The sequence below is a fragment of the Leptospira sp. B5-022 genome, from assembly GCF_000347035.1.
GTDB classification, from domain to species: domain Bacteria; phylum Spirochaetota; class Leptospiria; order Leptospirales; family Leptospiraceae; genus Leptospira_B; species Leptospira_B cinconiae.
In genome coordinates, this window is sequence record NZ_ANIJ01000015.1 from 115,343 (window position 1) to 173,013 (window position 57,671).

Here is a 57,671-nt window from a genome sequence, read left to right on the forward strand (position 1 = left end):
CGGTATTGATCGGAATTATTTCCGGTATGGCCGGCTCCTTGTTATCGATCCGAAAAGCGACTTCTCTTCAACCTGCTCAAGCGATGAGGCCGCCTTCTCCCGAAAATTTCTCCAAAAGTTTTCTGGAAGATTATTGGAAGGACCTTCCGGTCGTATATAGGATCGCAATAAGAAATCTGATTAGAAGGCCCGGGAGAACAATATTATTCGTTTTGGGAGTTTCTTCTTCAGTAATGATTATGGTCTTGGGTCTATTTTCTAGGGATACGATGAATTCGATCATAAAGATACAATTCGAAGATCTACAAAGAGACACCGTTACATTAAATTTTCAGAATGCGGTAGCTTCTGATTCGATTTTGGAATTAGCAAAGATGGAAGGGATCTTGCTAGTAGAAGGATATAGATCGGTCCCGATCCGTATACGTTACGGAAATTCGAGCAAAGAGATCGCCTTGACGGGAATGCCTGAAAATTCCTCTCTCAGAAGATTGATAGACGAAAAAGGGAAAAACATTCCTGTTCCGGAGGATGGGATCCTGCTAAATTCAGGTTTGGCGGAAAAATTCGGGATCCGGAAAGGAGACAAAATACGACTGGAAGTATTGGAAGGACAAAGGATCAAAACGGAAGTCGAAGTAACGGGCATTATAAACGAAATATTGGGACAAGGAGCCTATAAGGAAATCCGATCCTTAAACAGATTGTTAAGGGAAGGAGATCAGGTAAATATTGCCGCACTTTGGACTGACTCTTCTAAAGAAGAAAGCTTATTGAACGAATTAAAATCCTATCCGAAGATCTCCGGAGTATCCACGCGTAAGCGAACTCTGAAAATATTTTACGAATTAATGTCAAGAAGTATACTAACAACATCTCTGATTATAATGATTTTTGCATGTATCATTTCCGTAGGGGTAGTCTATAACACCGCTTTAATCTCACTTTCGGAGAGAGCTTTCGAGTTGGGTAGCCTTAGAATATTAGGTTTTACGAAAGCGGAAGTTTTTATAATATTAGCAGGAGAATTGACCATAGTCATTCTAACATCCCTTCCTTTAGGATGTTTGCTCGGATATTTTTCCGGATACGGGATCTTGAGCACAGTGGAAACGGAAGGATTTAAGATCCCGTTATTCATCGCTCCGAAAACGTACGTAATTTCCATCTTCACCGTACTAATTACCTCTTTATTTAGTTTCTGGATACTTTACGTTAAAATAAAATCTATGGACCTGATCTCCGTATTAAAGGTAAGAGAATAAAAGATGCAACTAAAGGAAACCTTATTAAACTTATATTCCAATAAGATCGCCCGGATCTCCGCTGTCGGCGTTTTGCTACTCCTGATAGGCTGGTGGATTTTCAGGCCCAAACCTTTGCAAGTAGATATAGGGAAGGTGGAAAAAGGAACTTACCGACAAATCGTAGAAGAAGAAGGGATCACTAGGGTAAAAGAAAAATTCACCCTCTTCTCCCCTGTAAACGGTGTACTACAAAGAATAGAAAAACACGTGGGAGAAAAAGTCGATAAAGGCGAAACAGTCGCAGTCGTACGCTGGGATTATGATAGAACGATAAAATCCCCGATCTCAGGGAGTATTTTATCCATCCAAAGAGAAAGTGAAGGACCAATCTCTATAGGAGCGCCTATCCTTGAAATAGGAAATACTTCTTCTCTTGAGATCGTATGCGATATTCTCACCCAAGATAGTACTCATATCCATCCCGGAAATCCCGTTCTAATAGAAGGATGGGGAGGAGAACCTTTTCAAGGGAAAGTCAGGCTAATAGAACCTGCTGCATTCACCAAAATTTCCTCCTTAGGCGTGGAAGAACAAAGAGTTAGGACCATTATAGATATTACTCCCCCTCCTAAAATGGGAGATTCCTTTCGGGTACAAGCCAAAATTATCTCCTTTAGCAAAGATAACGTGCTGATCCTTCCGACTGCCGCTTTGTTTCGAGAAGGAGAAAACTGGGTGGTCTTTAAAGTGGTAAAAGGTAAGGCGCAGAAGACTAACGTGAAAATCGAAGCAAGAAGCGGAAAATTTTCCCTTCTGACGGAAGGTCTGCAAGAAGGAGACGAAGTGGTTTTGTATCCCACGGAAGAGATACGGAACGGAAAAAGGGTAAAATGACCCAATAGAAACTATTCGGATTTTTTTCCTAAAAAACTGAATTTTTGGAAAAAAAATTCATTGGTTCTCTAAAGTTTGTCCGATACTTAGTACAGATATGCCTAGGGAGTAACCGCTTAGATGCGACATAAACTCTTTGGAAAATGAAGGATCGGGTTTATCTACCGATTTTTCCAAAGGTTCGCCGGATTACACCGAAAGGAGGGTAAAGAACATGGACGTTCAACTTACGAATCTAGTCTCATCAGCAGAGAAACTTCTCCGCGACAAGAGATCTTCCGTTCCAGGAAGAACGGGAGTACCCTCGGAAGCCCAGAACGCAGCCGACAAAACCGAGTTTTCTAGCAGCTTGACCTCTAGATACTTGAAAGTTCAGGAAACCTTGGGAAATCTCCAAGAACAACTTTCCAAAGAACAAATGAAACTCGGAGTATTGAGCGAAGAGAATAACACACCTAAAGAGGATCTAATCAATATCCTTTTCGGTGAAACTCCTTTGTTCAGAGAATTGGTAGAAAATCCGAATCAGGATTTAAATCAATTGAGAGAAGAGGTCCGAGTCAAAAAGGACCAACTAATAGATTCTATCCGTAAATACGAAGTGGAATCCGAGAACGTACTCTCTGTCGGAATGCTTAAGAACCCTGAAAATTTCCGGAAATCGATCGAAAACCTTTCCGGCAAAGATATTCAGATGAAACAGCTCTCCGAGAAAACTATAGAAAGACTGATCCAAGATTAAGACTGAGGATCCCACAATCTAATATTTTAAATATACCCCTTAAACTGGGGATGGGACCCTCTTTATCTTTTCTCCTACACTTCCTCTTCATTCTAAATCGTAAAATTTGTAGAACAGGCTCTTATCCGATTTTGATAATCGAATCGCTCGCCTAATATTCTTAATACGAATTCTTTTCATCTTCAGATCGTTAAAAAGCTTGCGGCCTCTGCTTTCGAAACAATGCTTTGGCTGGAATGGCGCTTAAATTCCGGATCTTATTACTTTTACTTCTACCAACATTGTATCTTTCTTTGGTCGCTCAGACCTCGGACCCGTACCATTACGTGCTGATCACATCGGGAGTATTAAACGTTAGAGAAACTCCGGAAAACGGAAAGATCATCTTTACCTTAAACAGGGGAAATAAGGTCAAAATACTTCCGGATGAATCAAAAGGCCCGATCGATTGGACAAAGATCAAAACGGAAGACGGTCGAACCGGTTTCGTTTCTAGAAAATATTTAGGACTCACACCTCCGGATACCTTGGATGAGTATAAATTGATCGGATTCGTTTGGTCTGGATACGACCCAAAGGATCTACCTATCTTTGTTCCTCTGGCATTTTTCGGTCCAAGGGGTTGGCAAGAAGCAAAAGACGAATACGAATTCGATTATAAGTTCAGAAGCGGCGTGAATACTTCACTTCCTTCTTTCTCATTATTAGAAGGAGAAAAAGGTCCGTCTTTTTCCGCCACCTCTCCTACCACGTACGGATGCCAAGAATCCCCTGCATTAAAAGTAAAACCTACTGGAGATGTGAAGGCCAAAAAAGATTGGTTGGTATACTCTCCGGATCTTGGACTACAATCCATTCCACTCCAAGAATTATCCAAAACGGATCCCGATTATATTCTTTTTAAAAATTTGGCGGAAACCACCTGGAAAGCCAGAGGGTATCCTGAAACGGAATGGCTTCATTCCACGATGGAGGAAGTGTATTCCTTCAAAAATAATAAAAAGGAAACATTTCTTTCCGGAAGGATCGCCTATCATAAGAAAGGTGCGGAAAGAAGATATCTTTACTTACTCGGACGCAAATTCGGAACGGACAGGGTTCTGATCTCTTTTGAAAAATCCGAAAAACTGACGGAAGAATTGGGATTTTACGGCGGATCTTACCATTTGATCGGAGTGATCTACAGGGAGGAAGACCCCGTCCCTATATTATTATTCACTGATATCGGATACGATTCTTCCATTAAATCTTTATACGAATTGAAGAACGGGACCTTACAGTTATTATTAAGAGGAGCTGGAGACGCCTGTTAATTTTGTCCTAGTCCCGCTGCTTGAAAAATCCAAGCAGCGAAATCTGTTTAGATTAAACCTGGGAAAGCGCTGCCACAGGATAATCGGTATACCCTTTTTCACCCGGGGTATAAAAGAGAGAAGCATCCGGTTCGGTAAGAGGGATACCTTTCTCCAATCGTTCCACTAAATCCGGATTCGAAATAAAGTTACGACCGAATGCGATCAGATCCGCATTTTTTTGTTTTAGATCATAATCCGCACGCTCCGGATCGTAACCGCCTGAAAGAATATAAGTCCCGTTCGGGTTTTGAGATTTATAAGATTCCCTGATCACGGCAACTGTGGAATCCTTCGGCGCAGGAGCTCCCATCGAAGAATGGTTCACAATGTGAATGTAAACTAATCCCAATTTTCCCAAAGAAGTAGCGAGATCTTTATACTGTTCTTCTATTTCATTATGAATTTCTAAATCGTTGAATACGCCGTAAGGAGAAAGTCTGATCCCCACTTTTTCCGCACCAATCGCTTCCACAACCGCTGTGGCGACCTCTAAAGCGAATCTGTTCCTTTTTTTCCAATCTCCGCCATATTCATCGTTTCTATAATTTGCGCTTGGATGTAAAAATTGTTCTATCAGGTATCCGTTAGCGCCATGAAGTTCCACTCCATCAAATCCGGCTTTGATCGCGTTTTCTGCCGCATTCACATATTCTCGGATCGCCACTTGAATATCTTTTGGATTCATTTCTCGCGGGGGAGAATAAGGTTGGTTACCTTCCGCATCCGTCCACACCGTTCCTTTCAATCCGATCGCAGAAGGTCCTACTAATTCCGCACCTTCGGGTAAGTTCAAATTATTCCCTACTCTTCCTGAGTGCATGAGCTGGACAAATATTCTACCATGCGTTGTATGCACTGCATCCGTTACCTTCTTCCAACCCTGGACCTGTTCTTCCGAAAAAATTCCCGGGATCCTTGCATATCCTAAACCATTGGGAGAAGGAGAAACACCCTCTGTAATTAGTAAACCCGCTGCGGCCCTTTGGGAATAGTACGCTGCCATTAGATCGTTTGGAATATTGCCGATGGCTCTAGATCGGGTCATTGGAGCCATAACAGCTCTATTTTTTAGCTTATTCTTTCCTAATGTATATTCGGTAAATAATAGATTCATTTCTTTCCTCGGATCTTAGACGAAGAAATGCTTCATGATTGAACCTTTTTTACGTAAAGTGATTCAGAAAACCTATGTAGAAATAGCAGGATATTCCGTAGACCCAAGTTCGGGTTATTGGCCGTCAGTACGGATTAAGGACCCAGCAAATCTACAGTATCTTTGTAAAACTGTTTCATTCTTTGGTAAGCGGTATCGGTGAGTTTTCTTTCCTGGTCGTTATTCAGGTATTTTTTAACGGGCAGTAATCTGAACTGAGCCTTGGATCCTGTCCTATCTATATAAACCCAAACAGGCTCATACGCTATATCAAATATATTTAATTTATCATTCTCTTTAGATAAGGAGAATTTGAGGATAATTCCTCCGTCCACATAACGTCTATCCTGCCCGGAAATAAAGTTACCTAAAGAATAAATGTAAAATCTTTCCTTAAAGACACCAAATCTGTCTTTAATCGTCTTTTTTCCGAACTTTTGAAGAGTATGAGGATGCCCGCCCAATACGATATCCGCACCGGAAGAAAATGCATGGTCGACCATTTCTACTTGGAATGGATCCGGTTGGTGCAGATATTCCGTTCCGTAATGATACATTACGATAATTGCATCCGGCTTGGATTTTCTCGCTAATGCGATATCGGAAGCAATTTGGTCTTTATCTATCAGATTAATCACCGTGCCCGCGGGTATTTCCAGACCATTGGTCCCATACGTATAATCTAAAAACGCAAGATTCAGATTTCCGACAGGGACGAACAATATTCTATTTTTCTCATATTCTTCTTTGTCTTTGTAGGTCCCCAAATGTTTTAGACCCAATTGGTCCAGTACGGAAAGAGTTCTTACGACTCCTAACTTTCCTTTATCGCAAGAATGATTATTGGCAGTGGATAGAACATCAAAGCCGATATCTTTGATCGCTTTGGCAAGAGAATCCGGTGCACCGAACTGAGGATAACCTGTATACTGTTTTGGATCTCCAGGAAGGGTTGTCTCCAAATTGCCGACGGCAAGATCCGCTTCCGAGATCATGGAAGAAACCTCTTGGAATACTTCATCGAATTTCCAACAATCACATTCTTTATCGTATGCGGTATCGATCTGAGTTTGATGAGACATTATATCTCCCACCGCAACAATTCGGACGGATTCGGCGGAAGGGCCTGTCTTTACATTTTGAGATGAACAAGGAATTGTAAAAAATACTAGACCGAAACAAAGGGTAAAATTTCGGATCATATTAGGACTTTTGAACATCTTCCGAACTCCTGTTCAGATTATCTCTTGGGAGTAACGTTATCCGAGTCTTTTACAACCGGAGAATTCGTAGTCTCCGGAGGTAAAGCTTCGATCAACGAAAATCCTTTTACGATCGGTTTACGATTCCGAAGTAATATCGTGGTATACAGAAGATTCTGTTTAGTCAGCCAGACTTTCAAATTATCTAAAGATTGGATATTATAATGAAAAGGAAACTCTCTTGGGAACATTTCCCCATCCGGAAATCCGTATACCTTTGCCCCTTTTGTAACGGTACGGATCACTATACTTTTAGGATCTCCATAAAGATTCAGGAAATTTTTTCTCATTCCTTCCGGATATCTAAAATATTCTTCCGCATTAGAAGTATATAAAATACGGATCGGGATCTCCAGTTCTTTTGCTTTTTCCGAGATGGAATTGATGGTCTTATCCCCCAACAAATTCCCATCGATCGCAATTATCTTTCCGTCCAGAACGAGATTTCTCAAGAACTCATAGTCTTTCGTATCGTTATGAAAAGAGGTAAACTCCGGATACACTTTAGAGATCTTATGTAAATCCCCTAATCGTTGCGGAACAGCGCCTTTTCTAAGAGCGATTTGATATGACTTTAGAATTACTTGATATTCCGGATCATTCGAAAATCTTTTTTCAATGATAGGAAGGACATCGTTCTTATTCTTAGGATCCCATAACTTTTCATATTCCGGATAAGTAGGAGAAATTTCTATAAAATGAAGGTGAAGCCGATTGATGGAAACAGTGACAGGGTCGAAATCAAAAAGATAGGCGAACTCGCTTCTTGCCCAGGCGATCAATGTTAAATTCTGATCGGTCCCGACTCCCATATATCCGCCGCCTAAACCCACAACCCTGGATTTAAACAGATCCAATCTTCTCTCATTAGAAGAAGGATAATGTTCCGCATGAAGATGGCGGTCAGCGGGAGGAGTATCGATTGCTGAAAGTTGTAAACCGTCTCTAGTTAAAGAAGCCTTTTTTCCGAAAACGGAATGATCTGCCTGACCTTGACCGGAAGAACAATCTGTAAGATAAAAAGCGAAACAAATGAATAAAACCGTTAAGAATGGATTTTTTTTATTTTTGTGTAAAACGACCGTTTTAGGTCCTTTTTCTCTCATGAAATTCCTGCATCCCCGGGCGCTCAATACCCTTGCAGACAGAACTTATAAAACGGCTTTTATACGGGAAGAACTTTACGAGGCTATGGTATTGATAGATCGGCGAGTTAGTAGCCTCGCCGAAAAGCAAAAAGATTAGAGATACAATCCAAATCCAAAAGTCGCTTTTGGACCATGCATTTGTAAAGAATCCTGGATCTCTGTATATTTGAACCAATAATTAGTGTATTCAGCTTCAAAGAAACTATAAAGAGCACCCATATTGACTTTTACCCCTAAACGTCCGAATACTTTTCCTGCATAACAATTATGAGCACAACCACCGAGTCCTAATCCTAACATAAAATATGGATCTACAGTTTTTCTAGGATTCATATGGAAATTGATCCCGAAGTCCAGGGTCGTGGAATTTACACTCATCTTTTCCGTAGTCGGAGCTGATAGGATAGACGATATAATAATTGGATCAGAAGGGATCGATCCGTTGGAAATTCCTTGGATCAAATATAAATTGGCAGTATCGTTTCTAGGAAAAGTCAATTGAACTATATCGGAAGATAACCCGAATACGAACCCGATTATGTTCGGAGCATATTCCGCATAAAATCTAGTGCTATATACATCGCCCTTTGGGGCTGGTGTCGGCCTAGACATCAAATATAAAAGCGCCGGATCTATTGTACCTCCGCCAAAAAGGATACTGGGAAGTGCAGCGGCATTAGGGTTTCCAAACCATCCAAGGTTTTGTACGTTTGCATTTCCATATCCGATACCATATTGAACGGACCAATTGCTATTATTCTGATTCCCAGCCTCCCTATTGTCGGCACTTGCACTTGTTGAGGAAACAAGTATAACTAATATACATAATACGCTGATTTTTTTTCCGATTAAATTTTTCATTCTTTCTCCTAGATAAACCATCTTCATTGGCATCTACCACAATATTATCATAATGTGAATATAAAGTTTATCCAATATTGGAGAAAGAAAGACAATGTTAGGCGGACCCTATACGTTTTTACGCCTAATCTTTACTCTTAGAGAAGGATTTTTAAGAAAACCTTACCCCATTTTGGGTAAGATTTTCTTAAAATTAGGAAGTCGTGTATAACTTCTTCAAATCTGCAGCTATGTTCTTTTGCATTGCTTCGTTTGTTCCACCTCCGATAGAAAGTAAGATGGCATCTCTATGTAATCTTTCTACCGGATATTCTCTACAATAACCGTAACCGCCCAATACTTGGATTGCGTTCCTGGAAACTCTTTCCGCCATTTGGGTAGAAACCAATTTTGCAGATGCGGCCCCAAGCGAGTTACGATTTTCAGGATGGATCTTAGAAGCTACATCATACACCAATGCTCTTGCAGCTTGGTAATCCGCATAAGATTCAGCGATCAATCTTTGGATTTGTCCGAATTCTATTAACTTCTTATCGAAGGCTTCTCTATGGAGAATGGAATATTCGCACATAACGTCTATACAACGTTTTGCGATTCCTAAAGATTGAGCTGCAAGAGTCACTCTTTCAATCTCCAGGTTTCTCATCATGTGAGTTAAGGCACCATCCTCGGAGCCGATCAAATTTTCCGCGGGAACCTCTAAGTTCTCGAAGATCAGTTGGGTGGTGGGAGAAGACCTCATCCCCATCTTCTCCTCTTTTTTGCCGAAACTGAATCCAGGATAAGAACTCTCTACAATAAAGGAAGTGGTTCTGCGAGAATCCTTGCTGGTTTTTGCATATACTAAAAAGACCTGACCTACAATCCCGTTTGTGATAAATTGTTTTCGACCGTTTAATATAAATTTATCACCTTTACGAGTCGCAACAGTTCCCATTCCAAGAACGTCTGTCCCTGCTCCGGGTTCTGTCATTCCCATTCCCCCGATCCATTCTCCGGAGAGAACCTTAGGCATATACTTCGCTCTTTGAGCAGGATTCCCACTATGATAGAAATTGTTTACGAAAAGTACTTCATGAGCTAAATATGATAGAGTAAATCCTGGATCATAAGCGGAAAATTCCTCGTGGATGATCACACTTGCCACAGGATCAAGCCCCATCCCTCCATCCTCCTGCGGAACAGTGACTCCGAATATTCCTAATTCGGCTCCCAACCTGCGAAAGAGATCCTTATTAAAGGACTCTTCATCATCATGATCCTTTGCTTGTTCGTCCAGATTCTCTTTTGCGAAAGCGCTTACATTTTCCCTCAAAGAAAGATGATCGTCGGTTGGATTATAAAGATCTATTTTTTTTTCTTGGATTCCCTTCATTCTAATGCCCTATTCGGTTTCAACTTAAGTATTTTGGACCCGTTGTAAATTGCAACCGAGTTACTGATCTCTTCCTAATAGGGTCGGAGTAGATTCTCCTTCTTTTTTTGATTTTTTGGAAATAACCCCATCATTTTTCCGTTGTCTATTTCGTGAAAACATTCACTAAGACCTAAATTTGATCTACAAATACAAGCTTTACAAATCAAGGATACGATATTATTACGTATTAGGCAGTGGTTTCCTTGGTAAATTTCTTATTTTTTTTAGGCATCCTCCTAAATACGTATTTTATATCGGTCATCCTCCATAAAAAAGGAATTTCACAACCCTTATCCAGAAACTTAGTCTCCTTTACCCTCTCTATTTTAATAGCCGGGTCAATCGCTCTTCTATTAGTTTCCTTCGAGTCTTACAAAATCCTCCCCGTAGTTTTCATTCAACTTTTAGTCGCCGGATCATTCTTAGCTTACATACTCGTTCGCAAGGTTGATCCAATATTGAGTCCACTCTCCGGTAGGAACAACTCCGGAAATTTATTTACTTACATCATTCTTACTTTGCTGCTCGTAAGTGCTGGAGCAATGTATTCCCTTTTTCCGATAGAGTATATTAAAGGAGATAGAGATCATGGAGTGTATGTTGTTTTCGGGAGTAAAATCCAAAAAACGGGGGGTCTGAATTTTGATGATTTTCGTTATCAGGACTTGACACGGGTTTTAGGGAATAATATTATTTTCGGTTATCCGGCAATCCATTCGGATCATTCTCCTCAGGATCCTTCCGTTCCGATCGGTTCTCTTTCTCCCCGTTTTTATCCCCTCTTCCCAACTTTTTTAGCTCTTTCCGCTGATCTGTTCGGACTAGATGGGATGTTCCGAGTGAATTCAATATTCGGTGTATTATCTTTAGTATTCATATTTTTGATCGTAAAAAAATGGATAGGACCTTGGGGAGCATTGATCGCAGTTTTTTTCTGCGCCTTCAACCCGGCTCAACTCTGGAATGTTAGGACGACCCTTTCAGAGCCCTTAGGGCAATTGCTTATATTATTCTCATGTTACTTGGCTCTTTATTTTTTTCGAAAGAGCAAGGGATGGATGTTCTTTGCAGGCGGAGTCTTAGGATTAAGCAGTTTCAATAGGATAGACAGTTTAATTTATTTTCCTGCACTTGCGATCCTCGTTGGTTATTTATTATTTTTAAGAAAAAAATCTCTTTGGAGAGGATTTAACTTCTTATTCGGATATTCGGCGATTTCGATCTTAGGAGTTTTATACGGTTATATCAATTCCAAACCGTACATGCTTGATCTATGGAGAAGTAAACAGTTACTAAAATTAACCGTTTTTTGTGTTTTTTCATCTATCTTACTATCCGGTTTATTGATCTTCTCCAATTTACAATTCGGAAAACAATCGATTGTATTACTTAAAAACACGATCCTCAAGAATAAAAAAATCTTACGGATCGTAATTCTTTCCTCCTTATTTCTCTTAATTACATTCGCTTATTCTATTCAACCTGTAATTAGTAATTCGGAGAATCTAACTGATTTCTTTTATTTCAAAAAGAACAGCTTTATATTCTTCTTATTTTATGTTCCTCTTATTCTAGTATTGTTCGGGATCGGAGGATATGATCTATTAGTCTTCCGAAAACAATCTTCCGGCTCATTGGTATTTTTGCTATTAGGATCCCTTCTCTCTTTTGTTTACTTCTACGATCCGAGCATTTATCCGGATCATTACTGGGCATCTAGACGCTGGCTCTTATTTCCCGTTCCTTTTGTATGTATAATGGGAGTTTTGGGAATGTATTCTCTTCCCATAAAAAAACAAGTATTTAAGTCTACCCTGATCGCAATCGTATTTGCAGGTTATGTATATCATCTTTACAATCGAGAAAGATTGATCTTCTTTGAAAGAATGTTGTCCGGTTATTCGGAGGAATTCGAAAGACTATCTATCGCTTTACCGAACGAGAAAGCGATATACTTTACCAAAAAACAGGATCTTGCAAGCCCCCTTCGTTATCTAAGCGGAAGAGAAACTTATTTGATCCACAAGACCCGTCCTTTTTTAGAAAAAGCAAGCCGACTTATCGAATCAGGTTGGAATGTATATTTGATCGAAGAAGATTTCCATTTAGAAGATGGATCTGTTACTTTAGAAAAAGTGGATCAGATCAGTTTAGAAGGAAATTATCCTTTGGATACGGTGAATCGTTATCCGGATATGCTTTTGTATAGAGGGGTCTTCTTACAGGTTTATAAATTAGGATTAGGCCCGAAGGTCTCCATCCAGACAAAAAAATCGGTCTCTATAAATCCTTCTCAATTCACCTACACGTTAAAGACGGTAAGATCGGAACGTAGAAGCCAGCCGAATGTTTATGAAGAAGTGAAAGCCTACGCGTATTGTTTTCAGATAAACCCTACTGGAAAGTTTAAAGTGGAATTCGAAGGAGAGTCCCTAAGCCAAGCTACTTTCAGCGTGACTGCGAACCAATCTTCTTCGGTAATTTTTCCCGAGTCTCCAGGAGTTGGGGACGATAGAAAGATGAGCATCGAATTCTCAGTGGAAAATCCCGAGACAGACGATATACAAATCAGGTTCCACACGAAAAGGGACAGGCAAGCAGTTCTTAAATCCCTGCAATTATCGAGAATTCCCTGAACGGAGAATGAATATGCTATATTCTGTCGTATTAACTTTGGTTTGCCTTTTCGCTTTGGTTCTCGGGATCCGAAATCTAGGAAAATTTCCCCTAAGTTTACAAGAGTTCCGTTTAGAGATCGAGACCTCATTTGCTAACCCGTTTTCCGGAAAGTCCTTAACCTGGTTCTTGTTTCTGATCAGTTTTTTCCTTTTACCGTTTTTCTGGGGATTAACCTTCTTCCTTCAATCGGATGCGAATGTATTGGTTATCATTTTAGGATTATTTTGGATCTATTTTTGGAGCAGAACACTCATTCTGTTTCGATAGGCGAGATTTCCCGAAATAACCGCAAAAAAGTAGTTTGCATTCAAGCTTTTCAGAAATTTCGTGTTTTATAGCCCTATTTATTTGGAGAACGAAAGTTCATGAAGATCATCGTTTTAGTGAAACAGGTGCCTGACACCGAAACGAATATCAAAGTCGGGGACAAGTCCATCAATGAAGCCGGAATTAAATGGATTATCTCTCCGTACGACGAATTCGCAATTGAAGAAGGACTTAGATTACGCGAGAAAAACGGAGGAGAGGTTATTGCAGTCTCTCTAGGACCGGATCGCGTTCAAGAGTCTTTACGCCAAGCATACGCAATGGGAGCGGACCGTGCCGTTCAGATCAAAGTGGACAATTACGTTCCTTTCGACACCGTTTTAACCGCAGAACTGATCGCAAATTTCGCGAAAGCTGAAAATGCAGATATCATCATCGGCGGACGCCAATCTATCGATAGCGATAGTTCCCAAGTAGTGATCCAAGTAGCAGAAGGCCTCGGGATTGCTCATATTTCTTTCGCAGTTAGTTTAGAGATCAGCGGAACTTCCGTAAAAGCTACCAAAGAAGTAGAAGGTGGAACACAAGTTGTGGAAACCAGCCTACCTGTAGCAATCACTGCTCAAAAAGGATTAAACGAACCTCGTTATCCTAACCTAAAAGGTTTGATGGCTGCAAAGAAAAAGCCTATCGAAACCAAAACGCCTGCAGATCTGGGAAATCCTGCAAGCAAGATTGAAGTAGTGGGCCTTGAGCCTCCTCCACCTCGTATTCCTGGTCGCAAGTTAGAAGCGGCAGATGCGAAAGGTTACGCTGAACAATTAGTAAAAGCTCTTCGCGAAGAAGCTAAGGTTATCTAAGGAGAACACCCGTGAGCAACGTTTTAATCGTAGGCGAACTCAAAAACGGAGAACTCAAAAAGATCTCCAAAGAAATCACTTCCGCTGGCCGCAAAATTGCGGACGCACTCGGAGGAAAAGTTACCGCTCTTCTTATCGGATCCGGAGTTGAAAAATTCGCAGGAGACCTGGGAGCAGTCGGAGCGGACAGCATAGTTACCGTAAATGCAGGAGACTTCAACGCGGAAACTTGGGCGAACTTAGTAGCCGGAGTAATTCAGGACAAAAAACCTTCCGTTGTTTTAGTTCCTCACACTTCTCAAGGAAAAGATTATTCTCCAAGAGTAGCTGTTAAAGTAGGAGCGGGAATCGTAGCTGATGCAGTAGGTCTTTCCGTAGATGGCGGCAAAGTAGTAGCTAAGAAGCCGATCTACTCCGGAAAAGCATACGGTAATTTCAAAATTACTAGCGATGTAGCTATCTTTACCGTTCGTCCAAACTCACAAGAAGTAGTACAAAAAGCCGGAGCAGGTGCAACTGAAGCCGCTAGTCCGTCTGCTGGAGATGCGAAAGTTAAAATTGTTTCTTCTGATCTAAGCGGCGGGAACAAAGTTCAATTAGCGGAAGCTTCTATCATCGTATCCGGGGGACGTGGAATTAAAGGACCTGAAAACTGGCCTGTTCTCCAAGGTTTGGCGGACGTTTTAGGTGCGGCTTTAGGTGCTTCTCGTGCTGCGGTCGACGCAGGCTGGATTTCTCATAGCCATCAAGTGGGTCAAACCGGTAAAACCGTTTCCCCGAACTGCTATATCGCATGCGGAATTTCCGGAGCGATCCAGCACTTAGCCGGAATGGGTTCCTCCAAGTATATCGTGGCTATCAATAAGGACGGAGATGCTCCGATCTTCAAAGTAGCTACCTACGGAGTCGTAGGAGATCTTTTCGAAGTCGTGCCGGCTCTGACCGACGAGTTTAAAAAAGTACTTGGATAATTTCGTCTAATGAAGCCATAGTAGGAACGATTATGGCTTCATCCAAGGGTATCTTATCCTTTTTGGGTGCCGCAGCTCTACTGGTCTGCGGCACTTCTATTTTATCCGATCCTGGCAAGGAACGGTTAAGCGGCGTCATCGGAAAGATGGCCGAAATTTCCAGTTTTCGGGCGAGTATTACGATCAATAATGAACTCACCGGAACTCTGTCTTATCAAAAACCGAATCATATCCATGTAAAATTTTCCGACGGAAGGGTCATCGCTTCCAACGGACGTTATCTTTGGTTTTATTCCCCTTCCAGAGGAATTGTAGGAAAACAGGACGTAAAAGGTATGACCGGAGGAATGGCTGGCCTACTCTCCGGATACGAAGAGGTGACCCCAGTGGGAGGTTCGCTTCGCCTAAAATCAGCAACCAGAACTTACGAAGAGATCGTGGTTACCCTAGGTCCTGACAATACTCCTCGTTCCCTCCGAATGAAGAGCAGATCTACAGGAGAATATACCTCCGTAAGTTTTTCCGGAGTCCAAACCGGTATAGGTTTACCTGCGTCCCTCTTCAATTTCGGAGCACCTGCGAACGCGCAAATTGTGGAGAACCCGCTTAACGAGAGGGAATAAGTTTTGTCTACTTCTCGCACAGACGCCCATAAGGTCTTCGCAGACCTCTATCGAAAGACACGTTCTCCGGAACACCAACAGAAGATAGACGAAGTCATACAAAAATCGAACGATATATTCATTCGTATCGACTTGATGAAAAAAGTCGACGAAGAGTTCGAACAAAAGAAGAAAGAAGAATCAGGCAAAAAACCGGAAGAAGAAGATAGATCTTCAAAATCATCTCAGTCCTCCTCCGCTTCTTCCAAAGCTGCGCCTAAACCTGTAAAAAGACAACAGGATGCCGGAGCAGGTCTAGGATTTCTCGCCAACCTTTTCGGTGGAAATGCGAATATTACGAAATTTGCAAAAGAAACCGGAACTGTAGAAGTAGGTTTTTTAGGAAGAAATTCCAAGATCGCTCCTTCTGTAGAAAGATTATTCAAAGCATTAAAAGAAGACCAGATCATATCCACATTACAGGCGCTTAGGCTTGCGGAAAGCCAAGGTTGGAGACATTGGAGACCATTGGTCTACAATGTGGTACTGAATTTTAATAAATTTTTCAATAACTTCATCTCTTTAGATTCGCTCTTCATCGACGAAATTTCTCCGGAGATCTTTTTGAACAGATCTTTGAAGATGCAGATGTATTATGCACGTCATCTTTCCAGGAACGACGCCAGAGATATCATCTTAGGCCATGTTCCGGAGTTGGTAAAGAAGGACGAAAAATTATCCGTAAAACTTCCGTCCATCATATCCGGCTTGAACTATGGATTAAATCTGGAAAACGGAAGACCCAAACTTACGGATGCGATCCGGGCATTCTATGTGGTTTCCAATAAAAAGGTGATCACTTGGGACGAAATATTAGATTCTCTGAATGTTCCTCCGATCAACGAAACCAAATTCCAGGGTTCTCCCGATATAACCAAAGAAGTGGAAACAACATTGATCAAATTGTCGGATGATATTCTGACAAGGATGAACAAGAAAGAAGAACTACACGGTCTAAGACAACGTTATTTCAAAATAGACGATAATGGAAAGATCTCATTCGATTTCTTGAACGGGGTTGTAGACGATTATTTCGCCCATCATATGCCGGAGAATATGAACTCTGCGGCCTTTAAATCCTCATATAAAGGAATGCCTCATAAACTGATCCATATCCTACTTCGTGATTTTCAGTCATGTTACACACCTTTATTGGAAGGAATGGTTAAGATCGGGACCAAAAACCATAATAGGGATGTGCTGGTGATCCAACCCGGCCTATTCAAAGCGGAGATAGAGGAAATTAATAATCTTCTTAGACAATTGGATGCGTTCAACAAAAAGTATCCCAGCTTTCAATATACTTTCTCCAATTTTAACCAAAATACTTCAGGCGGATCCGTAGAAGACCAGATCACGGTAAACTTGCTAAGATTACTTTCGGAAGCTTCCGCCTTCATGGGAAAATTTGCGGAAAAAATCAACGTATTGGTGGAAAACCATCTATTAGCAAAAGATTATGAAACGAAAGGACAATTAAACGAAAGGGTCCTTGCTTCTAAAGAAAAAGTGATCGAAGAAGTGAAAGTCCTTCACAGATTCATACCATATTATGATTCCACGATGGTCTCCGGGAATCGTTTAAACGGCAAAACTTTGGAATACGTTTTTGTGGATATGGCGCAGCTATTATTTAACTACGCAGTCATCTATAAAGACAAGTTCACCGTTAACAAACTGACCGCTCATAGAAAGTTGGATTCGGAGCTAAGCGCATTAAAGGCCGAGTACGAACGTCTATCCGGAAAAACTTTCGACGATCCACAAAACCGATTCTCTTCCTCGGAGGAACAATGAGGATATTGACCGGAGTACAACCTTCTGGTAAATTACATTTAGGAAATTACTTCTCCGTTATACGCAAGTTAGTCGATTATCAAAACAATTCAGATCTATTTTGTTTTGTGGCAGATTTACATGCCTTGACTACTTTTAGTTCCGCAAAAAACCAAACGGAAAATACTTATGATGCCGTTTGCGATTTTTTAGCCTTAGGAATTGATCCGGACAAATGTGCTTTCTGGATCCAATCGGAAGTTCCGGAAGTCACGGAACTCACTTGGTATTTGAGCATGTCGATCACAGTTCCTAAATTGGAATTAGCTCACTCTTATAAAGATAAAGTCGCAAAGGGAATTGTTCCGAGCGGTGGACTTTTCTTTTATCCGGTATTAATGGCAGCGGATATTCTTGCATTCAATAGTGATAAGGTGCCGGTAGGAAAAGACCAAAAGCAACATTTAGAATACGCAAGAGATATAGCGGAGAAGTTCAACTCCCAATATGGAGAAACTTTTAAACTTCCGGAACCTGAAATTGACGAGGAGACTGCGATTGTGCCCGGAGTGGACGGTGCAAAAATGTCCAAGTCGTATGGAAATACGATCAACTTTTTCGATGATGAGAAGAAGTTAAAAAAATCGGTAATGGGAATTCTCACGGATTCCGCCGGAGTGGAAGAACCGAAGGATTATGAAAAAAGTATAATATATGCGATCCATTCCCTTTTCTTAGACGAGTCCGACAAAAAAGATCTGCAATCCAGATTTACCAACCCGGGGACCGGTTACGGAGATCTCAAAAAAGCACTGTTAGAAACGATCTTAGATTATTTCGGGCCTTACAGAAAAGAAAGAGAAAAGATCTCGGCTGATCCAGTATACGTAAGATCCGTCATGAAAAAAGGTTCCGATAAAGCAAGAGCGGCTTCGTCCCAGATCTTGGATAATGTGAGAGACAGACTCGGGATCGGGATCTCAAAAGTTTCGAACTAAAATATACCGCGGAATGAGAATTCCGCGTGCGATCCCGACATCCCGAGACAGGTATTCGTATGGGCGAATACTTGGAACAAAACTACCGAGACTGGATCCCGTCCTCCTTATTTTCCTATCTAATCCTTGGACTTTTATCCGCTTTATTTCTAGATATTTTCTTTCCGGACCTCGTCATAGTTTGGACGGCGATACATTCAATTAGTATAATATTCTTTTCTCTTTCATTTTCCTCAGGAAAAAAGATCTCCAGCTTTTCTTGGGGAGTGATCTTATTTTTTATTTTAGCGATCTTCGGTTACACCAAAAGATCCGCTCCTTTTTTAGAAGAATCCGGTTTCTGGAAAAAACAATTCTCCCAAAAGATCAACCAAACATTGGATAAAGCAAAGATAGAAGGTAGAGCCAAGGAAATTTCCTTAGGATTGGTTTTAGGAGATGCAAAAGGTTTAGACAAAGAATTTAAGAAGAATGCTAGAGAAGGAGGGATTTTACATTTATTCGCAGCCTCAGGCCTACACTTGGGAATTTTAATCGGATGTATGTTTGTGATCCTAAAACGAATTCCTTTTTTAGGATATTATATTCCGAGAATACTCCCTGTGCTATTGGGACTCATTTACTTAACCTGTTTAGGTTTTCCGATCTCACTTGCAAGAGCATGGATATTCGCAACCTGGATACTCTTACAATCATTGTTTTTTAGAAAATCTAGACCAGCAGATCTATTGATCTCTTCTGTCGGACTAGTTTATCTTTGGGACCCGGTTCGTTCTTTCGGAGTTTCTTTTTTACTTTCTTTCGGTGCAGTATCAGGCATTCTACTTTTGCTTCCTATTTTCCAGAAATGTATTCCCCCCATACCGGAAGATAAAACGATCCTAAGTCGATTTTTAGGTTTTTGGAAAGAAAATCTTTTGGTTTCCTTATCCGCAGGGATAGGCACTTTACCTTCTTTAATTTATTTTTTTGGGACCTATAGTTTCGGTTCTCTGGGTTTAAATCTGATCTTGGTCCCAATCTGCGGGATATTACTTCCTCTATTATATTTTTCTTTATCATTAGAATCAGTGCATCTTTCCTTACTCGCCAAACCGTTCTGGCAGATCGTTTTATTCCTTTTGGAAATATTAGAAAAGGTGACTCTCTATTGGGGTGAATCGAATTGGAATTGGGTGTATCATTATCGAGGACCCACAAAGTTTTTCGGTTTAGTGATCTGGTTTTTATTCTTAAACTTCTTATTCTTATGGAAATTGCTCGCTTCCGATAAAATCGAGAATTCCAACTTAGATCTTTCTGATTCCGTAAAGAATAAGACCCGTACTCACCCATTACTCAAGAACATCTGGATCTTGGGATTTTGTATCTGTTGCGGTTTCCAATTTTTATTGGCGAATTCTTCCACTTGGATACGGCTTCCCGATGTATTTTTCGGAGATCGATTCACCTTTTTGGTCCAAGAAAAGAACAGATTAGTTCTTGCAGGAAAATGTAAGTATAGTTCCAAAATTCTGTATAAGTCCTTGGGCAAAGATCCGGAAAGATTCTGCGGAAATTCCAAAACAAGAAACGAGATCTATATTGAACATGAATCCTGCTTGGAATGGATCTCCGAATGTTTAAGAAGAAACCAAAACCTATCCCTGAAATACGGAGGAAAAGAAAAACCTAAGACCGCAGGTTTTGAAAATTGGATCTTAGTCCCTAGGTTCGTGGAATTTCAACTTCCGGACCCAGGCCAAAAACTGATCCGATTCGAAGTCGGAAAAGATTCCCTTCTCACTTTAGCAAACCGGACAAAAAAAGGAGAAGGGATCATACTCATCCTTTCCAGATTTGGGATGAAAGATGATCCGAGAGACTGGAATCGATTTAGAAAACAGCTTGGAATCGCTCCCGGTTGGAAGTTTATTGGAAGTGATGAACTCCCCGGAATACCCGTTTTATAAACCCAATATAATCCGGGAATTCTTATCCGAACGATCTTCTGCTCCGCTTAAAAAATGGGGGCAAAACTTTCTAATCGATCCAAACGCCGTAAAAACTTTATTCTCCAGCGCAGCTCCGGAACTGATCGACAGAGCGGAACTGATCCTGGAAATCGGCCCGGGTTTAGGAGCACTCTCCCACATACTCTACGGCCTCGGAAAAAAGCTGAGATTGTACGAGATCGATCCGGTATATTATAAATGGCTAAATGAATTCCTTCCTGGAACGGAAATCATTTTAGGAGATGCGAGAGAAACATTATCCGAACAAGAAAATAGCTCCTGTTTTTTATTCGGAAATCTGCCTTATTATATCACTTCCGAACTCATACTTCTTTCATTGGAAAAGCTTCCGAATTTGTTAGGAGCGGTCTTTTTGGTACAAAAAGAATTCGCGCAAAGAATCACTAAAGAGATCTCTTCTCTTTCTATTTATGCGGGAGCCTACGGAAAATTCCGAAGTAAAAAGACGATCAAGGCTGGATGTTTTTATCCTTCTCCCAATGTGGATTCGAGCGTTCTCACGTTTGTTTCAGACAAAAGATTTTCCCAAAAAACATCTTATCAAGTTTTAGAAATATTATGCAGGACCTTATTTTGGGGCAAAAGAAAAAAGATAGGTTCATCCATCAAAGAAGCCCCATTGGATTCCTTTTATCCGAACGGTCTTCCCCTCCAAATCTCGCATGAAAATTTAAGATCTAAATTGAAGGAATGTTTAGAGTCTGCAGGAATTTCCTTAGATAAAAGACCGGAAGAGTTAAAGGCGGAAGATTTTTATAAGGTTGTGGAGTTTTTTCAGATCGATTAAAAAGAGCAGAGGAGACCCTCTGCTCTCTTCGAAACTAACGATACCTTTCTCGGTCTCGTTGTTGTTGCATTGTTTTTTGTTCTTTGTGGATGGATTTCCACTTCGCTTTTTGTTCTCTGAACTCAACCGAGTTGGGAGCGCTTAAATTCGCGGTCCTTTCCAACTCTCTTTTGAGTTTCAGATAACTTTTGAATCTTTCTTCTGAAATTTTTCCGTTCTCTATCCCAGCCTTCACACCACAATCAGGTTCACTTATATGCGAACAATCATGGAATCGGCAATTTGAAGCCGCTTCGAAAATTTCAGGAAAGGTCTCTTCCAATCCGGAGCCGTCTGACCAAAGTTGAATCTCCCTCATACCTGGAGTGTCTAAGATCCAAGCGCCGGAATCCAAACGGAACATCCATCTATTGGTAGTGGTATGTCTTCCTTTGGAATCCGATTCTCTGACTTCGTTTACGGATCGGATCTTTTCTCCGATCAATAAATTAAGAAGAGAAGACTTACCCACTCCCGACGATCCTATAAAAGCGGAAGTAGATCCGTCTTTCCAAAACGTTTCTAATTCTTCCAAACCTTCTTGTTTATGATTCGAAACGGAGAATACTTCCACACCGGGACAAGACTTTTGAACGATAAGGATCTTCTCTTTAAGTTCTTCTTCTCTACCTGCATACAGATCTTTTTTGGTCAGTACGACTACAGGCGTTGCCTTACTTTCCCAGATCTGTATCAAAGTCCTTTCCAATCTTCTCGGTTGAAAATCCCCGTCCAAACCTTGTAAAAGAAAAATTCGATCCATGTTTGCACAGATCGGATCCGGTCTTAAAGTTTCTCCTTTGACTTTTCGTACGAGTAAACTTCTTCGAGGAAGGACTTTGTGGATAAGATATTCTTCTTCGCTTAATTTTGTGACAAGGACCCAATCTCCCGCAACCGGAAGATCCAAACTAGAATCCGCATTAAAGCGAAGTGCTCCGGTTAAAATTCCGGTTCCTTCTTCCTTTAAACTTCCTAGTTCGAGTCGAAACTCTTGTCCTTGTTCTCCGATAATCCTCGCTGAGATCGGATCGGAGATACGGAGGTCCTCTGCAATTTTGATAAATTCTTTTTCTCTATCCGCATCCCATACGGATAAATTCAAAGATCGTTTTTGATTCATTTTTTTTGCCAAAACCTATAATAGGCTGTCCCAAGCTACTGTAGCAGGATCACGATACTAATCGTTGGCTCCAGTTTTGAGACGGACTATAAATATAGGCAGTCAATCAGACTATTTCATGTAACTCCCCCGTGATACGAGGGTCCTTTGAGGAAAAGGTTGTAAACAATTAGGCAATCATATGCAAACTGGTACTTAGACTTTCGGGCGCTATATAAGGTGTAAAGTTTTTTTTGAGAAGAAACGATTAGGAAGAATATTTCTGGAAGGCTTTATATTCTTCTATGACCTTTTTACCGAACTCCAACCATTCTTCATCCTTCTTAAAACCAAAATGTTGGAGAACTTCCCAGTGAATGGCAGCCGGATCGGCTTTACCATCCAAACAATCTATGATCCAATCGGATAAGTAGACTGCAAATACAATGTCTCTGGATTCTTTTTTGGCCATCAACGGTCTATGGTGGTATTCTGCGGCCACCTTGATCGTATCCGAAAAATTCCATTTTTCGCAGATCATACCTCCTAAGGAAGTATGTGTGATCCCTAGTGCAGCCTCTTCCAAACCTAAGGTAGAAGGTAAAAGTTTTTTGCCGGAGATATCGGTTAACTTTTCAATCGTATCTCCTTCTAAAGAGAGTAAAAGTACAAGCCCAATATTATGAAGAAGTGCGGCACAGACCAGATTGGTCAGGAACGTTTTCTTCCAGCCCATTCGTTCTCCTAATCTCCTGCAAATATAGGCGGAAAGACTGGACATCTCCCAGATATGTTCGAACTCTTTGTATCTTTCTTCCAGGATCTTTTTTGTCCCAAGGCTCAAAAGAATATTATTTAATTCCGATAGACCGATCAGTTTGATCGCATCTTCCAATGTTTCCACCTTTCTTCCTTGTGCAAAAGAGGCGGAGTTGGCGAGTTTTAGGATATTGGTGGATAAGGAAACGTCCCTTCCGACTTGTTCGGTGATCTGTTGGATGGAAGAATCCGGCTTATTGATCAGACTCATGATCTGATTTAGGTTTTCCGGAAATGTGGGAAGTTTATCTATCTCTGCGATAATTTCGACCGTACGTTGGTAGGAAACATTTCGATGTTTGAAGTCCAACGGAATTTTGATATAAGCGGAAGTAATCCCTCCTTCCGCCTTTAACTTATAGGAATCAGCAGCTATCCCTTCGTTCTTTAACATCAGAAGGGACATGGCAAGCCCAAGACCCGCGCCTTCAGAATCGTCGGCGTGATCTGCAAAAACTTCACCCAAGTCGTTGTATTCTTTACTCTTGCCGATCCTGTTCTCTACACGTTTTAATTCTTCCGCAATGATAGGAGCGTTATTCGAAACTCTCATCAAGAAGCTAGTTCGATTAAAGGCCAGAGTGATCAAACAATGGAATTTAACTTTTTCCAACAAGGCTGCATATCTTTCCTTGTCTTTGATCATTTCTTTCTTAAAATTCGCCATCCCTCTAACGTAATCGTCCGGATTGGAAATGTTCAGATTATTTTCGGCGAAAAAGATACGTTTGGAATTTGCCTTAACGGCGTTCATCGCGCTTTCTCTCAAAATAGAAAAAACGGACTCTTTCAAGGAGATCGCATCCAAATAGACTAGGTACCTGTCCAAAAGAACGCTGAGCAGTTTATCCACACTTTTATTCAAGGTGTTAAACCGAATATAGAGAGGATTTAGCTTTTCAATACGTTCGTTTACGTTCCGAACGCTCAGATAGTATCCTTCCTTTTCGAAATGGTACCAATTTATATTCATTTTCGCTCGGCGGAAGGGCCTGCTATATCCTACTGCTGAGCAGGTTTTGTCAACCCTAGATTAAATTCCCCAAACCCCTGAGGGCCTAAATCTCTTTGTGCCGAGTGCTCCACCAAAGTGTGGATTTTAAAATGACGATCCATACTCCTACTTGGACGAAAGAGTAAGGTCCGTAGAAATTTTTCGGATCCGCCTTCCCTAAAAAAAGCGCGAAAGAATGATAAAAAACAGTCCCGACCTGGGGTAGGATCCAGTAGATCGTTTTTAGAACGAATTTTTTAATATCACTCGCTTCTTCGGACAAATCGATGTTTTGGTTATAGGCAACAAAATCCAAAATACAGCTAAAAAGGATGAGACCGAGAGAACTCACGATCGCAAGGGATTGGTTCGAGAAGAGAGTAATTAAAAGTACAAATAAAACAAAAAACGAATACACCATCATCATGGTTCCCTGATACCAAAGAAACTCCCAAGGAATTTCCAGGGAGAACCAGGAGCTGATCCCAAACGTAAGAAGTACGAACAGTAGAACGCAGATCAGTAAAGTGAGTCCCTTACTTCCCACATACGCGAACGGGTCCACTGGACGGCTCAACCATAAAGTATGGACTTGAGAATCCATGTCTTGGCGGAGAAGATCCGAAGTTAGGATCACCAGAAAGACCAGACTCCAAAAAGATGTCAGGATAAAATACATATAAGAAGAAACGCCGTGACTTGTCTCTCCTCCTACCGAAGTGGTGCAGGTCCATTCTCCCAACAGAAAAAATCCGAGAAGAGAAAAATAAAAGAAAATCGCCTTTCGTCTGAGGACCTGGATAAACGTTAGTCGAAGCAGAGTCCCGATCTGACGGAACATGGAGGAGATAAAAAATTTGAAATCAGTCTGAGAACTCAATTTGATCCTCCATTATCTCCGGAGCCTTGGGTAAGTCTAAAGAAAACATCCTCCAAAGATTCGGTCTTCCTTTCGTAGAGAAAAATTTCCGCTCCCTTCTCCACTAAGATCGCAGGTAATTTTTTTAGATCCACTTCAGGCTTAGGACGTATTTCCCAGGTTTTTCCATCTATCTTATGTTCCAAAGAGATCTCTTCCAAATAAGATTCAGGCGCCGATTCCAAACGGATACGGATCCTATCCTTACCCTGTTTTAATTCGTCCAGCTTACCCTGGGCCATTAGATTTCCTTTATGAAGAATGCCTATCTCGGTACAGATCTGTTCAACCTCTAATAAACGGTGAGAGTTGATCAGAATGGTGACTCCTCTCTTCTTGTTTTCTTCTAAAATTAATTCCCTAAATTCCTTATAACCTGCGGGGTCCAAACCTGTGCCAGGCTCATCTAAAAGTAAAAGTTCGGGCTCGGCTCCAAGAGCGTTTGCAAGTCCCAATCTTTGGAGCATACCTTTGGAGTAAGTGGAAATTTTTCGATCTGCGGCTTCTGCCAATCCCAACTTTTCTAAGAATTCATTACTTTTCTTTTTTGCAATAGAAGAAGGCACCAATGCCAGTCTGAAACTTGCTTCTAAAAATTCTTTCCCACTCAAATACGTAGGGATAGCCATTCGTTCCGGAAGATAACCTATCTTAGTTCTGGCAAGCGGAGAAGGTTCCAAACCCAAAACTTTACAATGACCTTCGGTCTGTTTGGAAAACCCGAGTAAGATCCGAACCAAAGTAGTTTTGCCGGCACCGTTTTGACCGAGAAGACCAAAGATCCCGCCTTGCGGAATTTTTAGATCAATTCCTTGTAATGCTTTTACTTTCGGATAAAATTTGCGTAGGTGCTCTATTTCAATTGCAAATTGAGGCATTCAAAAATCCTTAGACCAAGTGCCGGAGACGATAGTTCCATTGCTTCTCGAAGCAATCCTTTTTATTAGAACGCGTACGCACAATTCTACATTTATTCTATGAAGATCATCATAGCCAGACATGGGGAAGCCGATCCCCATTCAGAAGACGGCAAAGATTCCTCCAGGGTTCTTACTCCTAAAGGAATTGCGGATATCGAAAAGATGGCCCGGTTCTTTCAAACCGGATTTAAGATCAAAAAGATCTACCACAGTCCCTATGTTCGCACCAAAACAAGTGCGGAAATTTATACAAAGATCCTGAAACCTGAATTAGAAACCGAATCCGCAGAATATCTTCTTCCCGGAGAAGACTACTTTAGGATCTGTCCCCTTCTCAAAGACAATTCCAACTCGGATGCGATCCTTTTAGTGGGTCATAGCCCGGACGTAAGTGTGTTTGCTGAAACTCTACTGGGAATTTCAGGAGTAGGAAAATCTTTTCTATTCACGCCCGGCTCCGCACTTGCGGTGAATATCCCTAGAGAAAAATTCCAAGGAGGACAGATCATCTGGTTTGTCTCCCCTGATTTTCTTTGCTGATGTATTCTTCTCTCCAAGCTTAGTTCTTAAAAACCGGTTTACATAGGGATCGGTCCCGAAAAATTATACTCTTGAGGACCGGGGTGTAGCGCAGTGGTAGCGCACTTCTCTGGGGGGGAAGGGGTCGCTGGTTCAAGTCCAGTCACTCCGAAAGTCCTCTTTTTACGTCTCTTCTCTATTCCAAACTCGGAATCTTACATCCTGTTAATTCGTAAAATTTTTGGATCGTTTCCATCCTTGATGCCGATTTACTTCTATTTAAGATCGTATATATGACATAATCGTTATCCGATCTTACCAAAGCACCTTGGAACCAAAAACTTCCTTCCCATGACCCGGTCTTACCATACACGTTAGCCTCTCTTTCAGGGCATTCGGACCAGTAAAGAGTCTTTCGCCATTCTTCCATAATGTTCTTAGGAAGTCCATAAGCGTTCTCAAAAATTTTCACCCAGGAAGAATGTATTTTTTGGGGAGCTAATCTTATCTTTCCTCCATGTTTCAAACCGGAAAGATCGATCCACCAATCCTCAACTTTTACATTAGATTTAGAATTTTCTAAATAGCGGATCTTGCGTAGGGTAAGATCCAGTTTTTCTTTTCCCAACTTAGGAAAAACTTTTTCGAAATAATCATTTGAAGAATAGAATAATGCATCTCTTAGATCCAAAAACCTAGGGGAATTCGAAATATGTTTGTCTGAACATTCTATCCTTTCTTGGGGATCGATGCTATGATTCTCCAATAAAGACAAAACCAGATAGGTTTTAAATGTAGAAGCGGGAGAATATTCCCTTTTTAAAAGTGTGGAAGCACCGTAGACCTTTTCGGATCTGGCCTTAGAAGGACTTTGTTCGGTTACAAGAATCAATTCCCCTGAATGAAGTGTTAATTTTTTTGTCGAAAGGTTTTGGGAATGTAATGAAGTAAATAGGAAGAGGGAAGATAGTTGAAAGAGTAAAAAGCGACCTAGTGCGGAATTCCTTCCCTCTGAAAATCGAAACATGATCGTTTCCTATTCCATGGGAAAAATCCGCCCATCATTTCTTCAAAAATTGTTTTAAGATATTCTCCCGAATCTCTTCTATTTTAACGATTCCCCAAGCCAGAGGAACTTTGAATTTTAACGCATTCTCGCTCAGGTCTTTTTCTCCCTGGGCTTTGAGTTCGTCGAATCTCTGCTCCACCTTCTCCTTGCCGTCGTTTAGGTCTTGGAGAAGTTTATCGAAAATCTCTTTCGAAGTCTGGACGGCCCCAATCCCGGCATTGATGATATCGTTTAGTTTTTGGTTGTCCATGCCTTGCTATTCCTTTTTCACTCCATTTTTATGCACTGCACAAAAAATGCAAGAATAAAATTCAATCTCAAACTTTGAATCTGGTTGCCATTGCCGGATTTAGGGCAGATCTTTGGACCCCATGCGAGTTTCCATTCTACCCACAGTATTCGTCGTTATAGGCCTGCTTTTCAGTAATTGTTCCGGAGATGTCAAAGATATCCCTTTAAAAAATTGCTCCAAAATTTCCGGAATGCCAGGCCCGGAAGATTTGGCCATTGATAGAGAGGCGGGACTTCTTTATGTATCTTCTCACGAAAGAAGGATCAAAGACCAAGAAGGAAAGATCTACTTTTTGGACCTGAATTCTTCCCCGCTGGAACCCAAATTATTGGAAGTAGAATATCCAAAAAACTTCAGACCTCACGGGATGAGCCTTCTGAACCAAAACGGAAAATACAGATTATATGTGATCTCTCATATCACATTATACAAAGAACATTCGATAGAAGTTTTTGAAAGAACGGAAAAACCTTCCGCAAAATCCAAGGCTGGAAAATGGAAACATATCCAAACTTTACAAGATCCTTTGATCACAAGTCCTAACGATCTATCCGTCGCATCCGAAAACGAAATTTTTGTTTCCAATGATCATGGTGCAGGAGGGCTGTCCACCTACCTATTCCAGGACCTTTTCAGGATCAGCAGAGCGGAGATCGCTTATTATGACGGAAAAAATTGGTCTTCCTTAGGAAACCCATTATATTACGGAAACGGAATATTATACGTAAAAAGACAGGATGGAAAGGAATATTTATACAGAGCGGGATTCGGGCTCGGAGCGGTATTAAAATTCGATATCAAAAGGGAAAACGGAAAGATCTTATTAGGAGACCCAAAACAGATCGTGCTCGAAGGCGGACCGGACAATCTGGAGATAGATGAAAAAGGAACCATCTTTACTGCCACACATCCGTCCGTAATGAAATTCCTGAGACATGCAAGTAATGCGGAATCTCATTCTCCCACCAAAATATTTAGTATTTCTCCGGATGACTCTATCCAAGAAATTTTTTCCAACTCCGGTGAATTGATATCTGCGGGAAGTACCGCGCTTACATATAAGGAAAGAGTTTATATCGCTCAAGTATTTAACGATTTTATACTGCAATGCCAATTATAAGAACGTAATACCGGGATTGTTCGTCTAAACTTCAGATGTCGGAAGAAATTATCAAAACACCGAAACAATCCGCAGCGGAAACCAGGCATATAGTTATGCCCGACCATACCAATCATTATGGTACCCTTTTCGGAGGGACCTTAATGTCTTGGATAGACTTGATCGCAGTCATGGTTGCGCAAAGACATTGTGGAAGGGAGGCTGTCACTGCAAGTGTTGATAAATTGAATTTTCTGGAGCCCATCTCCTTGGGGGATCATGTGATCTTAAAAGCTTCTGCGAATTATGCGGGAAGAAGTTCTTTGGAAATAGGTGTTCAGGTGTCCAAAGAAAATCCTTATACCGGGATCGTGACCCGCGCTACGACCGCTTATCTCACATTCGTTGCCTTGGACGAGAATAAAAAACCCTGCCCTATCCCCAAGTTGAAACCCGAATCGGAAGTGGAGATCAGAAGATATGAAAACGCGATCCTGCGTCAGGAAGCCAATCGGAACCTTCTCAAAAAGATCAAAGACAATGGAAGATAATCAGAATCTATCTCAAGAGCGTTTAAAAAACGATTCCTTTGAGTGAACTCTTTGCCTGAGAGCGAAGCCAGGATGGCGAAGCGGCCCGGAGGTTTGCACAGGATGTGCAAGCGAAGGGGAAGGCAAGAGTTCACTAAAAGGCTATTTTTAAGTATTTTTGAGATAGATTCTGATTATCTTCTGCGATAGACTTCCGCTTCTACATTTGCCACTTTTCTAAGTGTAGAAGGTTCCGCCGAGATCCTGAATTTTCTGAACTTGGAGGAATTCTCCTCTAAGTATGCCTGCACGAATTCATTTCTTTTTTGGCGCTCAGAGAATACGAACGTATCTATTGAATCCAGAGTTTGTATAAAATCTTCTTTCGGGATTGGAAGTTCTCCGGGAATAAACTCCAATACTTTCAAATTCGGATATTCTTTTCGGATGTGGAAATAAGGATCCGGGATCGCTTGCAGATATATCTTTTTAGAACCTTTGAGTTCCGGTCCCAATACCTCATAAAATCTGTCCTTCAGATCGAACTCGGGATTTCCGAATCCTATTCTTTTGTACGCGTTCACTAAAATTGCTACATTGGAAAATACTAATATAGCTGCGATGAACTGCACTCTTCTACTTCTGATCCTTTCGAAAAAAAATCCTCCCAAAGCAGACAATGGGATACACAAATACATTACGTAATAATATTCGGTGGATAAGATCAAAAAAAATAAGATCGAAACTGTCCAAGCGGAAAAGAAGAATGCGGACTTCGGTTTGTCCTTTATTTCTCCTCGCACCACCCATAATCCGTAGACGAGCGCCAAATAAAAGAATAGTCTCAATCCCGGAGATTCATATCCGCCTAATAATACTTTGATCTTTGTGATCGGTGAGAAAGACTGAAACAGATCTTTTTTTCTTCCGAACTGCGCTCCGAATTGGTAGAAAAAAATTTCCCAATCGGGATGGATCCAAATTCCCCAAGCGATTATCGGCAATGCTCCGCCTAACCAAAACATCCAAACCTTCCAAGCTTTTGCCTGGTGGATCAAAAGTAATGCGGGTACTCCGAAGATCGCCCCGAATGGATGTGATAAAAATGAGATCCCTAAAAAGAATCCGGCTAAGAATGATTCGTATTGTTGGAGAGGAACTTCTCCTTTCCATTTCGCTTTTTTTGCAAGTACTAGTAAAGATAGAAGCGCCCAAAATAGACAAAGAGCTTCCATTCTTGCGGTCCAACCCACTCTTAAGAACAATAGATCCGTGAATAAAAGTAAGGAAGCTCCAAGCCTTGCGATCGGTGAATAATCGAATGTTTTAAGTATAAACCAAAATATCCAGACACTCGCAACGGATAAGATCGCAGCGAATAATCTTAGGACTTCGAGACCTTCTCCCGAAAATCCGATAACCCAACCGTTTAACAAAAAGAAGACGGGAGGCATCCAAAGAGTTTTAGTCTCCATTCCTTTTACTAAACCTTCTAATACTTCCGTGCGGAAGAGGCCATTTTTAGCAAAGTCAAGGGAGGGAGAATAGAATAAAACTTCGTCGGGCCACACGGGCGGGAACTCCAAGCCGGAGATCCTAAAAATTAACAGAGAAAGTACTGATAAAAAGAAAAGACCGATAAGTCCGTAAATTTCGGAAGACCGGTCTTCTGTGCTCGCGGGGGAACCCATTATAAAAAGCACCCCCGGCTTATTATTTTAATGTAGCTAATGCTTCTTGTTCGGTTTCGTAGACTTCGAAAAGATCCAACAATTCCACAACATCGAAAACTTTTTTAACGTTAGGTGTGATATTGCAAAGTTTGAGTTTTCGATTCTGTTTTTCCAGTTCCCGGACCATCCCGACAAAGATCCTGATCCCGGAAGAAGATATATAAGAAATATTTTGCAAGTTAATGACTATATCACCTGTTCCGGCTTGGACATCGTCTAGAAGTTTTGCCTCTACCTCGTCCGAATGAGTGATATCCAGCCTGCCATCCAATTGGACTAGGGTGTGTTTCCCTACTTTTTTCGTTTTAATTTCCAAGCTAGGCTCCGAGCGACGATCCATAAGATCATATTCCGACAAAGAAAATTTCCTTTTTTAGATACAAAAGGGGAACGGAAAGTTCGCCGTAGACTAAAATAGTTAGGAAATGGGGTTTTACAAGAATTTTTTCCCATCTCCTCTATTCTCTCATAGTTGGAAAATCCTAAATTTGGAATATTATGCCGCAGAGCCGTTAATTTCCTCCAATGGAAATATCTTGAGTAGAGGCCGTTTTGGTTTCTTTCCAAGCAAATCTCTGAGGGATTTTTGGGAAGAAAGCCCCAGCTGTTCCTGGATACTTTCCAGATCCCAACCTGCCTCGATCAGGTGAGAAGCCAAACTTCTTCTGAGTCGAAATACCGAAATAGGAAGACCCGTCAGTTCCTCTAGCTTGGAAAACATTTTTTGAACGGTCCTAGGACGAAGTTTGCCCATTCTGCCCGAAAACAAAAAGTCTTCTCCCTGTTTACCCTGAGAAATATACCAAAGATCCCTTCTTAAAGACAGGGGGATGGAAGGATTCCTGGGATTTAAGGTTTGGGAATGGTGGATCAATATTTTATGCTGGGACCAATCCAAATCCTCCACTCGTAAAGAGACTAACTCGGAAAGTTGGAGTCCGAAAGAATACAACATTCGAAACCATAGATAATGATTTTCATGAGTTTTGGAGGCGTTTAGAAGGAGCCGGATCTCTTCCTTGCTTAAAGGCGGATTTTCCTCAGATAGAATTTTTTTCCTGGTACTTTTTTCTTTTTTCATTCGAATACCCTAATGTGATTTTTTTCTCGGAAAATGAAACCTGGGAAAAAGTCTGCAAAGTAGAATTTGCCGTTTCGATCGATTGATTGGCGGAATAGTGGTTACCCGGGCGACTGAAGCGTGGATATACGGTCTGGAATGTGGATTCTCCGTTCCATACGGTATCTTTACCATATATTTCACACGAAGCCGGGAAGGTAAAAAGAGTCCTTTGAAAACAATTTCCTAAAAAAGAAAAACCAGACTTAGAAGAGAAATATTCAGGCTACTGGAAGAATTATACTCTCCGCGTCTTTACGCCTCTGCGAGAGAAAAAAACAGAGAGGAGCGAAGAAAAAACTGGAGACATTGACTCACTGTTCGACACCGATCGTAGCGGAAAGCGAAGCGGATTGAAGCATAGAGCGCGATCACGAGCAAAGCGAGTGAGTCGCCCGACTTTTCAAATCGTCATCGAATTGTTATCCGATCTTAACGAGTCCGGGTTTGGATACAAATATGAAATATTTCTGGAAGGCGGCTAAATTCGCTCTTCATTGCCAATTACCGACTCCGCCAAAAGTCTCAGAACAAGAGATCGTAGTTAAGACGGATCGATTTGAGATCCCCGCAATTCTTTATACTCCAAAGGGGAAATCCTGCGGAACTATTTTAGCGGTAAATGGATTGGCTTACTTAGGAAATAAGGACCCAAGATTCGCGGCGGTTTGTAGATCTGCAGCAGCAGTCGGCTATACTGTCATTTCGCCGTTACTAGTAGAAGTAACACAATTCAGGATCTTAAAAGAAACGATCGAAAAAATAAAAGAGCTGATACTTCATATCTCTTCCAATAAAGAATATTGCCCGGACCAAAAACTTTCGTATATCGCTCCTTCTTTTTCGGGAAGTATGGGACTCATCGCAGCCTCCGATCCGAAAGTGGGAGAAAAGATCTCTTCCATACTCACAATCGGCGCGTATTGTGATGTAAAATCCACTTTGGATTACGTGATGACATCGGATGAGGGCGACGAATACGGAAGAATGATCCTTCTTTACAATTTCGTAAAGTATGCTCTAAAGTCGGACAACCAAGAATTGGAGTTCGCTTTAAAAGCCTGTGTGTTAGACGGAAGTTTTTCCAGAGACACCTTGGAACTTCCTACAGTTTTGGAAAACATCAGCGCGGAAAACAAGGAAGTATTCTTCAAACTTAGAGAAGATAAAAATTTCAGAGAGAGGATCTGGAAAGAGGTCTTGGACAATGCAGGCTCTCAAAGTTCTTTTTTGCAGGAATTGCAAGTAAAGGATAAGCTACATTTATTGGACTGCCATGTTTCCATCGTTCACGGTTTGGGGGACAATGTGGTGCCTGCGAAAGAAGCAATGATCTTAAAAGAAAATCTTCCTCGAAAAAAATCCAAATTAGTGTTAACTCCTTTGATCTCTCACGGGGATGTCGGGATCTCTTTGGCCCAGATACCTGCTATCTACGATTTGGTGCAGGGTTTTGCATTTTTCTTTAAGAACGCTAAAGTAAAAGAAAAGGCGGCTTAACCCTAAAAACTTTTCGTATAAAAGAATTCGATCAGGTCGCGGATCTTGTAGGGTTTTTCCAGAAGATCGTTAATTCCGAGTGCAGAAAGTTTTTCTTTTGTTCCATCCCCGAAATCCGTTCCGGAGACCAAAATTTTCAACTCCGGACATTCTTTTTTGATCGTTTCTAAAAATTCCAAGGAAGAAAGATTTTCAAAATCCAGATCGATCACGGTCAAAACCGCTGAAGACTTGAATTTACTTAATATTTCATGAGCCTTTTTAACGCTATCCGCGCTGATCAATCTAAACCCCAAGGCCGACATTTGGTCTTGTAGGATTTCCGATAAATAAGGGGATTCTTCCACAACCAAAATGATACCTGTAGATCTCTGAGACCCTTTCGTAGGCTTTTCCATTAATTGGGAGGTTTTGGTCTTGGCCACCGGAAAGAACAATCGAATACTCGTTCCGGTTCCTAATTGCGAACTTACTTGCACCATTCCTTCATGATTTTGCATGATCCCATATACCATGGACATTCCAAGCCCACTACCTTGGGTTTTGTTTTTTGTTGTGAAGAAAGGTTCGAATATCCTTTTCCTAGTTTCTTCACTCATTCCTTCTCCGTTATCCGAAATTTCTATACAAAGATAATCTGCCGGTTCCGAAAGTGGAAAAGATTCCCTGATATTTGCTCCTTGTACACCAAAGGCACGTATCGAGATCTCTCCTCCATTCGGAAGCGCATCTCTCGCATTCAAACATAGATTAATAAGCACTTGTTCTAATTGGGAATAATCCCCTACGATTATTGGAAGTCCTTCTTTGTATTCTTTTTTGAATTTTATTTTTTCGGAGAATGTAGGAAGTAAAAGATCGATCGTTTCGTTGATCAGCTGGTCCGCAAATATGGTCTTAAATCCACCTCCTCCCTTTCTTGCCAAGGAAAGCAGTCTTCGAACTATGATCGCTCCCCTTCCTGCAGCCGCATTAATGGAACGGGACATTTCCAATAGAGAAGCGAATTTAGAGGACTCCAATTGTATCCTGGTCGCATAACCGGAAATGATCTGCAGGATATTATTAAAATCGTGAGCGATCCCCCCTGCCAATGTCCCGATCGTTTCCAATTTTTTAGATTCTATAAGTTGGTCTTCCAACTTACGACGGAGAGTATCATCCATTAAATACCCTCGGACAGAATCTATACCTCCCGACTTATCGAATGTGGCGAAATAATTTCCCGTCGTATGGATAGGGAGTCCGTTCTTATCCTGAAAGAATACTTCGTGGGTCTCGAGTCTGGCGCTGATCCGTATTTTTTGTAACAAGAACGAAAAATCTTCATAAGAAGGAAAAAGATCCGCAAAATTCCGAAGAGAGGCTTCCGTTTGGTTCTCGAACCCGAACATCTTTAGAAAGGAAGAGTTCGCGGCCAAAATATTTCCGGAGATGTCCGTGATAAAATTTGCGGAAAGATTTTCTTCGAAAAACTTTCGATATTGTTCTCGGCTCTGAAGAAGTTTACCTTCTATCCTTCTTCTTTTTTGAAGTTCCTTTCTGGAATCGCTTGTGGCTCTTCCAGTTATCAAAGCGACCACACATAAGATCCCCAAGTTTATCAAAAAAATAAGCTGCTTATCGTCCTTAAACCATTGGTAATTTTCGGAACGACCGACCAGAGCAGGAAATACTAAAGTCACTATTTGGACCCAAATATTTGCAGTAAGAGCCATGGTAATCCCATACCTCAATGCTGCCCAAAGAACAAATAACGCGAATACGAACCAATATTCTAAGGAAGGTATGATCGCACCGAAAAACCCGCAGAGTAGAAATACCGAGATAATCTCCGCGATTTTTCTAGGCTTCAGATTTCTGAACCTATTCCTATCCCAACTAGTTTCCCTGTTTTCCCAAGCGCCTTCCGTTTTTGTCCAACCTTTTAGCTCCATCCAAGGAGTAACCCATAGAAGGATAGGGGCGGACACACTCAATGTATCGAATAAAGTGGCAACTAACCCGGATAGACTAGATGCAAACCACTTATCCTGGGGGAGGTCTCCGAATAGAACAAGTCCTCCCGCTACCAAAAATCCGTTACATAAAGAAGCAGGAAAGGCCACCCAGAGTAAAAATCTTACGATCTCTCTCAGGTCAGGTAGCCAAGATTTTCCCTTTTTCCATTTAATAAAAAAGAACCAAGAAACTCCCACCGCCAAAACTTCCCAAAGACAATAGATGGGATATTTATCCACATCGTGAAGTCCCCAGAGGTTGGCGCTGAACAATGCGTTAGCATACATCGCGGGTAATGTGCGAGCCGGTCCCCACCAAAAGCATAGTATGATACCGATTGGGATGGGAAGATAGGATATGGAGATCCCTGTATCCACTTGGAAGGCTAAAGATACCTTGGAAGCGAAATAAAACAAGATTAGCGGAAGGATCCAAGTCCAATAAGGAAGTTCCTTATTTTCAATGTATGGAGCTCTCCCGCTGTTCTTTATGTCGGATAAAAAATTCAGAACCGCACTCCAGGCTCCAATATTCCTTATCGTTTAAAGGGAATCCACTCTTTGCATGAAATATGATTAAAATTAGTGATTCGGATCCCTGAAACTTTTTGTTTCTTTTGGGAAAAAAACTGACTATTCGTTGTTATACGGGCGTTTCGATAGCGTTCTATAGAAATTTAGTTCTGCTCCACCGGAGAGACATCTATATGGATCCAATACTCATCTCCATAATCGAAGAATAATTCCTCGCCCGCTTTGATCTTTCGCATTGCTTCGAATCTTGCGGTCTTCCAGCGAGTAGATACCACTAATCTTACATTCGGTTTGGAACTATGATTGATATAACGGGTATAGTTGGACTCTTTACCTTCTCCATAGATCCAATGATCTTTACAGATCCAAAGTAAATATTTGGACTCACAGTATTTGGCGGAATTGGCCGACTTATCGTCAAGGACCCTTCCGGTATAAAACCCGATAGTATCACCTTTGACCAAATCTTGTTTGGAGAATAATCCCATTCCGATTCCGGGTATCTTGGATTCCTGAATTTCGAAATCCTTCTCTGAAAATACTCGAGGTCTGCGAATTTTATATCTGACCGACATCGTGAGAATTATCTCCTCCTATTGGATCGGAATATTAATCCAAAGAATCTTATGCCTTCTTCTTGTCCATCCGCAATTGATTTATCATATTTTTCTACTGCAAAGAAACAGAGTCTCAATGACTGTCTTGCCTTGTTTAAAAATTTTCCTGAGTTAAGTATCACTTTAGGTCCAAATTTTTTTATAGGCTTGTCTCTCGAATCAATAAAGTAAATCTCTACTAAGATGGACAAACCGTATAGAAAGAACGTGGGAATGGTGGTCTTCAACTCTAAGGGAGAGGTCTTAGTAGGAGAAAGACTGAATTTTAAAGGCTCTTGGCAGTTTCCTCAAGGGGGAATAGATGATGGAGAAGATCCTGACTTAGCCGCTCAAAGAGAACTTTTAGAAGAAGTAGGCATCCAAAACGCTGAGATCGTATATGAATATCCAAGTTGGATCAATTATGATTTTCCGGAGTCCCTACATCTAAGCTCTAATCTAAAAAAGTATAAAGGCCAAACCCAAAAATGGTACCTTCTTTATTGGAATGGTAGAGCGGAAGACTGCAATCTAACGGCACATGAGCAAGAGTTTGAAAGAGTTCGATTTATCCCTTTCCAAGAATGCCTTTCGACCGTGGTCTCATTTAAAAAAGATGTGTATCAAAAACTAGTCCATGAGTTTGAACCTAAGATACTGGACTTTTTAAAGAATGGGTCTTCTGCATGAACGCGACGTTTTATACCCCTCCCGGAGGACCTCCACCTCCGAGTCCTCGCCTTAGAGAATTATTTGCTAAAGTGGGAGAAGATCCCATTCGGGAACTTGTTTCCGTTTTTTATGATCAAATAGCAGTCAGTGAAATTCGTTGGATGTTTCCGGAAAATCTGGAAGAGAGCAAAGTAAAGTCTGCGGACTTTATGGTGCAAGTCCTGGGAGGTCCGCCCTATTACGTTCAAAAATATGGACCTCCAAAAATGAGGGCCCGACATCTTCCATTTCCGATCGACGAAAAAGCAAGAAGGGTTTGGCTTTCCTGCTACCGTAAGGCGATCAAAGACTGGGAAGCGGATGAAGAATCTAAAGAGATCCTCTGGCAGTTTTTACAGGATTTCTCTTCTTGGATGGTAAATAAGGCTTCTTCTCAAGAATGAAAAAGTATAATTTAGTTGTAGGAGTTTCAATAACTGAATGGCTGCAAAAAACGAATCTAGAGCGAAAATTAGGATCCGAGGAACCGTACAAGGAGTTGGTTTTAGATATTTCGTGCTACAAAGAGCGCAAGAGAACCGACTCAAAGGTTACACGATGAATCTTCCTACAGGAGAAGTGGAAGTTGTAGTGGAAGGAGACAAAATTTTTATCGAAGATTTATACAAGGCAGTTCAAAGAGGCCCTTCTAAAGCCAAAGTAACGGAAGCTACGATCCACTGGGAAGACGCTAAAGGTACGTTTAGGACTTTCGAGATCAAACGTTGACCTGATATCCTCTTTGGGGAAACTCGCCGGATTCGATCGAATAAATTTTACTGACGAAACCTGGTTTTTTTCGGAGAGTGACTGTATGCAAGCGAAGGAACCATCTAAAAATAAACTTCTGAACCTTGCTCTCCTCCGAATTCTCGGATCTATCTGTATACTATCGATCTTACAAAACCCGATCTTCTCTGTCACTCCTACGCCTGTTCCTCTTATGAGTCCTGTATATGCCGTACAGGAAGACAAAGGGATCTTAAGACTGATCACCATTTCTTCGATTAACGGGAAAACAGGATTGGTTTATACCGGAACCCAAGAAAAAGGGATCCCGGTCTTTCGGAAACAGAACTATATTCTGTTTAAAACTTCCAAAGATCTGAATTTATTAAACTTAACCAACTCCAAAGTGAAAACAATTAAAGGAACAAGAGACGCGTTCCCCGGGAATAGCGGATTCTTGAAAGATAAATCCATCGTGATCTTCTCCAGAAAAAATTCGGATAGATGGGAAACCGTATTATACGATTATGAAAAGGAGAAGGAGATAAAGTCCCTTCCCGGTTACCAACCGTTCGTTTCTCCGGACCAAAAAAATTTGGTGCTAATTGGCAACGAAGTACGTTACTCGGAACATGGGGAGGAATCTTTACGAGTTCCGATCCACAAATATTCCTTAGAAACTACCGAATTAAAAACCCTAGCTTGGATAGAAAGTGGAAAACTACAGATCACTGACGTATATACGGTTGCAGAAGATCTAGTTATAGTTCGTGTAGCGACGGAGAAGGAAAATCGCCTTTATAAACTTCCTTCTTTGACAGGAGAATTGGTTAAGTTCTCGGATCCATTCTATCCTTTTCCCGTAAATCCTCAGTCCAAAGAACCTATGGAAAATAAGGAACAAGTGAACATCAGTTTTAGTCCTGATGGAAAAGTCCTATCCTTCACTGAAAGAGCGGACGGAAAATTGGGAAACATCGTCGTAGTAGATCTAAAAACCAAACAAAGATACGATTCTTCTTTTGTAGGCTGTTTTCCTGTGGTGAAAAACGGATCCGTTTATTTTTTAGGAGATCCTGAGTTCGTAAAACAATCCAAGGACCAGGAATACAGACCTTATAATAATTACACTCTGTACGAATTGGATTATAAAAAAGACAAGATCCGCTCCATCACTCCAATTTCCGGAAAAGTAGAACTTCTTGAATAACTAAATTCCGCCGATTCCTTTCATCGCCTGCCAACATAAAAAAACCTTGCTCGTTCTTTCGGAAGAATTAGAAAGATCCTCTCGCAGTGAAGAGGAAGGTCATGAAAAAAATCCTAACGTATTCCTTATCAGGGGTCCTAGTAATCGTTCTAGTTCTTGTAATATTCTATTACGTGACTTCCCAACCGGAAGAGACAATGAGGTTCCAAGATCCGTATCATACGGAAAGACCCACAGCCCAAGGGTCCAAGATTATGGTGGCAAGTGGTCATCCTTTGGCCACCAAAGTCGCGTTGGAAATTTTGGAAAAAGGCGGGAATGCCGCGGATGCAGGAGTGGCAGCACTTTTAGTTCTGAACGTAACCCAAGGAGAAGAGGCGTCTTTTCCCGGCGTAGCTCCTCTACTTTACTACGACCAGGCGGATAAAAAAGTACATAGTTATATCGGAGTTGGAACAGCGCCCGCAAAGGCTACGATAGAATATTTTAAGTATAGAGGGCATGAGTCCATTCCAATGTTAAAATATTCCTCTCAATTGGTTCCAGCTTCTCCGGATGTGATAGTCGCATTGCTGAAAAAGTATGGTACGAGATCTTTTGAAGAAGTGAGTAAGCCCGCCATTCAAATTGCGGAAGAAGGATTCCCGGTTCATAGAATTCTAATGAGGAATCTGAACATAGGCGTTTTCAAAAGATTAGGCCTCAAATTTTTACTTCCTTACAATGCAAAAATTTATGTCGGAGACAAATGGTGGAAACCGCTCCATCCCGGAGAAAAATTCAAAAGGCCTGCGTTATCCGCAACACTGAAAGAGTTGGCAGAAGCTGAAAAGGCCGCTTCTTCTTCCGGAAAAAACCGCGCAGATTCTTTAGAAGCGGTAAGAGATTATTTCTATAAAGGACCGATCGCTGATAAGATCGCTAAGGCTCATGCGGAACATGACGGCACCATGGTAAAATCGGATCTAGCGAGATATAGCGCCGACTGGGAAGTCCCTTTACATGGAAATTACGGACCTTATACCATCTTCTCCAATCGGACTTGGAACCAAGGAGCAGTTGTTCCGATTGTCCTCCAAATTTTAGAAGGAATAGATCTTAAATCCATGGGCCATAATTCCAAGGAGTATGTTCATACGGTGGTGCAGGCGATCGAACTCGCGATGGCGGATCGTGAAAAATATTTCGGAGACCCGGCGTATGTTTCCGTTCCGGAGAAGGGTCTTCTTAGTAAAGAGTACGCGGCAGAAAGAAGGAAATTATTACAATCCAAAGCTTTCGGAAAAACTCCTCCGCCGGGAGATCCATTCTTATTCGAATCTACTGCAAATTCAAAAAAGAAAACATATCCAAAAGAAGAACGGATTGTTTTGAATGAAGAAACTTTTTTGGATCTTACTCCCAGTTTTTGGGAAAGAACGGAATCCGGAAAAATAGGAAGAGATACGACTTATTTAAGTATCATCGATTCTAAAGGAAATTCTTTGTCCTTAACTCCCAGCGATTTCCCTCAATCTCCTATTATCGAAGGTGATATTACATTAGGGATTAGAATGACCCAGTTCCGTTTGGATCCGAACCATCCTTCCTCGCTGGTCCCGGGAAAAAGACCTACAATTACGCCTAACGCATCGATGGTATTCAAGGACGGAAAATTCTGGATGAGTTTTGGAACCCCGGGCGGAGACATGCAAACGCAAGCGGTGGTCCAAGTATTCTTAAATATAGTTGTTTTCGGAATGAACCCGCAAGACGCGGTTAATGCTCCTCGTTTCCGTTCCTTGAACTGGCCGGACGCCTTCTCCCCTCATAAATATTATCCTGGAAGAATAGAATTAGAAGAAGAGATCTATAGAAAAGAAGGAAAAGGTCTTGAAGCTCTCGGTTACGAAGTCAAAGAAAGGGAAAAATGGGAATACGATTTCGGAGCTCCCTGTATTTCTTTAAAAGATCCTAAAACAGGAATTTTATACGGCGGGGCCGATCCCAGGAAAGAATCCTGGGCGGAAGGAAAATAAAAAGAGGTAAGAATGAAAAAAAGAAGGCTTGGAAAAACCGGTATGGTGGTTTCCGAAATTTGTATGGGCACCATGACTTTCGGTTCCACTTGTGATGAAAAGGAAGCGCATCGTATTTTGGATAAGGCCTTCGATTCAGGTATAGATTTTTATGATACTGCGGAGATCTATCCTGTTCCTCCCGAAGCGGAGTACGTTCACGCCACTGAAAAAATTTTCGGCAATTGGCTGAAGACTAAAAAGAGAGAATCTATTCTGATCGCCACCAAGGTTTGTGGACCGGGTCATGGATGGTTTACTCCTCCTGTGAGAGAAGGTAAGACCGCATTAGATCGCAGAAATATCAAAGTTGCGATCGAAGGTAGTTTAAAAAGACTCGGAACCGATTATATAGATTTATACCAAACTCATTGGCCGGATCATGATTTCGGATACGAAGAAACCTTGGAAGCTTTGACCGAATTGATAGACGAAGGCAAAGTCAGATATATAGGAAGTAGCAACGAAACCGCCTGGGGAACCATGAAAAGCCTGGAAGTTTCCCGCACGAATAAAATTGCAAGGTACGAATCCATCCAAAATAATTTCAGCATTCTGAACAGAAGGTTCGAAGATGCTCTTTCCGATATTTGTAGAAGAGAACAGATCAGCCTTCTTCCTTACTCTCCTTTAGCAGGAGGAGTTCTGACAGGAAAATACAACGGACCTATTCCACCCGAAAACGCAAGATTTACGCGTTATGCAAAACTTCCTACGGAAAGACAAAGAAGAATGGCGAATCGTTTTTTGAACGAAGGCACACTTGCTTCTACAAAAGATCTGATGGAAATCGCAAAGGAGGCAGGGATCAGCGTGACCACTCTTTCGGTCGCTTGGTCCAAACAACACGATTACGTGGCTTCTACCATTATCGGGGCCAACACTGTAGAACAATTGGAAGAAAGTTTAAAGGCCGCAAATTTGATCCTATCGGATGATATTTTAAAAAAGATAGACGAGGTCTCTAAAAAGATCCCTTATCCGATGGGATGATCAATCGCCTCTCCAAACTTCCTCTTCGGAGATGACTTCATGCTTTTCTCCGGCGAAATTAGGAAATGATTTAAAAAAACCTGTGATCAGATAAGGGATCACATCGAACATCGGCCCGGACCTACCTTCTCCTTCCACGTTTGCTTTTAAAAGTACGCTGGAAGGAAGTCCTCTATAACGTTTTCCGTCATAGATCACTATTCTAAAGATCACATCGTAAAAGTTTTCATAATAAGGGCTGGAACCTGAAATCCGAGAATTGCCGAAATTTCCCATAAATGCAAAAGGGGAATATCCTCCAGCACTCCCTAAAATAGGCACTGCGGCTAATCGGCTGGAAGTTCCGCCGTAAGAGTGGTATCTCATCCCTCTGGCGCTAGTCCATCCACCGAAGGCGCCCAGATCCGCTTTATGATCGATCACACTTCCTCTCGGAAAAATTAATATATCATAATGTACTAATTGGTCCGCTCTGGAAATATCCACTTCCCTATAACCCTTCTCCGCAAATTTTTCACGGATCAAGTCTTCGTTCTCGCGGATCAGAATAGGCGGCGCTTGGCCTAAAAACGGAAGAAACGCGTAGGTTTTTTCGTAGTAGCGGATATGATCTGATCTTTCCACCTCTACCTGGGATTTTACCTGGAGAGGAGAACAAAAATTGAATCCTAATAATAGCAAGAGGACCAGAACTCTCATAACATTATTTCGACCGGATCGAATTGGATTTTACTCCCAAATCGAATCGTTTTCATTTAAAATTCGGTAGTTTAGTTTGAAAATTTCAAAAGGACCTACAAACCTACCTAACGAATTCCGATCATTTGTTCCAGATCTTCCGTTTTTCCGAACAGCACTAGTATATCCCCTTCCGCCAATACAAGATTAGGAGAAGGAATACCTAAAACTTCTTCGTCTTTTCGGTCAGATTTTCTTCTGGTATTTTTAGGTCTTTTGACTGTGATCAGATTTAAGTTCCAATCTTCTCTGAGTTTGGCTCCTTGTACCGTTTTACCTTGCATATGTTTCGGGACCATGGCTTCCAAAATCCTATAATCTTGTCCAAGCAAGGTGACACCTTTTACACTGCTATTAGCAAGTTGCTCCGCCATAGAATGAGCCGCTTGTTCTTCCGGGTTGAATAAGTTCTCAATTCCTAACATTTGCAAAACTCTTTTATTCAGATCGGACTGATAACGGGCGAATATATTGATAGCTCCTATTTTTTTTAAAGCATCCGCTGTCACGATCAGATTTTCGAAATTATCCCCGATTGCCAATACGACAGCGTCCATTTCGTCCAAACCGTGTTCTTTCAATTCGGATTCGTCCGTGGAATCGATCGCGACACAGTAAGTCGAAAATTCTCTAATACGATCTATCTTGTTTTTATCCTGATCGACTGCAGTGACTTCTTGCCCGTCTTCGTATAATCTTTTTACGAGTTCGATCCCGAAATCTCCGAGGCCTATGACTGCGATCCTTTTCTTTCTCATTCGAACCTTCCTTTAACCGACCACGACATATTCTTCCGGATACCAATATCTTCTGGGTTTCCGTTTCGGAACAAAAGCCAATAATACGGTTAGCACTCCAACCCTTCCCACAAACATTACAAAACACAAAATTAGTTTTCCGGGATCCTCTAACTGAGAAGTGACCCCTCTAGAAAGACCGGTGGTTCCGTAAGCGGAAACTACTTCGAAACAAATATCTAGAAATGGTAAAGGTTTCTCGAAACAGACCAAAAAAAAGATACCTAAGAATATTATAAACATAGAAAGTACGATTGCAACGGAGGCTCTGGAAAGAGAATTTTCCGCGACGGTTCTTCCGAAAACATCCACTCTTTCCTTTCCGGTAAAAAATTGATAAAACTGTAAAACGGCAAGCGCTAATGTGGAAGTTTTGATCCCACCTCCTGTAGAATTTGGGGAAGCGCCCACCCACATCAGAAATAGGCTCACGAACACCATAGGTATTCCCATGGAGGAGATGTCCAAAGTATTAAATCCTGCAGTCCTTGCGGTAACCGAATAGAATAAAGAATGGAATGCCTGGTCGTACCAATATAAGTCCTTCAAACTGTAATTTTTTTCCAATACCCAGTAGGAAATCCAACCAAAGAGTAATAGAATGACGGTCGTAATCAGGATAAGTTTAGAGCCCAAAGAAAAACGATGTCTAAAAGATTCTCCATCGAATCTGATTTTTTTCAAGAGTTGATTTACGGTGGGAAATCCTAAGCCTCCGAATACGATCAGGACCATTAAAACGGAAAGTAATGAATAAGACCCCTTCAAATGGGGGTCCGCTAGTCCTTTAGGAAAAAGTGCAAACCCTGCATTACAAAATCCTGTTATAGAATGAAATACGGACTGAAAGATAAGTTCTCTTTGTGAAAATCCCAACTCTTTAGGAAATGTTAAATATAAAAAAACGGAACCTACCCCTTCTATCGCAAATGTCTGGTAAGCGACCTGTTTTAAGATGGAACCCGCTCTTCCAATGGTTTCTTGGCTAAATAGATCCTTAACGATCAGTTTTTCCGTAACGGAAACTTGTCCTTCTAAGACCAATGCGAAGAATACGGTCAAAGTCATCAGTCCCAAACCGCCTAACTGCACAAGCACCATCAAGATCACCTGTCCGGTCCCGGTCAGATCCTGAGAAACATCTATCGTACTAAGACCTGTGACACAAACCGCACTCACCGCAGTGAAAAAAAGATCCACTAATGGGATCGGTCTTGCTTCTGCTCTAGGAAGGCATAAGGCAGCGGTTCCTAAAAAGATCAAGATCGCAAAACTTGCTGTCATTACCAAGGAAGGAGAAATTTTTCCGAGAGAAAGTCTAGCTCTTCGTAAAAAGTGCGCAAACCCTCCGAATGCCAAAGTCAATTGGCTTAAGGATAAGAACAAGAGTACGACTTCTTCCGTTCTTTGTTGAGAAAGAATCGATTCGATCTTTTCCTCGAAGAAGAACTGTAAGATCACTATTAGGACAACAAAGGCCTCTATTTTATGAAACTTTAAATAATCGCGATACGGAGTTAATGTGAATATAAAACTCAAAAATTCATAGATTACCAAATACCAAACGATAGTTAGCGTAACTAAACGAAGTGGATGGACCCATTCAGGCGGATAATAAAATCCGTATAAAAAGATCAGTATAAAAAGAGAAATAATCCCTAAGACCCCGAATATAAACCGTAAGAAAGGTTTGATATTCTCTTCAAAAAAGAGCGAGACCCTTTCCCATTCGGAAACTATTCTTGTCCGTACATCGGGATCTAAAAGAGGATTCATATTTTATCAGAAACGAGTGCTAAAAAATTCGAATTCCATTCTGTATTCCATATTTCTGGAATACAATCCGTATCCTGGGATCGTTTTAGGATGTATCGTTTCGGAAAGTTTATCCGGTACAGTCGGATTCGGAGTCGGGCTTTGCGGTTGGTTTTCCAATTTCATACGATCATAATCCCTTAGATCCAACCAAGCATTTGCCAATGCAAGAGTGGAAGCCACACCGAATACGATCCATCCTCCCTCGAATGTTTTTTGATACCCCGGATCTACGGCGGATAACGCACCATACGCTACACCGGCGGCGATCGGAAGTGTCATAAAAAATATGATCGAAAAACGACGAAGCCTGGATTCGGTATAAGGTTGAGGATCGTTCCCGAATTCTTCTAATTTTCTTTTGCGATCTCTTGCCTGCTCTTGTTGTCGTTGCAAAGCCTCGGTATTCACTTCTCCAGTGACCGGATTAAAGAGACCTTCGTCATTTCTACCTTGGACCGGGTTCGTAGTCCTTCTGGTACCTTGGCTCCCCGAAGAAATGGGCAAACCAGTTTGGAAAGGAACTTGCACATTTCTTGGATTTACCAAAGTAGGTTTATCCATTTTAGGAGGAAGAGAATATTCCCTAAATCCATCCGGAGATTTTTCATCCTTATAATTTCTTAAATTATAATCGTACGGATCCGAAAAATCGCTTTGGTTCTGAGCGAATATCGGAAAAGAAAACGCTAAGATAATACAAAGAGCAGCTAACTTATTTAATAAAGAATAAGATCTCATCTTTAGAGCACTGCTCCTCGTTCGGATCTCATCCTTCCGGAAAGGACTTCGGATGTATATTGAAAAGAATTCTTTCTAACCTTTTCCAAAAGTCCGGAGTCCAATCCTAAACGTTCCGCCTTATCATATTCCTCTTTAATATTGGTCCCGAAAATCCCGGGATCGTCGGTAGAGATGGTAAATTTCAGATCGTTCTGAGCGAATCTGATTAACGGATGATGAGCCTTATCCCGTACCATTCCGATATACTCATTGGAACTAGGGCATGACTCGATGACCACGTTTGTATTTTTGATCCGATCCATACAATACTCTTGAAAAACCTTTGTTTCAGAGACCAGGTTTTCAGTAACGGAAATTTCCACTTTCTCCTTATGTCGGATCGAATCCAATTCGGATTCCAACTTTTTTTTGGGAGGTAATTCTCCGTATTTGGAAATTTCTTCCCAATGATCCAATTGAAATTTGAGTGTGTCTTCTCTTTCGGACACCGGTTCTAAAACTTTTTTACCAAGATATGCATAGGGATCCAAACCGATTGCGATTGCATGCCCTAGTCTATGTGCCCCCCATTCAGCCGTTTCTACAACCCATCGAGACGCGGAAAGGAGAGTTTTATCCAAGAAAGATTCCCCTACATGATAAAGAACCGCAAGCGCTGTAGAAGTTTCCGCAATATTATCTTTTTGCACTTCTTTCAAAAATTCCCTTTTCCCTTTCGGGGGAAAACCTTCTTCAATATAACAAAAATCTAATCCGACTAGATACTTTTTGATGAGGGCGTCTTTCTCCATCATCTCTTTTAGCATTTCGTATTCTTTGAATATTTCTCCGTCCCTGTGCAGGGAAACTACTAAGCGGGATTTAGCCTTCCCTGAAAGTTCGGACTCCGCATCTTCAAAACCTTCGCAGGCAGCTAACGTTTTAGAATAAATCCCTTCATAGGTTTCGAGCGGGGAATACATGATACGATATTCTCCAAAAGTTACTCCTTCTTCGTATTGGTCCTTGCTTATATGTTTGGATACAAATTTGATCTCTTGAGGATCAAATTTAGAAAGTGCAATGATCAGGTTAAACTTTGCCTGGAATTCGGGAAAAGGACCTTGGTGATTGAATAAGTAGATCTTTTTAAAATCTTCCAAAGATTTATAATCTTCGAAGAATGTCGCAGCGTTAATGGACCTACCGTAAAGTTCCTGGAAAGGTTTCGTAAAAATTTCCCAACGAGGGGAAGGATTATTCAATCCGATCTGCCTAAGAAGTTCAGGTTTCAGACTACCGTATAAATGATTATGAAGATCTGCAAATCCTAGATTCGAGTCCATGTATCCTTCTACACTTTTAAGTCATCTTAACTCTATCGTTACCGGGATAAACCGTTTTTCATCGAAAAAATGTTGTTCGCACAACCCTCCTTTCAAAGCTGGAAACTACTTGGATCCTTTATATAAAAAAATTCTCAGACTCTATCGCCCAAGCAGATTAAACGTTAAAATCCTTTCCTTAGCGTTACCGGTTGTTTTCGGAATGCTTAGTCAATCCTTAGTTTGGATCACGGATACGGTTATGGTCGGATACTTAGGCCAAAATGCGATCGCGGCCATAGGCATAGGCGGGACCTGTTATTATACTCTTGTTGCATTCCTAATCGGATTTTCCATGGGAGTGCAGATCATAGTCGCAAGAAGATTTGGAGAAGGTAAAAAATCCGAAATCGGAAAAGTAGGAGTTTCTACACTTTATCTTTCCGTATTTTTAGGATGTATCCTATCCATATCCGGCCCTTGGGTTTCAGAAGAGCTTATGTTTTGGATCGGTCCAGAAAGAACGGTCAACGCGCTCGGAACGGAATATTTATACTTTAGATTTATAGGCAGCGGATTTTATTTTTTAGGATTCTGTTTTAGAGGATTTATGGACGGCCTTGGATTTACCAAGGCAGGATTTGTTTCGATGGCGGTAACTACTATCGCAAATATAATCTTTAATTGGATGCTGATCTACGGAAACCTAGGATTTTCTCCCATGGGGATCGGAGGAGCTGGCCTTGCATCTTCCATCGCTGGCCTAGCCGGGCTCTTAGTATTCCCTATATTCTTTTTTTATTATAAATTAGAAGAATATTTCGAAGGAGTAAACCTTCTCCCCAGCAAAGAACATTTGATCGAAATTTTCAAAGTAGGGCTCCCTCCCGGCTTTGAAGAAGGATTTGTCAATATTGCATTTGTGATCTTCTCCAAGATCCAAGGATTGATCTCGGTACTTGCGGTCGCAGCATCCAATGTTTTGTTTTCTACCTTAAGTTTTGCATTTTTACCCGGATACGCATTCGGAGTAGCCGCGACCACGATCTTAGGGCAAGCCATGGGAGCCAAAAAATATAAACTAGCATATCATTCGGCATTTCGTTCCGCATTTATTTCCGCGCATGTAATGGGATTCATCGGTTTATGTTTTATCTTTTTAGGAAAAACGATCGTGTATGCGATGACCAGGGATCAGGCCCTGGTGGAAGAATGTTATCCTGTGTTACTATTATTAGGAGTTATTCAAATCGGAGACGCTTACCACATGGTTATCGGTGCCGCTTTAAGAGGAGCCGGTCTACAGAACTATGTCTTTAGGATCTATATTCTTCTTACGTATGTAGTAATGCTTCCACTGTCTTATCTTTTCGGGATCGTATGGAAAGGCGGAACTCTTGGGATCTGGGCCGCAATATTCGTTTGGATCGGATCGCTTTCCCTGATTTTCATTTATGAATTCAGAAAGAAAAATTGGGTGAAAGGGACGGTTTAATCCCCTGATCGGAAGTCCCACAAAAGGTGGAATTTGAGACCGGTTCGGTAATCTAATCCTTCTTGCCCCAATAACAAAGCCGGGGTTTTTGGTTCCAGAATGAAAAAGGCGCTTATTACAGGGATCACGGGACAGGACGGATCCTATCTTACCGAACTTCTTTTGGAAAAAAAATACGAAGTACACGGGATCGTTCGCAGAACCAGTTCCTTAAATCGGGATCGGATCGAACATCTAAGAGGAAATCCTCACCTTTTTCTGCATTACGGGGACTTAACCGATTCCAGTAACCTAAACCGGGTTTTGGAAAAAGTCCAACCGGATGAAATTTATAACTTAGCCGCACAATCTCATGTGGGAGTTTCTTTCGAAGTCCCCGAGTACACAGCGGAAGTGGACGCAGTCGGAACTTTACGAATTTTAGATGCGATCAAACAAACAGGAGTCAAATCCAGATTCTACCAAGCTTCTACTTCCGAATTGTACGGAAAAGTGCAGGCCGTTCCTCAGGACGAAAAAACTCCCTTCTATCCTAGATCTCCTTACGCAGTCGCAAAATTATACGCGTTCTGGGCGGTAGTAAACTATAGAGAAGCATTCGGATTACATGCTTCTAACGGAATTTTATTCAATCATGAATCTCCAAGAAGGGGAGAAGGTTTTGTAACCAGAAAGATCACTCTCGGAGTCGCGGGCCTGGTTTCCGGAAAAGGTGGGCCGATCCATTTAGGGAACCTGGACGCAAAACGAGACTGGGGATATGCACCTGATTACGTAAATATGATGTGGATGATGTTACAACAATCAGAGCCGGACGATTACGTTGTGGCCACCAACGAAACTCATACCGTCAGAGAATTTATAGAAGAATCTTTCCGACATCTGGACATTCAAGTAGAATGGAAAGGAAAGGGAGACCAAGAGAAGGGTTATAATAAGAAAGACGGAAAACTTTTAATCGAAGTAGATCCTTCTTTTTACAGACCGACCGAAGTGGATCTTCTGATAGGAGATCCTGCAAAGGCAAAAGCAAAACTAGGTTGGGAACCTAAGGTCAAGTTCAAAGAACTAGTAGAGATTATGATTAAAGCTGACTGTAAAGCTTTCGGGATCAATATCTAAGGACCGCTTTGCGTAAGCGAGCCTCTCAATATATACTTAAGCACGTTTTTTGATCTTAGCGTCTATCTGGGATTTTTTCCGGAACGCTTGTACTAATTTTTCCAATTCCACAAGATCCGTGCAGGAAATTTTCCCCTGATCCAATTTGATAAATTTGTTTTTGGAGATCAGATCCAGAACCAAGTTCTCGTCCTTTGGATACGTCAATCCCACCATCTTGATCAAGTCTTTAGTACCGATCTCGAAATTGTAGGTGGATTTAGGAATAACTTTGACCCTATTTTTCTCCACAAGAGTGAGTAACGTATCGGCGATCCTTCCCTGAGGATCGGAAATAAGCAAGTTAGCGAGCTGTTTATATGCAGTCCAAATCCTTTCCGAAAGAAGAGTGATTAGCCTTGTCGCCAATTGAGGCTGAGCCTTGACCATTCCCTCGAAGTTTGCCTTATTGATCGCAAGGAGTTGCACTTCACCCCAGGCAATCGCCGACGCGGATCTAGGTTTATTATCTAAAAGTGCCATTTCTCCGAAGATATCCCCGCTTTGTAAAACGGCGAGAAGCACTTCGTTAGAGTCTACGATCTTAGTGATCTTCACTCTTCCGTGCTGGATGATATACAATTCTCTACCAGGCTCATGCTCGCAAAAGATCATTTCGTTATCGCCGTACGCACGATTGAACTTGGTATAATCTATCGGAGAAGGAGCAACCGGTTGATTAACGGTCTGTAATTTCAATTTTGCCTGAGTGGCAAACTGACCGTTAGGAAGATATTGCAGATATTTTTGGAATGCGTATGCGGCATGAAGAGTGTTCTTCTGGTTAAAGTAATACTCACCGATCGCAAACAACTGATTCGGGTCTTCTTCAATTGCAGTACGGAAAGACAGACGAGTGATCGTAGAGTCGAACTGTCTGAGTTTCATCGAAAAGTAGCGAATGATCTTCATCGCTACCGGAGTATTTTTTTGGATCAGAGTTCCAAACTGATCATAACTTACCTGAATTAAAGAAACATCGGTAAGAGCTATCGCAGATTCGATCTGAGCGTGTTGGCTCATCGCAGCGACAACACCGAAAAAATCCCCCGGGCCCAAAAGTTGGTTCGGATCCTCTCCTACTACTTGGTTTTCGCGGGCGACCCTGACCTTGCCTTGTCGGATGATAAAGAAATTGTGTGCCTCTTTCTTGCCTTCGACGATGACATAGGACCCTTTCGGGTAATTCACGATTTGAAAGAAGCCGTTGGACATACTTACCAGAGATTAAAAATTTCTTCCGTGGGAATTCAACTATAAACTAGTATCGGCTCGCGATCGGAGAATTCGGACCGAAATCCGAGTATTTCCTTATTTTTCGCGACAAGATTCCCCTTCCGGAGAAGGTTCTTCCCCATCCGAAAGTAGATCGATGCCGGAGAATTCCAGGGCGGCTTTTTCTGCCATGGCTCTGGAGTAAGATTGTCTGCAAATAGAGGAGAAAATCTGCTTCGCCTGGTCGATTTCTCCCATCTTGGCCAGGAGGCGCCCGGCTTCCAAGTAGGATTCTAATCCGAATTCTCCAGTCGGTTCCATTTTATAAAGATCCAGACTGACTTCTAAAGCTTTCTCCGGGCGATCCAATTTCAGAAAACAATCTTTCAGAAGGCTAAGTACCCTGTTTTTTTTAGGATTCCCTGGATAAAGTACCAGGAAGTTACGAAGACTTTCCGCCGACTTGTAAAATCGACGGTCCTTATAGGCTTCTTCGGCGATCCTAAACAGAATATCCGGATCGGATGGCCCTTGTTTGGAAGGATTTTCCCCTTGGCCGAATGTGGAGAAGGAGACTGAAAAAAGTATAAGGAAAAAGATTAGGATTCGGGAGAGGCGAAACGTTCTGAAAGCATTGTTCGAAAAAGGAAAACGTATGCTCTTAAAATAAAATCCGGAAAACAAGAATACCTACCAGAGCAAAAGCTCTTTATAGATTATCAGCCGTTTTCCGGATTTTATGAACTACTTTTTTTTATCTATTTTCTTCCGGTGGAATTCGCAGAGGCGATACAACCTGCCAGTAGACGGATTTTTTTTACCTACTTTAGTGCCGCTGACGATACAAAGACCTTCTTTCCTTCTCCTTTGGTAAAGGAGCTGAACCCTCTCCGCCCCAGACAGGTTGTATTTACTAACCTGAATCCGAAATCCTTTGTAGAGGTAATTACCAATCGCTTCAACAGCTTGAGTTTTTACCCCGGCGATGATCTTTTCCAAATCATCGTTAGTGACTTTCTTTGGTTTCATAAATGTTAACTGACGTAACAACAGTTATATTCTTACAAAAGTAGTAAAGTGTTTTTAATTTTCCGCATAACACAACATAAAATTTTTTGACAAAACTCGTATTAGGTTGCTGTTTTTTTAATAAATTTCTTCGTCAGAGGACCTCACTGTTTCGGCTAACGATTAAAATAATCGATTATTTCGCCCGGGGCAACGTTAAGTCGTTTTACACCAATTCTCGATAAATATGGAAATTTATTTCCATAGCTCTGACATATAACGGAGAACGCATTAGGCGATTATAGCAAAATAAAATGATTTAAACTAACGGTGAAAAGCCGAGCCTTAAGGGATAGGGAAACGGATACTATTCCCGCTAAAAAATCGTTACTTGAAGGCTTGATGTCCGAGACTGTACTCCTGGCAGGAAATGGCGGAATTTCTACCAGAAGCCATCAAGATACTCATACGTTGTGCGGTATCCGCATCTTGCTCTAATCGTCCAATCAGCACTTGAGTAATATTTACGCTGACTTTCTGTATTAATGTCAGCCTGAGGTTCATGCACGTAAAAACGAAAAGGGTCGCAGAAATTCATCTGTTCCACTTTCTTTGACCCAGGTTCAAATTGGCAATGAGGCGGCTGCTCTCCTCTTAAACGTTTATCATTCGTTATGTGAATGATAGTTCGGTTAATTTCCATATTCTTTATCGAATAATCAAGGAAACTTAAAGTTTCCAAAATATCCTCATTTATCTGAGTTAACCGACACAGCATTCTATAACTTATCGCCTGTTTGGCACTCGCCAGGAGGCCTCGATCTATTGCTTTGATGAAAATCAAGCCGAATCTCCGGTCTAACTACGAAATCCGATTTGACTGCTCCTCTCTCGCTTAAGAGAATCTGAGTTTCAATATCTCCATTAGCGAAACGATCTTTATCCTCGGTAAAGGCGAAAGGAGCCACGGCTTGGAAACGAAAGTTGTCTGTTCTCTGTCGATTTTAACACTGCTTGCCTGCTCCACACCGGACTCGACTGCAAACCTAAGATCTTCGGAAGAGAATGTCCGACAAACCGGATATAAGCTGGAAAGAAATTCCAAGGAAAAATTGATCGGGTTTACTGCAGACACTCCTTTAGCGGACTACTTGGAAGAAGGGATCATTAATAATCCGGAAGTTGGGGCGGCTTATTTTAAATGGAAAGAGTCTTTTTTAAAATCCAAAATAGAAGGTGCTTTGGAGGATCCAAAACTTACCTTCCAAGCGGATATTAAAATGACTGTGATGTCCTTTATGCCCGGGTTGATGCTCGATCTGTTCGGGCCAGGTAAAAGAGCTTTGCGAAAGGATATCGCCCTAGCGGAAGCAGATGCGGATTATTATAGATATCGCCAAACCGTTTTGCGGGTATTGCACACTCTGATCGAGATTTACTATAGATATCATTTGGTCCATAAGAAGGTCGAAATTAATAAAAAGATGCTGCGAGTTCTCGCAGACATCGAAAAAATCTCTAGATCTGGGTTCGAAGTCGGTCGATTCACTTTAATCGACGCTTTGCGAACCCAAGTGGAACAATCTAAAAATGCTTTAGAGATTCGTAATTTAGAGGACTCCGAAAATCCTTTGCGTTATTCATGGGCGGTAAATCTCGGGATCAATCCAAAACAGGAAAAAGTCCCCTTTCCGAATTACATTCCTATCCAATCGGAATTTTTGGAATCCGAAGCCATCTACGAAGTTGCTTTCGAAAACAATCCTCTATTAAAAGAAATGGAATCCGAAGTACGAATGGCCGAAAAGATGCTGGAACTGGCAAATAAATCCAAGGTCCCGGATTTTGCCGTGGGTTTGATGACTGATTTTGCAACAAACCCTACGATGTTTCGGCCGACCGGTTTTGTCACTCTTCCGATCTGGCGGGAAAAAATCGAGGGCATCATAGGATCCTCGGCTGCCGCAAAGGAAGGAGCCAAAAAAAAATATACGAAGGAATTGATCTCTTTGGTCTCCGACTTTTCGGAAAAATTATACAAATATCGCGAAATCAATCGTAATCTGAACGCTCTATCGAAGGACTTCCTACCGAAGATCGAAAAAACTTTTGAAGTCGGATTAAGCGGCTATTCAGCGGGTAAGATCGATTTCGTCACTCTACTGACGATCGAAAGGGAGGTCTTGGAATTTCAGATCGTGCAGGCTGAATTGAGTGTGGAAAGAGAGATTTTGATCGCCGAGATCAAGCACTTATTGATGGGGATACCGCTCGGAAAATTGGATGAAAAGGTATTACAGCCATGATGGAAAATAAATTCCGAAAAGCTTTCGGCAGAATTGTAATTTGGATCTTTTGTCTTTTGTGGGTTTTTTACTGCGGAAAATCGCCAAAGAATGATCGTGCGGCGGAGGATCACTCAGGGCACTCTGCCCCCAGTCCGTTACAAGAAGGAGAGATGGAGCTCTCCGAAGAGCAGCTAAATCTGATCCACTTGGAGACTTCTCCAATCATAAAAAAGGAACTTTCCGTAAATATCAATGCCGTCGGGAAAGTACAGATTAACGAAGAGTCAGTTTCATTGATTACGAGCAGGTTTGACGGGTATGCGGAAAAGCTGTACGTCAATTATGTAGGCCTTCCGATCAATAAAGGTGATCATATCCTGGATGTATACAGCCCGGAATTAGTTTTAGCCGAGAGGGAGTTCCTGCTAGCGGAAGAAATCGATTCACTTTCGGGACTTACCGATTCCGCCAAGGCCAAATTACTTAGATACGGTCTAACCGAAGCTCAAGTAGCTCAATTAAAGGAATCCAAAAAAATCCAGGATAAGATCACAATAAGGTCCCCCGTAAAAGGAATCGTATTAGAAAAATCTATATTAGAAAAAGGAGCAATTAAGACAGGAGACGCCTTATACAAACTTGCGAATCTGGAATCGGTCTGGGTCTATCTGGAATTGTACGAGTATGAATATCCGCTTATCCGCTACGGCCAAATAGTCACACTGACGGCGGACGCTTATCCAATGGACACCTTTAACGCTAGGATCTGGTTTGCCAGACCGGAACTGAATGAAGACACCAGGACCTTAAGAGTGTTAGCAAACGTGGACAACAGGTCTCTAAAACTTAAACCTGGGATGTTCGTACACGCAAAAGTGAACATTCCCATCCTCTCCGACGGCTCTCCTGCACCGACAGGAGTCGAAGGTAAATATTCTTGTCCTCTGCATCCAACCGTGATCCGTTCTCGACCGGGAACTTGTCCGATTTGCGGAATGGATCTAGTGCAAATCCCGAAATTCGAAGGAGGGACATCTTCCGGCGCCGGTCGTGTTTCACTTGCCGTTCCTATAAGTGCGGTTTTGGATAGCGGACTTAGAAAAGTAGTCTACGTGGAATTAGAGAGAGGAAAATACGCGGTCCGAAACGTGATCGTCGGCTCAAAATCCGGAGATTATTTTCCTGTCCTGGACGGACTCAAAGAAGGGGAACTTGTAATAACCAAGGGAGGGTTTTTACTGGACAGTCAGTTTCAGATCAAGGGACTCCCAAGTATGATGAACGATTCAAAAACGACTTCTCCCGTAAAGACACACTCTCATTAGGTATTGGGATTAGGAAATCTATATGGTCAATAAATTAGTTCGTTTTTGTTTAGAGAACGGCTTTCTATTAACGATCAGCATTATTGGAATTATTTTTTTCGGACTCTATTCAATCTCCAAAACGCCCGTGGACGCTATTCCTGATATAGGCGAAAAACAAGTGATAGTTTTTGCGGACTGGCCCGGGCGTTCTCCCCAGGATATCGACAATCAGGTAACGTACCCCTTAACGATCAGTTTGAGCGGTACTCCAGGAGTAAAAAATATTCGTTCCATGTCCGGTTTCGGCTTCTCGATGGTGTTCGTCGTCTTCAAGGAAGAGTTCGATTATTATTGGGCGAGATCAAGGGTCATCGAAAGGATGAATGTTGCCCAACAAAGATTACCAACGGGCGTCGTACCGGTGTTAGGTCCGGATGCTACCGCTTTAGGACAGGTATTTTGGTACACTGTAGAAGGAGAAGGTTTCGATTTAGCGGAACTTAGATCGGCACAGGACTGGTTTATCCGTTATCAATTGAATTCCGTGGAAGGAGTTTCGGAAGTTGCCTCCATGGGAGGTTTCGTAAAGCAGTATCAGATAGATGTAAATCCGGATAAGTTGCGAGCCTACCGAGTTTCTCATTACGATCTTTATGAAGCGGTAATGAAATCTAATATAGATGTAGGCGCAAAGGTTATCGAAAAAAACGGTATAGAGTATTTTATTAGAGGAGTCGGCTTTATCAAGTCGGTTACCGATATCGAAAACATAGTCCTAAAGGAAGAGAACGGGATACCGATCTTCGTCAAAACCGTAGCGACAGTTTCCCTCGGTCCTGATTTTAGAAGAGGATCCTTGGATAAGAACGGACAAGAAGCCGTAGGGGGAATCGTATTAATGAGATACGGTGAAAATCCTCTTAGGGTGATTGAAAGGGTAAAAGAGAAAATCCAGGCTATCCAAACTGCTCTTCCGAAAAAGATCATAGCCGGCGGGAAAGAATCCTCGATCAAAATCGTTCCATTTTACGACAGGACAAAGATTGTAGAGGAAACATTAGATACTTTGAAGGAAGCCCTAATAGAAGAAGCCCTCCTTGGCGGATTCATTATCCTGATCTTCCTGCTTCATTTTAAAAGCTCTTTTTCAGTGATTGCAACTCTTCCTTTGAGCGTGCTACTTTGTTATATTCTAATGTATATGTTCGGAGTCGATTCGA

52 protein-coding genes and 1 tRNA gene (2 of these 53 running past the window's edge) are annotated in these 57,671 nt (G+C 41.5%); 29 read left to right on the forward strand and 24 right to left on the reverse strand.

The genetic code is table 11. The features are described from left to right. The 4 genes from LEP1GSC192_RS06270 to LEP1GSC192_RS06285 all read left to right on the forward strand — a co-directional run. On the forward strand, positions 1–1,265 hold the 3' portion of the coding sequence (locus tag LEP1GSC192_RS06270) for an ABC transporter permease (RefSeq protein WP_020769344.1). 1,078 nt of this gene lie to the left of the window's left edge; only the last 1,265 of its 2,343 coding nucleotides appear in the window; the start codon falls outside the window, past its left edge; its stop codon occupies positions 1,263–1,265. A gap of 3 nt (positions 1,266–1,268) precedes the next feature. Beyond that, positions 1,269–2,141, forward strand: coding sequence for an efflux RND transporter periplasmic adaptor subunit (locus tag LEP1GSC192_RS06275; protein WP_020769238.1), 873 nt, complete (start codon positions 1,269–1,271; stop codon positions 2,139–2,141). A 214-nt stretch (positions 2,142–2,355) separates the two neighbouring features. Next, positions 2,356–2,883, forward strand: a complete 528-nt coding sequence (locus tag LEP1GSC192_RS06280; RefSeq protein WP_020769358.1) for a hypothetical protein — start codon at positions 2,356–2,358, stop codon at positions 2,881–2,883. A 227-nt stretch (positions 2,884–3,110) separates the two neighbouring features. Continuing rightward, the gene (locus LEP1GSC192_RS06285; RefSeq protein ID WP_020769224.1) at positions 3,111–4,196 is read left to right on the forward strand and encodes an SH3 domain-containing protein; all 1,086 of its coding nucleotides are present in this window, start codon (positions 3,111–3,113) and stop codon (positions 4,194–4,196) included. Between the two features lie 52 nt (positions 4,197–4,248). Here LEP1GSC192_RS06285 and LEP1GSC192_RS06290 read toward each other — a convergent pair whose 3' ends face one another. The 5 genes from LEP1GSC192_RS06290 to LEP1GSC192_RS06310 all read right to left on the reverse strand — a co-directional run bounded on the left by LEP1GSC192_RS06290 (position 4,249) and on the right by LEP1GSC192_RS06310 (position 10,037). Continuing rightward, entirely contained in the window at positions 4,249–5,352 is a 1,104-nt protein-coding gene (locus LEP1GSC192_RS06290; RefSeq protein ID WP_020769156.1) for an alkene reductase, read from the reverse strand. A gap of 134 nt (positions 5,353–5,486) precedes the next feature. Further along, on the reverse strand, positions 5,487–6,611 hold the full coding sequence (locus LEP1GSC192_RS06295) for a CapA family protein (RefSeq protein ID WP_020769026.1): 1,125 nt from the start codon (positions 6,609–6,611) through the stop codon (positions 5,487–5,489). A gap of 20 nt (positions 6,612–6,631) precedes the next feature. Continuing rightward, positions 6,632–7,759 (reverse strand): hypothetical protein, encoded by a 1,128-nt coding sequence (locus LEP1GSC192_RS06300; RefSeq protein ID WP_020769341.1) that lies wholly within the window; start codon positions 7,757–7,759, stop codon positions 6,632–6,634. Positions 7,760–7,894: 135 nt separating this feature from the next. Continuing rightward, positions 7,895–8,662: a hypothetical protein gene (locus tag LEP1GSC192_RS06305; protein WP_157186894.1), complete on the reverse strand. Its 768-nt coding sequence runs from the start codon at positions 8,660–8,662 to the stop codon at positions 7,895–7,897. A 193-nt stretch (positions 8,663–8,855) separates the two neighbouring features. Continuing rightward, positions 8,856–10,037 carry an acyl-CoA dehydrogenase family protein gene (locus LEP1GSC192_RS06310; RefSeq protein ID WP_020769088.1) on the reverse strand — a complete coding sequence of 394 codons (1,182 nt, stop codon included), beginning with the start codon at positions 10,035–10,037 and terminating at the stop codon, positions 8,856–8,858. Between the two features lie 500 nt (positions 10,038–10,537). Here LEP1GSC192_RS06310 and LEP1GSC192_RS06315 point away from each other — a divergent pair, with 500 nt between their 5' ends. The 9 genes from LEP1GSC192_RS06315 (at position 10,538) to rsmA (ending at position 21,094) form a co-directional block, all read left to right on the forward strand. Next, positions 10,538–12,715 (forward strand): glycosyltransferase family 39 protein, encoded by a 2,178-nt coding sequence (locus tag LEP1GSC192_RS06315; protein WP_232420975.1) that lies wholly within the window; start codon positions 10,538–10,540, stop codon positions 12,713–12,715. Positions 12,716–12,728: 13 nt separating this feature from the next. Then, positions 12,729–13,025, forward strand: coding sequence for a hypothetical protein (locus tag LEP1GSC192_RS06320; RefSeq protein ID WP_020769109.1), 297 nt, complete (start codon positions 12,729–12,731; stop codon positions 13,023–13,025). A 98-nt stretch (positions 13,026–13,123) separates the two neighbouring features. Beyond that, complete coding sequence (locus tag LEP1GSC192_RS06325) at positions 13,124–13,885, forward strand: electron transfer flavoprotein subunit beta/FixA family protein (RefSeq protein ID WP_020769329.1); 762 nt, start codon at positions 13,124–13,126, stop codon at positions 13,883–13,885. An 11-nt stretch (positions 13,886–13,896) separates the two neighbouring features. Further along, a complete protein-coding gene (locus LEP1GSC192_RS06330) occupies positions 13,897–14,856 on the forward strand; it encodes an electron transfer flavoprotein subunit alpha/FixB family protein (protein WP_020769254.1) in 960 nt (319 codons plus the stop codon). Between the two features lie 32 nt (positions 14,857–14,888). After that, a complete protein-coding gene (locus LEP1GSC192_RS06335; protein WP_008594884.1) occupies positions 14,889–15,479 on the forward strand; it encodes an outer membrane lipoprotein carrier protein LolA in 591 nt (196 codons plus the stop codon). A 3-nt stretch (positions 15,480–15,482) separates the two neighbouring features. Further along, positions 15,483–17,315, forward strand: coding sequence for a hypothetical protein (locus LEP1GSC192_RS06340; protein ID WP_020769334.1), 1,833 nt, complete (start codon positions 15,483–15,485; stop codon positions 17,313–17,315). Next, positions 17,312–18,292: a tryptophan--tRNA ligase gene (trpS, locus tag LEP1GSC192_RS06345; RefSeq protein ID WP_020769104.1), complete on the forward strand. Its 981-nt coding sequence runs from the start codon at positions 17,312–17,314 to the stop codon at positions 18,290–18,292. The genes LEP1GSC192_RS06340 and trpS overlap by 4 nt, the downstream gene beginning before the upstream one ends. Before the next feature lie 59 nt (positions 18,293–18,351). Beyond that, a complete protein-coding gene (locus LEP1GSC192_RS06350) occupies positions 18,352–20,244 on the forward strand; it encodes a ComEC/Rec2 family competence protein (protein ID WP_020769235.1) in 1,893 nt (630 codons plus the stop codon). After that, on the forward strand, positions 20,216–21,094 hold the full coding sequence (gene rsmA / locus LEP1GSC192_RS06355) for a 16S rRNA (adenine(1518)-N(6)/adenine(1519)-N(6))-dimethyltransferase RsmA (RefSeq protein ID WP_036089216.1): 879 nt from the start codon (positions 20,216–20,218) through the stop codon (positions 21,092–21,094). The genes LEP1GSC192_RS06350 and rsmA overlap by 29 nt, the downstream gene beginning before the upstream one ends. A 34-nt stretch (positions 21,095–21,128) precedes the next feature. Here rsmA and rsgA read toward each other — a convergent pair whose 3' ends face one another. The 4 genes from rsgA to LEP1GSC192_RS06375 all read right to left on the reverse strand — a co-directional run bounded on the left by rsgA (position 21,129) and on the right by LEP1GSC192_RS06375 (position 25,845). After that, entirely contained in the window at positions 21,129–22,256 is a 1,128-nt protein-coding gene (gene rsgA / locus LEP1GSC192_RS06360) for a ribosome small subunit-dependent GTPase A (protein WP_020769046.1), read from the reverse strand. Positions 22,257–22,503: 247 nt separating this feature from the next. Next, the gene (locus LEP1GSC192_RS06365) at positions 22,504–24,027 is read right to left on the reverse strand and encodes an HDOD domain-containing protein (RefSeq protein WP_020769162.1); all 1,524 of its coding nucleotides are present in this window, start codon (positions 24,025–24,027) and stop codon (positions 22,504–22,506) included. Positions 24,028–24,112: 85 nt separating this feature from the next. Further along, complete coding sequence (locus LEP1GSC192_RS06370; RefSeq protein WP_020769255.1) at positions 24,113–24,928, reverse strand: ABC-2 family transporter protein; 816 nt, start codon at positions 24,926–24,928, stop codon at positions 24,113–24,115. Beyond that, the gene (locus tag LEP1GSC192_RS06375; RefSeq protein ID WP_020769248.1) at positions 24,925–25,845 is read right to left on the reverse strand and encodes an ABC transporter ATP-binding protein; all 921 of its coding nucleotides are present in this window, start codon (positions 25,843–25,845) and stop codon (positions 24,925–24,927) included. Before LEP1GSC192_RS06375 ends, LEP1GSC192_RS06370 begins: the two co-directional genes overlap by 4 nt. Positions 25,846–25,944: 99 nt before the next feature. Between LEP1GSC192_RS06375 and sixA the strand changes: the two genes are divergently transcribed. Next, positions 25,945–26,427 carry a phosphohistidine phosphatase SixA gene (sixA, locus tag LEP1GSC192_RS06380; RefSeq protein WP_020769166.1) on the forward strand — a complete coding sequence of 161 codons (483 nt, stop codon included), beginning with the start codon at positions 25,945–25,947 and terminating at the stop codon, positions 26,425–26,427. 79 nt (positions 26,428–26,506) lie between these two features. Beyond that, positions 26,507–26,578: transfer RNA gene (locus tag LEP1GSC192_RS06385), tRNA-Pro, on the forward strand. A gap of 24 nt (positions 26,579–26,602) precedes the next feature. Here the strand turns inward: LEP1GSC192_RS06385 and LEP1GSC192_RS06390 are convergent. After that, positions 26,603–27,433 (reverse strand): penicillin-binding transpeptidase domain-containing protein, encoded by an 831-nt coding sequence (locus LEP1GSC192_RS06390; protein ID WP_020769031.1) that lies wholly within the window; start codon positions 27,431–27,433, stop codon positions 26,603–26,605. Positions 27,434–27,467: 34 nt separating this feature from the next. Beyond that, positions 27,468–27,725 carry a hypothetical protein gene (locus LEP1GSC192_RS06395; RefSeq protein WP_020769310.1) on the reverse strand — a complete coding sequence of 86 codons (258 nt, stop codon included), beginning with the start codon at positions 27,723–27,725 and terminating at the stop codon, positions 27,468–27,470. A gap of 121 nt (positions 27,726–27,846) precedes the next feature. On the opposite strand from LEP1GSC192_RS06395, the gene LEP1GSC192_RS06400 reads away from it, so the two are divergent. Together LEP1GSC192_RS06400 and LEP1GSC192_RS06405 are read left to right on the forward strand one after the other, a co-directional pair. Next, on the forward strand, positions 27,847–28,887 hold the full coding sequence (locus LEP1GSC192_RS06400; protein ID WP_020769376.1) for a hypothetical protein: 1,041 nt from the start codon (positions 27,847–27,849) through the stop codon (positions 28,885–28,887). Between the two features lie 35 nt (positions 28,888–28,922). Further along, positions 28,923–29,417: an acyl-CoA thioesterase gene (locus LEP1GSC192_RS06405; RefSeq protein WP_020769189.1), complete on the forward strand. Its 495-nt coding sequence runs from the start codon at positions 28,923–28,925 to the stop codon at positions 29,415–29,417. A gap of 173 nt (positions 29,418–29,590) precedes the next feature. On the opposite strand, the gene LEP1GSC192_RS06410 is transcribed toward LEP1GSC192_RS06405, so the two are convergent. The 3 genes from LEP1GSC192_RS06410 to LEP1GSC192_RS06420 form a co-directional block, all read right to left on the reverse strand. After that, entirely contained in the window at positions 29,591–31,087 is a 1,497-nt protein-coding gene (locus LEP1GSC192_RS06410; RefSeq protein WP_020769050.1) for a glycosyltransferase family 39 protein, read from the reverse strand. Positions 31,088–31,109: 22 nt separating this feature from the next. Beyond that, positions 31,110–31,445: an STAS domain-containing protein gene (locus LEP1GSC192_RS06415; protein ID WP_020769420.1), complete on the reverse strand. Its 336-nt coding sequence runs from the start codon at positions 31,443–31,445 to the stop codon at positions 31,110–31,112. 180 nt (positions 31,446–31,625) lie between these two features. Then, positions 31,626–32,210, reverse strand: a complete 585-nt coding sequence (locus tag LEP1GSC192_RS06420) for a tyrosine-type recombinase/integrase (protein ID WP_020769218.1) — start codon at positions 32,208–32,210, stop codon at positions 31,626–31,628. A gap of 498 nt (positions 32,211–32,708) precedes the next feature. Here LEP1GSC192_RS06420 and LEP1GSC192_RS06425 point away from each other — a divergent pair, with 498 nt between their 5' ends. Next, positions 32,709–33,749 (forward strand): hypothetical protein, encoded by a 1,041-nt coding sequence (locus LEP1GSC192_RS06425; RefSeq protein ID WP_020769128.1) that lies wholly within the window; start codon positions 32,709–32,711, stop codon positions 33,747–33,749. Between the two features lie 2 nt (positions 33,750–33,751). Here the strand turns inward: LEP1GSC192_RS06425 and LEP1GSC192_RS06430 are convergent, their stop codons facing one another. Together LEP1GSC192_RS06430 and LEP1GSC192_RS06435 are read right to left on the reverse strand one after the other, a co-directional pair. After that, entirely contained in the window at positions 33,752–36,166 is a 2,415-nt protein-coding gene (locus tag LEP1GSC192_RS06430) for an ATP-binding protein (RefSeq protein WP_020769004.1), read from the reverse strand. Positions 36,167–36,426: 260 nt separating this feature from the next. Then, on the reverse strand, positions 36,427–36,858 hold the full coding sequence (locus tag LEP1GSC192_RS06435; protein WP_020769273.1) for an SET domain-containing protein: 432 nt from the start codon (positions 36,856–36,858) through the stop codon (positions 36,427–36,429). A 225-nt stretch (positions 36,859–37,083) separates the two neighbouring features. On the opposite strand from LEP1GSC192_RS06435, the gene LEP1GSC192_RS06440 reads away from it, so the two are divergent. From LEP1GSC192_RS06440 to LEP1GSC192_RS06465, 6 genes are all read left to right on the forward strand, one after another. Further along, positions 37,084–37,569: an RNA pyrophosphohydrolase gene (locus tag LEP1GSC192_RS06440; RefSeq protein ID WP_020769416.1), complete on the forward strand. Its 486-nt coding sequence runs from the start codon at positions 37,084–37,086 to the stop codon at positions 37,567–37,569. Further along, the gene (locus LEP1GSC192_RS06445; protein WP_020769222.1) at positions 37,566–37,994 is read left to right on the forward strand and encodes a globin; all 429 of its coding nucleotides are present in this window, start codon (positions 37,566–37,568) and stop codon (positions 37,992–37,994) included. The genes LEP1GSC192_RS06440 and LEP1GSC192_RS06445 overlap by 4 nt, the downstream gene beginning before the upstream one ends. Before the next feature lie 37 nt (positions 37,995–38,031). After that, a complete protein-coding gene (locus tag LEP1GSC192_RS06450; protein WP_020769196.1) occupies positions 38,032–38,319 on the forward strand; it encodes an acylphosphatase in 288 nt (95 codons plus the stop codon). Positions 38,320–38,404: 85 nt separating this feature from the next. Beyond that, positions 38,405–39,529 (forward strand): hypothetical protein, encoded by a 1,125-nt coding sequence (locus LEP1GSC192_RS06455; protein WP_020769131.1) that lies wholly within the window; start codon positions 38,405–38,407, stop codon positions 39,527–39,529. Between the two features lie 101 nt (positions 39,530–39,630). Next, complete coding sequence (locus LEP1GSC192_RS06460; RefSeq protein ID WP_020769268.1) at positions 39,631–41,547, forward strand: gamma-glutamyltransferase family protein; 1,917 nt, start codon at positions 39,631–39,633, stop codon at positions 41,545–41,547. 12 nt (positions 41,548–41,559) lie between these two features. Next, positions 41,560–42,579: an aldo/keto reductase gene (locus tag LEP1GSC192_RS06465; protein ID WP_020769373.1), complete on the forward strand. Its 1,020-nt coding sequence runs from the start codon at positions 41,560–41,562 to the stop codon at positions 42,577–42,579. On the opposite strand, the gene LEP1GSC192_RS06470 is transcribed toward LEP1GSC192_RS06465, so the two are convergent. The 5 genes from LEP1GSC192_RS06470 to LEP1GSC192_RS06490 all read right to left on the reverse strand — a co-directional run bounded on the left by LEP1GSC192_RS06470 (position 42,580) and on the right by LEP1GSC192_RS06490 (position 47,998). Next, the gene (locus LEP1GSC192_RS06470; RefSeq protein WP_020769152.1) at positions 42,580–43,278 is read right to left on the reverse strand and encodes a hypothetical protein; all 699 of its coding nucleotides are present in this window, start codon (positions 43,276–43,278) and stop codon (positions 42,580–42,582) included. A gap of 107 nt (positions 43,279–43,385) precedes the next feature. Beyond that, positions 43,386–44,075 carry a TrkA family potassium uptake protein gene (locus LEP1GSC192_RS06475; RefSeq protein WP_020769347.1) on the reverse strand — a complete coding sequence of 230 codons (690 nt, stop codon included), beginning with the start codon at positions 44,073–44,075 and terminating at the stop codon, positions 43,386–43,388. Between the two features lie 12 nt (positions 44,076–44,087). Next, positions 44,088–45,890, reverse strand: a complete 1,803-nt coding sequence (locus LEP1GSC192_RS06480) for a TrkH family potassium uptake protein (protein ID WP_020769232.1) — start codon at positions 45,888–45,890, stop codon at positions 44,088–44,090. Positions 45,891–45,896: 6 nt separating this feature from the next. Further along, positions 45,897–46,670 (reverse strand): hypothetical protein, encoded by a 774-nt coding sequence (locus tag LEP1GSC192_RS06485; RefSeq protein WP_020769101.1) that lies wholly within the window; start codon positions 46,668–46,670, stop codon positions 45,897–45,899. 2 nt (positions 46,671–46,672) lie between these two features. Next, positions 46,673–47,998, reverse strand: a complete 1,326-nt coding sequence (locus tag LEP1GSC192_RS06490; RefSeq protein WP_020769335.1) for an adenosine/AMP deaminase — start codon at positions 47,996–47,998, stop codon at positions 46,673–46,675. A gap of 109 nt (positions 47,999–48,107) precedes the next feature. On the opposite strand from LEP1GSC192_RS06490, the gene LEP1GSC192_RS06495 reads away from it, so the two are divergent. Both LEP1GSC192_RS06495 and gmd read left to right on the forward strand, forming a co-directional pair. After that, positions 48,108–49,472, forward strand: coding sequence for an MATE family efflux transporter (locus LEP1GSC192_RS06495; protein WP_020769205.1), 1,365 nt, complete (start codon positions 48,108–48,110; stop codon positions 49,470–49,472). Positions 49,473–49,571: 99 nt separating this feature from the next. Beyond that, positions 49,572–50,594, forward strand: coding sequence for a GDP-mannose 4,6-dehydratase (gene gmd, locus LEP1GSC192_RS06500; RefSeq protein ID WP_020769182.1), 1,023 nt, complete (start codon positions 49,572–49,574; stop codon positions 50,592–50,594). A 36-nt stretch (positions 50,595–50,630) separates the two neighbouring features. Here gmd and LEP1GSC192_RS06505 read toward each other — a convergent pair whose 3' ends face one another. The 3 genes from LEP1GSC192_RS06505 to LEP1GSC192_RS06515 form a co-directional block, all read right to left on the reverse strand. Further along, positions 50,631–51,848, reverse strand: a complete 1,218-nt coding sequence (locus LEP1GSC192_RS06505) for a Crp/Fnr family transcriptional regulator (protein ID WP_020769083.1) — start codon at positions 51,846–51,848, stop codon at positions 50,631–50,633. A 96-nt stretch (positions 51,849–51,944) separates the two neighbouring features. Beyond that, positions 51,945–52,532 carry a tol-pal system YbgF family protein gene (locus LEP1GSC192_RS06510; RefSeq protein WP_020769412.1) on the reverse strand — a complete coding sequence of 196 codons (588 nt, stop codon included), beginning with the start codon at positions 52,530–52,532 and terminating at the stop codon, positions 51,945–51,947. A 60-nt stretch (positions 52,533–52,592) separates the two neighbouring features. After that, positions 52,593–52,877, reverse strand: coding sequence for a hypothetical protein (locus LEP1GSC192_RS06515; RefSeq protein WP_036089219.1), 285 nt, complete (start codon positions 52,875–52,877; stop codon positions 52,593–52,595). Between the two features lie 950 nt (positions 52,878–53,827). Between LEP1GSC192_RS06515 and LEP1GSC192_RS06525 the strand changes: the two genes are divergently transcribed. From LEP1GSC192_RS06525 to LEP1GSC192_RS20050, 3 genes are all read left to right on the forward strand, one after another. Further along, complete coding sequence (locus LEP1GSC192_RS06525) at positions 53,828–55,162, forward strand: TolC family protein (RefSeq protein WP_020769086.1); 1,335 nt, start codon at positions 53,828–53,830, stop codon at positions 55,160–55,162. Positions 55,163–55,314: 152 nt separating this feature from the next. After that, the gene (locus LEP1GSC192_RS06530; protein ID WP_157186895.1) at positions 55,315–56,469 is read left to right on the forward strand and encodes an efflux RND transporter periplasmic adaptor subunit; all 1,155 of its coding nucleotides are present in this window, start codon (positions 55,315–55,317) and stop codon (positions 56,467–56,469) included. A gap of 22 nt (positions 56,470–56,491) precedes the next feature. After that, positions 56,492–57,671 carry the beginning of an efflux RND transporter permease subunit gene (locus tag LEP1GSC192_RS20050; protein WP_020769308.1) on the forward strand. It continues 2,486 nt past the right edge of the window, so only the first 1,180 of its 3,666 coding nucleotides appear in the window; its start codon is at positions 56,492–56,494; the stop codon falls past the right edge of the window.

Bases quoted from the DNA above. Each gene is read 5' to 3' on its own strand.
- LEP1GSC192_RS06275 (WP_020769238.1), top strand. From the start codon at position 1,269: ATGCAACTAAAGGAAACCTTATTAAACTTATATTCCAATAAGATCGCC.
- LEP1GSC192_RS06280 (WP_020769358.1), top strand. From the start codon at position 2,356: ATGGACGTTCAACTTACGAATCTAGTCTCATCAGCAGAGAAACTTCTC.
- LEP1GSC192_RS06290 (WP_020769156.1), bottom strand. From the start codon at position 5,352: ATGAATCTATTATTTACCGAATATACATTAGGAAAGAATAAGCTAAAA.
- LEP1GSC192_RS06295 (WP_020769026.1), bottom strand. From the start codon at position 6,611: ATGTTCAAAAGTCCTAATATGATCCGAAATTTTACCCTTTGTTTCGGT.
- LEP1GSC192_RS06300 (WP_020769341.1), bottom strand. From the start codon at position 7,759: ATGAGAGAAAAAGGACCTAAAACGGTCGTTTTACACAAAAATAAAAAA.
- LEP1GSC192_RS06305 (WP_157186894.1), bottom strand. From the start codon at position 8,662: ATGAAAAATTTAATCGGAAAAAAAATCAGCGTATTATGTATATTAGTT.
- LEP1GSC192_RS06310 (WP_020769088.1), bottom strand. From the start codon at position 10,037: ATGAAGGGAATCCAAGAAAAAAAAATAGATCTTTATAATCCAACCGAC.
- LEP1GSC192_RS06320 (WP_020769109.1), top strand. From the start codon at position 12,729: ATGCTATATTCTGTCGTATTAACTTTGGTTTGCCTTTTCGCTTTGGTT.
- LEP1GSC192_RS06325 (WP_020769329.1), top strand. From the start codon at position 13,124: ATGAAGATCATCGTTTTAGTGAAACAGGTGCCTGACACCGAAACGAAT.
- LEP1GSC192_RS06335 (WP_008594884.1), top strand. From the start codon at position 14,889: ATGGCTTCATCCAAGGGTATCTTATCCTTTTTGGGTGCCGCAGCTCTA.
- trpS (WP_020769104.1), top strand. From the start codon at position 17,312: ATGAGGATATTGACCGGAGTACAACCTTCTGGTAAATTACATTTAGGA.
- LEP1GSC192_RS06350 (WP_020769235.1), top strand. From the start codon at position 18,352: ATGGGCGAATACTTGGAACAAAACTACCGAGACTGGATCCCGTCCTCC.
- rsmA (WP_036089216.1), top strand. From the start codon at position 20,216: ATGAACTCCCCGGAATACCCGTTTTATAAACCCAATATAATCCGGGAA.
- rsgA (WP_020769046.1), bottom strand. From the start codon at position 22,256: ATGAATCAAAAACGATCTTTGAATTTATCCGTATGGGATGCGGATAGA.
- LEP1GSC192_RS06365 (WP_020769162.1), bottom strand. From the start codon at position 24,027: ATGAATATAAATTGGTACCATTTCGAAAAGGAAGGATACTATCTGAGC.
- LEP1GSC192_RS06375 (WP_020769248.1), bottom strand. From the start codon at position 25,845: ATGCCTCAATTTGCAATTGAAATAGAGCACCTACGCAAATTTTATCCG.
- sixA (WP_020769166.1), top strand. From the start codon at position 25,945: ATGAAGATCATCATAGCCAGACATGGGGAAGCCGATCCCCATTCAGAA.
- LEP1GSC192_RS06390 (WP_020769031.1), bottom strand. From the start codon at position 27,433: ATGTTTCGATTTTCAGAGGGAAGGAATTCCGCACTAGGTCGCTTTTTA.
- LEP1GSC192_RS06395 (WP_020769310.1), bottom strand. From the start codon at position 27,725: ATGGACAACCAAAAACTAAACGATATCATCAATGCCGGGATTGGGGCC.
- LEP1GSC192_RS06400 (WP_020769376.1), top strand. From the start codon at position 27,847: ATGCGAGTTTCCATTCTACCCACAGTATTCGTCGTTATAGGCCTGCTT.
- LEP1GSC192_RS06405 (WP_020769189.1), top strand. From the start codon at position 28,923: ATGTCGGAAGAAATTATCAAAACACCGAAACAATCCGCAGCGGAAACC.
- LEP1GSC192_RS06410 (WP_020769050.1), bottom strand. From the start codon at position 31,087: ATGGGTTCCCCCGCGAGCACAGAAGACCGGTCTTCCGAAATTTACGGA.
- LEP1GSC192_RS06420 (WP_020769218.1), bottom strand. From the start codon at position 32,210: ATGAAAAAAGAAAAAAGTACCAGGAAAAAAATTCTATCTGAGGAAAAT.
- LEP1GSC192_RS06425 (WP_020769128.1), top strand. From the start codon at position 32,709: ATGAAATATTTCTGGAAGGCGGCTAAATTCGCTCTTCATTGCCAATTA.
- LEP1GSC192_RS06435 (WP_020769273.1), bottom strand. From the start codon at position 36,858: ATGTCGGTCAGATATAAAATTCGCAGACCTCGAGTATTTTCAGAGAAG.
- LEP1GSC192_RS06440 (WP_020769416.1), top strand. From the start codon at position 37,084: ATGGACAAACCGTATAGAAAGAACGTGGGAATGGTGGTCTTCAACTCT.
- LEP1GSC192_RS06445 (WP_020769222.1), top strand. From the start codon at position 37,566: ATGAACGCGACGTTTTATACCCCTCCCGGAGGACCTCCACCTCCGAGT.
- LEP1GSC192_RS06450 (WP_020769196.1), top strand. From the start codon at position 38,032: ATGGCTGCAAAAAACGAATCTAGAGCGAAAATTAGGATCCGAGGAACC.
- LEP1GSC192_RS06455 (WP_020769131.1), top strand. From the start codon at position 38,405: ATGCAAGCGAAGGAACCATCTAAAAATAAACTTCTGAACCTTGCTCTC.
- LEP1GSC192_RS06460 (WP_020769268.1), top strand. From the start codon at position 39,631: ATGAAAAAAATCCTAACGTATTCCTTATCAGGGGTCCTAGTAATCGTT.
- LEP1GSC192_RS06465 (WP_020769373.1), top strand. From the start codon at position 41,560: ATGAAAAAAAGAAGGCTTGGAAAAACCGGTATGGTGGTTTCCGAAATT.
- LEP1GSC192_RS06470 (WP_020769152.1), bottom strand. From the start codon at position 43,278: ATGAGAGTTCTGGTCCTCTTGCTATTATTAGGATTCAATTTTTGTTCT.
- LEP1GSC192_RS06475 (WP_020769347.1), bottom strand. From the start codon at position 44,075: ATGAGAAAGAAAAGGATCGCAGTCATAGGCCTCGGAGATTTCGGGATC.
- LEP1GSC192_RS06480 (WP_020769232.1), bottom strand. From the start codon at position 45,890: ATGAATCCTCTTTTAGATCCCGATGTACGGACAAGAATAGTTTCCGAA.
- LEP1GSC192_RS06485 (WP_020769101.1), bottom strand. From the start codon at position 46,670: ATGAGATCTTATTCTTTATTAAATAAGTTAGCTGCTCTTTGTATTATC.
- LEP1GSC192_RS06490 (WP_020769335.1), bottom strand. From the start codon at position 47,998: ATGGACTCGAATCTAGGATTTGCAGATCTTCATAATCATTTATACGGT.
- gmd (WP_020769182.1), top strand. From the start codon at position 49,572: ATGAAAAAGGCGCTTATTACAGGGATCACGGGACAGGACGGATCCTAT.
- LEP1GSC192_RS06505 (WP_020769083.1), bottom strand. From the start codon at position 51,848: ATGTCCAACGGCTTCTTTCAAATCGTGAATTACCCGAAAGGGTCCTAT.
- LEP1GSC192_RS06515 (WP_036089219.1), bottom strand. From the start codon at position 52,877: ATGAAACCAAAGAAAGTCACTAACGATGATTTGGAAAAGATCATCGCC.
- LEP1GSC192_RS06530 (WP_157186895.1), top strand. From the start codon at position 55,315: ATGGAGCTCTCCGAAGAGCAGCTAAATCTGATCCACTTGGAGACTTCT.